Annotated in this window: 63 protein-coding genes and 2 pseudogenes (2 of these 65 running past the window's edge); 26 read left to right on the forward strand and 39 right to left on the reverse strand. The window is 40.8% G+C overall.

The window, feature by feature from the left end; all coding sequences use genetic code 11:
- Both ACXAFE_RS19030 and ACXAFE_RS19035 read right to left on the reverse strand, forming a co-directional pair.
- On the reverse strand, positions 1–110 hold the start of the coding sequence (locus tag ACXAFE_RS19030) for a GNAT family N-acetyltransferase (protein WP_475156466.1). The gene continues 337 nt to the left of window position 1, outside the view; the window shows 110 of its 447 coding nt (coding positions 1–110); the start codon lies at positions 108–110; its stop codon lies beyond the left edge, outside the window.
- Positions 111–120: 10 nt separating this feature from the next.
- A complete protein-coding gene (locus ACXAFE_RS19035; protein ID WP_475156469.1) occupies positions 121–465 on the reverse strand; it encodes a VOC family protein in 345 nt (114 codons plus the stop codon).
- A 372-nt stretch (positions 466–837) separates the two neighbouring features.
- On the opposite strand from ACXAFE_RS19035, the gene ACXAFE_RS19040 reads away from it, so the two are divergent.
- The gene (locus tag ACXAFE_RS19040) at positions 838–1806 is read left to right on the forward strand and encodes a dihydrodipicolinate synthase family protein (RefSeq protein WP_475156472.1); all 969 of its coding nucleotides are present in this window, start codon (positions 838–840) and stop codon (positions 1804–1806) included.
- Positions 1807–1946: 140 nt separating this feature from the next.
- Here ACXAFE_RS19040 and ACXAFE_RS19045 read toward each other — a convergent pair whose 3' ends face one another.
- Positions 1947–2885, reverse strand: a complete 939-nt coding sequence (locus ACXAFE_RS19045; protein ID WP_475156478.1) for an STM4504/CBY_0614 family protein — start codon at positions 2883–2885, stop codon at positions 1947–1949.
- A 1050-nt stretch (positions 2886–3935) separates the two neighbouring features.
- On the opposite strand from ACXAFE_RS19045, the gene ACXAFE_RS19050 reads away from it, so the two are divergent.
- From ACXAFE_RS19050 to ACXAFE_RS19070, 5 genes are read left to right on the forward strand one after another with little or no spacing between them, the layout of a single operon-like run.
- Positions 3936–4610 carry an ABC transporter ATP-binding protein gene (locus ACXAFE_RS19050; RefSeq protein ID WP_100915825.1) on the forward strand — a complete coding sequence of 225 codons (675 nt, stop codon included), beginning with the start codon at positions 3936–3938 and terminating at the stop codon, positions 4608–4610.
- Complete coding sequence (locus tag ACXAFE_RS19055; RefSeq protein ID WP_475156485.1) at positions 4607–5581, forward strand: HlyD family secretion protein; 975 nt, start codon at positions 4607–4609, stop codon at positions 5579–5581. The genes ACXAFE_RS19050 and ACXAFE_RS19055 overlap by 4 nt, the downstream gene beginning before the upstream one ends.
- Positions 5574–6740, forward strand: coding sequence for an efflux RND transporter periplasmic adaptor subunit (locus ACXAFE_RS19060; protein WP_475156490.1), 1167 nt, complete (start codon positions 5574–5576; stop codon positions 6738–6740). Before ACXAFE_RS19055 ends, ACXAFE_RS19060 begins: the two co-directional genes overlap by 8 nt.
- Complete coding sequence (locus ACXAFE_RS19065; protein WP_475156491.1) at positions 6737–7927, forward strand: efflux RND transporter periplasmic adaptor subunit; 1191 nt, start codon at positions 6737–6739, stop codon at positions 7925–7927. The genes ACXAFE_RS19060 and ACXAFE_RS19065 overlap by 4 nt, the downstream gene beginning before the upstream one ends.
- The gene (locus ACXAFE_RS19070; protein ID WP_475156494.1) at positions 7924–9159 is read left to right on the forward strand and encodes an ABC transporter permease; all 1236 of its coding nucleotides are present in this window, start codon (positions 7924–7926) and stop codon (positions 9157–9159) included. The genes ACXAFE_RS19065 and ACXAFE_RS19070 overlap by 4 nt, the downstream gene beginning before the upstream one ends.
- A gap of 107 nt (positions 9160–9266) precedes the next feature.
- Here ACXAFE_RS19070 and proB read toward each other — a convergent pair whose 3' ends face one another.
- The 3 genes from proB to ACXAFE_RS19085 are packed head-to-tail and all read right to left on the reverse strand — an operon-like array spanning position 9267 to position 12027.
- On the reverse strand, positions 9267–10376 hold the full coding sequence (gene proB, locus ACXAFE_RS19075) for a glutamate 5-kinase (RefSeq protein WP_475156497.1): 1110 nt from the start codon (positions 10374–10376) through the stop codon (positions 9267–9269).
- Positions 10377–10379: 3 nt separating this feature from the next.
- Positions 10380–11858, reverse strand: coding sequence for a sodium/proline symporter PutP (gene putP, locus ACXAFE_RS19080; RefSeq protein WP_475156501.1), 1479 nt, complete (start codon positions 11856–11858; stop codon positions 10380–10382).
- 25 nt (positions 11859–11883) lie between these two features.
- Entirely contained in the window at positions 11884–12027 is a 144-nt protein-coding gene (locus tag ACXAFE_RS19085) for a hypothetical protein (RefSeq protein WP_161805647.1), read from the reverse strand.
- Between the two features lie 353 nt (positions 12028–12380).
- Between ACXAFE_RS19085 and ACXAFE_RS19090 the strand changes: the two genes are divergently transcribed.
- Both ACXAFE_RS19090 and ACXAFE_RS19095 read left to right on the forward strand, forming a co-directional pair.
- Positions 12381–13349 carry a catalase family peroxidase gene (locus ACXAFE_RS19090; RefSeq protein ID WP_475156508.1) on the forward strand — a complete coding sequence of 323 codons (969 nt, stop codon included), beginning with the start codon at positions 12381–12383 and terminating at the stop codon, positions 13347–13349.
- Positions 13346–13864, forward strand: a complete 519-nt coding sequence (locus ACXAFE_RS19095) for a cytochrome b (RefSeq protein WP_475156513.1) — start codon at positions 13346–13348, stop codon at positions 13862–13864. Before ACXAFE_RS19090 ends, ACXAFE_RS19095 begins: the two co-directional genes overlap by 4 nt.
- A gap of 103 nt (positions 13865–13967) precedes the next feature.
- Here the strand turns inward: ACXAFE_RS19095 and ACXAFE_RS19100 are convergent, their stop codons facing one another.
- The gene (locus ACXAFE_RS19100; RefSeq protein WP_475156516.1) at positions 13968–17018 is read right to left on the reverse strand and encodes an efflux RND transporter permease subunit; all 3051 of its coding nucleotides are present in this window, start codon (positions 17016–17018) and stop codon (positions 13968–13970) included.
- Between the two features lie 2 nt (positions 17019–17020).
- Positions 17021–18103: an efflux RND transporter periplasmic adaptor subunit gene (locus ACXAFE_RS19105; protein WP_475156519.1), complete on the reverse strand. Its 1083-nt coding sequence runs from the start codon at positions 18101–18103 to the stop codon at positions 17021–17023.
- Between the two features lie 222 nt (positions 18104–18325).
- On the opposite strand from ACXAFE_RS19105, the gene ACXAFE_RS19110 reads away from it, so the two are divergent.
- Positions 18326–18937, forward strand: a complete 612-nt coding sequence (locus ACXAFE_RS19110) for a TetR/AcrR family transcriptional regulator C-terminal domain-containing protein (protein WP_475156521.1) — start codon at positions 18326–18328, stop codon at positions 18935–18937.
- Between the two features lie 36 nt (positions 18938–18973).
- Here the strand turns inward: ACXAFE_RS19110 and ACXAFE_RS19115 are convergent, their stop codons facing one another.
- The 10 genes from ACXAFE_RS19115 to ACXAFE_RS19160 all read right to left on the reverse strand — a co-directional run bounded on the left by ACXAFE_RS19115 (position 18974) and on the right by ACXAFE_RS19160 (position 24413).
- On the reverse strand, positions 18974–19240 hold the full coding sequence (locus ACXAFE_RS19115; protein ID WP_475157784.1) for a GNAT family N-acetyltransferase: 267 nt from the start codon (positions 19238–19240) through the stop codon (positions 18974–18976).
- A gap of 175 nt (positions 19241–19415) precedes the next feature.
- Positions 19416–19658: a hypothetical protein gene (locus ACXAFE_RS19120; RefSeq protein ID WP_475156523.1), complete on the reverse strand. Its 243-nt coding sequence runs from the start codon at positions 19656–19658 to the stop codon at positions 19416–19418.
- A gap of 2 nt (positions 19659–19660) precedes the next feature.
- The gene (locus ACXAFE_RS19125; protein WP_475156524.1) at positions 19661–20407 is read right to left on the reverse strand and encodes an SDR family oxidoreductase; all 747 of its coding nucleotides are present in this window, start codon (positions 20405–20407) and stop codon (positions 19661–19663) included.
- Positions 20408–20411: 4 nt separating this feature from the next.
- Complete coding sequence (locus ACXAFE_RS19130; RefSeq protein ID WP_475156526.1) at positions 20412–20822, reverse strand: GFA family protein; 411 nt, start codon at positions 20820–20822, stop codon at positions 20412–20414.
- 8 nt (positions 20823–20830) lie between these two features.
- Positions 20831–21316: a helix-turn-helix domain-containing protein gene (locus ACXAFE_RS19135; protein WP_054978024.1), complete on the reverse strand. Its 486-nt coding sequence runs from the start codon at positions 21314–21316 to the stop codon at positions 20831–20833.
- Positions 21317–21458: 142 nt separating this feature from the next.
- Entirely contained in the window at positions 21459–22001 is a 543-nt protein-coding gene (locus ACXAFE_RS19140) for a GNAT family N-acetyltransferase (protein ID WP_475156531.1), read from the reverse strand.
- A gap of 12 nt (positions 22002–22013) precedes the next feature.
- Complete coding sequence (locus ACXAFE_RS19145) at positions 22014–22475, reverse strand: 2-thiouracil desulfurase family protein (RefSeq protein ID WP_475156533.1); 462 nt, start codon at positions 22473–22475, stop codon at positions 22014–22016.
- A gap of 4 nt (positions 22476–22479) precedes the next feature.
- The gene (locus ACXAFE_RS19150) at positions 22480–22977 is read right to left on the reverse strand and encodes a GNAT family N-acetyltransferase (protein ID WP_475156536.1); all 498 of its coding nucleotides are present in this window, start codon (positions 22975–22977) and stop codon (positions 22480–22482) included.
- 1 nt (position 22978) lies between these two features.
- A complete protein-coding gene (locus ACXAFE_RS19155; protein WP_475156537.1) occupies positions 22979–23734 on the reverse strand; it encodes an alpha/beta hydrolase in 756 nt (251 codons plus the stop codon).
- Between the two features lie 73 nt (positions 23735–23807).
- A complete protein-coding gene (locus tag ACXAFE_RS19160) occupies positions 23808–24413 on the reverse strand; it encodes a class I SAM-dependent methyltransferase (protein ID WP_475156539.1) in 606 nt (201 codons plus the stop codon).
- A gap of 81 nt (positions 24414–24494) precedes the next feature.
- Between ACXAFE_RS19160 and ACXAFE_RS19165 the strand changes: the two genes are divergently transcribed.
- Entirely contained in the window at positions 24495–24902 is a 408-nt protein-coding gene (locus tag ACXAFE_RS19165) for a helix-turn-helix domain-containing protein (protein WP_010558517.1), read from the forward strand.
- Positions 24903–24920: 18 nt separating this feature from the next.
- On the opposite strand, the gene ACXAFE_RS19170 is transcribed toward ACXAFE_RS19165, so the two are convergent.
- The 5 genes and pseudogenes from ACXAFE_RS19170 to ACXAFE_RS19190 all read right to left on the reverse strand — a co-directional run bounded on the left by ACXAFE_RS19170 (position 24921) and on the right by ACXAFE_RS19190 (position 27792).
- Positions 24921–25718 carry a PhzF family phenazine biosynthesis protein gene (locus tag ACXAFE_RS19170; protein WP_475156542.1) on the reverse strand — a complete coding sequence of 266 codons (798 nt, stop codon included), beginning with the start codon at positions 25716–25718 and terminating at the stop codon, positions 24921–24923.
- Complete coding sequence (locus ACXAFE_RS19175) at positions 25715–26086, reverse strand: hypothetical protein (RefSeq protein ID WP_475156546.1); 372 nt, start codon at positions 26084–26086, stop codon at positions 25715–25717. Before ACXAFE_RS19175 ends, ACXAFE_RS19170 begins: the two co-directional genes overlap by 4 nt.
- Before the next feature lie 133 nt (positions 26087–26219).
- Positions 26220–26624 (reverse strand): MAPEG family protein, encoded by a 405-nt coding sequence (locus tag ACXAFE_RS19180; protein WP_475156551.1) that lies wholly within the window; start codon positions 26622–26624, stop codon positions 26220–26222.
- A gap of 43 nt (positions 26625–26667) precedes the next feature.
- A pseudogene (locus ACXAFE_RS19185) lies at positions 26668–27188 on the reverse strand (GrpB family protein).
- A gap of 172 nt (positions 27189–27360) precedes the next feature.
- Positions 27361–27792, reverse strand: coding sequence for a GNAT family N-acetyltransferase (locus ACXAFE_RS19190; protein WP_475156554.1), 432 nt, complete (start codon positions 27790–27792; stop codon positions 27361–27363).
- A gap of 227 nt (positions 27793–28019) precedes the next feature.
- On the opposite strand from ACXAFE_RS19190, the gene ACXAFE_RS19195 reads away from it, so the two are divergent.
- Both ACXAFE_RS19195 and ACXAFE_RS19200 read left to right on the forward strand, forming a co-directional pair.
- The gene (locus tag ACXAFE_RS19195) at positions 28020–28847 is read left to right on the forward strand and encodes a TIGR02285 family protein (RefSeq protein WP_475156556.1); all 828 of its coding nucleotides are present in this window, start codon (positions 28020–28022) and stop codon (positions 28845–28847) included.
- Between the two features lie 606 nt (positions 28848–29453).
- Positions 29454–29957, forward strand: coding sequence for a hypothetical protein (locus ACXAFE_RS19200; RefSeq protein ID WP_475156558.1), 504 nt, complete (start codon positions 29454–29456; stop codon positions 29955–29957).
- 213 nt (positions 29958–30170) lie between these two features.
- Here the strand turns inward: ACXAFE_RS19200 and ACXAFE_RS19205 are convergent, their stop codons facing one another.
- On the reverse strand, positions 30171–30701 hold the full coding sequence (locus ACXAFE_RS19205; protein ID WP_475156560.1) for a Crp/Fnr family transcriptional regulator: 531 nt from the start codon (positions 30699–30701) through the stop codon (positions 30171–30173).
- A 179-nt stretch (positions 30702–30880) separates the two neighbouring features.
- On the opposite strand from ACXAFE_RS19205, the gene ACXAFE_RS19210 reads away from it, so the two are divergent.
- From ACXAFE_RS19210 to ACXAFE_RS19220, 3 genes are read left to right on the forward strand one after another with little or no spacing between them, the layout of a single operon-like run.
- Entirely contained in the window at positions 30881–31615 is a 735-nt protein-coding gene (locus ACXAFE_RS19210) for an SDR family oxidoreductase (protein WP_475156565.1), read from the forward strand.
- Between the two features lies 1 nt (position 31616).
- On the forward strand, positions 31617–32075 hold the full coding sequence (locus tag ACXAFE_RS19215) for a DUF2141 domain-containing protein (protein WP_475156569.1): 459 nt from the start codon (positions 31617–31619) through the stop codon (positions 32073–32075).
- A gap of 8 nt (positions 32076–32083) precedes the next feature.
- Positions 32084–32749: a TVP38/TMEM64 family protein gene (locus ACXAFE_RS19220; protein WP_475156574.1), complete on the forward strand. Its 666-nt coding sequence runs from the start codon at positions 32084–32086 to the stop codon at positions 32747–32749.
- 21 nt (positions 32750–32770) lie between these two features.
- Here the strand turns inward: ACXAFE_RS19220 and ACXAFE_RS19225 are convergent, their stop codons facing one another.
- Positions 32771–34390 carry a sensor domain-containing diguanylate cyclase gene (locus ACXAFE_RS19225; RefSeq protein WP_475156579.1) on the reverse strand — a complete coding sequence of 540 codons (1620 nt, stop codon included), beginning with the start codon at positions 34388–34390 and terminating at the stop codon, positions 32771–32773.
- A 464-nt stretch (positions 34391–34854) separates the two neighbouring features.
- Positions 34855–35325, reverse strand: a complete 471-nt coding sequence (locus tag ACXAFE_RS19230) for a hypothetical protein (protein ID WP_475156586.1) — start codon at positions 35323–35325, stop codon at positions 34855–34857.
- A gap of 608 nt (positions 35326–35933) precedes the next feature.
- On the opposite strand from ACXAFE_RS19230, the gene ACXAFE_RS19235 reads away from it, so the two are divergent.
- The 5 genes and pseudogenes from ACXAFE_RS19235 (at position 35934) to ACXAFE_RS19255 (ending at position 38813) form a co-directional block, all read left to right on the forward strand.
- On the forward strand, positions 35934–36353 hold the full coding sequence (locus ACXAFE_RS19235; protein WP_475156593.1) for a hypothetical protein: 420 nt from the start codon (positions 35934–35936) through the stop codon (positions 36351–36353).
- A gap of 174 nt (positions 36354–36527) precedes the next feature.
- Positions 36528–37049 (forward strand): annotated as a pseudogene (locus tag ACXAFE_RS19240) (DUF6058 family natural product biosynthesis protein).
- 15 nt (positions 37050–37064) lie between these two features.
- On the forward strand, positions 37065–37706 hold the full coding sequence (locus ACXAFE_RS19245) for a glutathione S-transferase family protein (protein ID WP_475156598.1): 642 nt from the start codon (positions 37065–37067) through the stop codon (positions 37704–37706).
- A gap of 43 nt (positions 37707–37749) precedes the next feature.
- The gene (locus ACXAFE_RS19250; RefSeq protein ID WP_475156600.1) at positions 37750–38391 is read left to right on the forward strand and encodes a glutathione S-transferase family protein; all 642 of its coding nucleotides are present in this window, start codon (positions 37750–37752) and stop codon (positions 38389–38391) included.
- A gap of 11 nt (positions 38392–38402) precedes the next feature.
- On the forward strand, positions 38403–38813 hold the full coding sequence (locus ACXAFE_RS19255; RefSeq protein ID WP_475157785.1) for a GNAT family N-acetyltransferase: 411 nt from the start codon (positions 38403–38405) through the stop codon (positions 38811–38813).
- A gap of 37 nt (positions 38814–38850) precedes the next feature.
- Here the strand turns inward: ACXAFE_RS19255 and ACXAFE_RS19260 are convergent, their stop codons facing one another.
- Positions 38851–39825 carry a helix-turn-helix domain-containing protein gene (locus ACXAFE_RS19260; protein ID WP_475156602.1) on the reverse strand — a complete coding sequence of 325 codons (975 nt, stop codon included), beginning with the start codon at positions 39823–39825 and terminating at the stop codon, positions 38851–38853.
- Between the two features lie 365 nt (positions 39826–40190).
- Here ACXAFE_RS19260 and ACXAFE_RS19265 point away from each other — a divergent pair, with 365 nt between their 5' ends.
- From ACXAFE_RS19265 to ACXAFE_RS19275, 3 genes are all read left to right on the forward strand, one after another.
- Complete coding sequence (locus tag ACXAFE_RS19265; RefSeq protein ID WP_475156605.1) at positions 40191–41087, forward strand: DUF3369 domain-containing protein; 897 nt, start codon at positions 40191–40193, stop codon at positions 41085–41087.
- Positions 41087–42415, forward strand: a complete 1329-nt coding sequence (locus tag ACXAFE_RS19270; RefSeq protein ID WP_475156607.1) for a GAF domain-containing sensor histidine kinase — start codon at positions 41087–41089, stop codon at positions 42413–42415. Before ACXAFE_RS19265 ends, ACXAFE_RS19270 begins: the two co-directional genes overlap by 1 nt.
- A gap of 106 nt (positions 42416–42521) precedes the next feature.
- The gene (locus ACXAFE_RS19275) at positions 42522–42962 is read left to right on the forward strand and encodes a GyrI-like domain-containing protein (protein ID WP_475156611.1); all 441 of its coding nucleotides are present in this window, start codon (positions 42522–42524) and stop codon (positions 42960–42962) included.
- A gap of 403 nt (positions 42963–43365) precedes the next feature.
- Here ACXAFE_RS19275 and ACXAFE_RS19280 read toward each other — a convergent pair whose 3' ends face one another.
- A complete protein-coding gene (locus tag ACXAFE_RS19280; protein WP_475151756.1) occupies positions 43366–44226 on the reverse strand; it encodes an IS982 family transposase in 861 nt (286 codons plus the stop codon).
- Between the two features lie 333 nt (positions 44227–44559).
- Here ACXAFE_RS19280 and ACXAFE_RS19285 point away from each other — a divergent pair, with 333 nt between their 5' ends.
- On the forward strand, positions 44560–45249 hold the full coding sequence (locus ACXAFE_RS19285; RefSeq protein ID WP_475156613.1) for a hypothetical protein: 690 nt from the start codon (positions 44560–44562) through the stop codon (positions 45247–45249).
- 150 nt (positions 45250–45399) lie between these two features.
- On the opposite strand, the gene ACXAFE_RS19290 is transcribed toward ACXAFE_RS19285, so the two are convergent.
- The 10 genes from ACXAFE_RS19290 to ACXAFE_RS19335 all read right to left on the reverse strand — a co-directional run bounded on the left by ACXAFE_RS19290 (position 45400) and on the right by ACXAFE_RS19335 (position 54180).
- Positions 45400–46629: a glycerophosphodiester phosphodiesterase family protein gene (locus tag ACXAFE_RS19290; protein WP_475156618.1), complete on the reverse strand. Its 1230-nt coding sequence runs from the start codon at positions 46627–46629 to the stop codon at positions 45400–45402.
- A 174-nt stretch (positions 46630–46803) separates the two neighbouring features.
- Positions 46804–47091 (reverse strand): YciI family protein, encoded by a 288-nt coding sequence (locus ACXAFE_RS19295; protein ID WP_475156621.1) that lies wholly within the window; start codon positions 47089–47091, stop codon positions 46804–46806.
- Between the two features lie 60 nt (positions 47092–47151).
- Entirely contained in the window at positions 47152–47733 is a 582-nt protein-coding gene (locus ACXAFE_RS19300; protein WP_475156624.1) for a class I SAM-dependent DNA methyltransferase, read from the reverse strand.
- 23 nt (positions 47734–47756) lie between these two features.
- On the reverse strand, positions 47757–48548 hold the full coding sequence (locus ACXAFE_RS19305) for an alpha/beta fold hydrolase (protein ID WP_475157787.1): 792 nt from the start codon (positions 48546–48548) through the stop codon (positions 47757–47759).
- Between the two features lie 110 nt (positions 48549–48658).
- On the reverse strand, positions 48659–49003 hold the full coding sequence (locus tag ACXAFE_RS19310; protein ID WP_054977911.1) for a hypothetical protein: 345 nt from the start codon (positions 49001–49003) through the stop codon (positions 48659–48661).
- Between the two features lie 108 nt (positions 49004–49111).
- A complete protein-coding gene (locus ACXAFE_RS19315; protein WP_475156630.1) occupies positions 49112–49516 on the reverse strand; it encodes a DUF1801 domain-containing protein in 405 nt (134 codons plus the stop codon).
- 207 nt (positions 49517–49723) lie between these two features.
- The gene (locus ACXAFE_RS19320; protein WP_475156636.1) at positions 49724–49927 is read right to left on the reverse strand and encodes a hypothetical protein; all 204 of its coding nucleotides are present in this window, start codon (positions 49925–49927) and stop codon (positions 49724–49726) included.
- 319 nt (positions 49928–50246) lie between these two features.
- Positions 50247–50612: a hypothetical protein gene (locus ACXAFE_RS19325; RefSeq protein WP_475156638.1), complete on the reverse strand. Its 366-nt coding sequence runs from the start codon at positions 50610–50612 to the stop codon at positions 50247–50249.
- Positions 50613–51119: 507 nt separating this feature from the next.
- Positions 51120–53141, reverse strand: coding sequence for a TonB-dependent receptor plug domain-containing protein (locus ACXAFE_RS19330; RefSeq protein WP_475156641.1), 2022 nt, complete (start codon positions 53139–53141; stop codon positions 51120–51122).
- A 238-nt stretch (positions 53142–53379) separates the two neighbouring features.
- Positions 53380–54180 (reverse strand): hypothetical protein, encoded by an 801-nt coding sequence (locus tag ACXAFE_RS19335; RefSeq protein WP_475156643.1) that lies wholly within the window; start codon positions 54178–54180, stop codon positions 53380–53382.
- A gap of 282 nt (positions 54181–54462) precedes the next feature.
- Here ACXAFE_RS19335 and ACXAFE_RS19340 point away from each other — a divergent pair, with 282 nt between their 5' ends.
- Complete coding sequence (locus tag ACXAFE_RS19340; RefSeq protein ID WP_475156645.1) at positions 54463–54711, forward strand: hypothetical protein; 249 nt, start codon at positions 54463–54465, stop codon at positions 54709–54711.
- Between the two features lie 61 nt (positions 54712–54772).
- On the opposite strand, the gene ACXAFE_RS19345 is transcribed toward ACXAFE_RS19340, so the two are convergent.
- Positions 54773–55678, reverse strand: coding sequence for a LysR family transcriptional regulator (locus ACXAFE_RS19345; RefSeq protein WP_475156647.1), 906 nt, complete (start codon positions 55676–55678; stop codon positions 54773–54775).
- Positions 55679–55843: 165 nt separating this feature from the next.
- On the opposite strand from ACXAFE_RS19345, the gene ACXAFE_RS19350 reads away from it, so the two are divergent.
- Positions 55844–55935 carry the start of a Dps family protein gene (locus ACXAFE_RS19350; protein WP_475156650.1) on the forward strand. Its footprint extends 373 nt past the window's final position, so the window shows 92 of its 465 coding nt (coding positions 1–92); it begins with the start codon at positions 55844–55846; the stop codon falls past the right edge of the window.

Raw genomic sequence — 55935 nt, forward strand, 5'->3', positions numbered from 1 at the left:
GGAAAATTATCGGTGCCAATCAGTGCGGCTTCAATTTTATAAGAAGCTTGAAACACAGCGTAAATGTGCGAAGCAATATCGCTATTTGAATGGGTAAGTTGAGCTATCATATTTTGTTGTTTAACTGCCTAACTGGGTAATATGCAAAAGTTCGCCCGAAGGTCCCCAAAGATAAAATACTTTACCCCAAGGCATTTGTTGGATTGGTGAGATTTTAGTTTTGTATTTTGAATTGCTACATAACTCAAACGCATCATCGATATCCGCAACGCAAATTTGCAACATAAAGTTATTTGCTAAATCTTCGTTGTAAAAGCGCTGAACGAAGAAAAGACAATCGCCATTTTCAAAAAGGGTAAGATCTTCGCTCACATATTCAGACCTAAAGCCAATTTCAGCATAAAAAGATAAAGAAACCTCGTAGTCCTTACTCGGGATAAATGTTTTTATATCGATAACATCCATGATATTTCCATAAATAAGCGGCACGTAATTACACTTAAAAAGTACAAAAGGGCATTAGTGAAATAGCTAAGGGCAAAGTAAGTGCGCCCAAAATTTTACAAAACTATAAATAGCGCATATGCATTAGTAAACCTTTCAATAACTAAAGATTAATAACAGTTTTTAAAAACGGTGCTTTAGCCTAAATAAGCATGGTTTCTTAGTGCTTTTATAGGAAATAGGTTTGGGGTTTAGGCAAATTGTATACGCGCTAAACACAATACAGCGCAACAATTTGGGCACTTAATTGCAGACAATTTCATTCAATTGTTTATTTTGTATATTTTATACGATATAGTCAGGCAATAAAGATTTTATACAATAGGTAATACGATGCAAACAAATAGTACAGATTGGCGTTATACGGTTATGCCTGCCGTATTCACATGGTTAAAAGAGACTGAAACAGGCGCGCTTGAAATTGATCTAGTTGCAACACAAAAGTATGCAGCAGATATTTTACGTGTTGAAGGTAAAGCTGGCACGCGTATGGGTGGCCTTGTTGGTTCGGGCACGCTGGGTGAAAACAGCTACCTAAGCGTTGAGCAGCGTCTTTCTCTACTAAGTGCGCTTTCTGAGGTTGCTAAAGAATTTAACGTGCCTTTAATTAGTGGTGCCGCGGCAGAAACCAAAGAAGCACTTGCAACTATTGTAAAAGAGCTGGCAACAGTAGGTGTAGATACGGTAATGGTAATGCCACCAAAAACTAAAGAAGCCCCTTCTGATGATGAAATGTATGCATACTACGCGCTTGCGGCAGATGCAGCACGTGAAGCAGGCATCACAATTATGCCTTACAACAACCCAGATGCAGCGGGTTACCATGCGCTTTCAACCGATATTTTAAGAAAGCTTGCCGCGCTACCTGAAGTAACAGCTCTTAAAATCTCAACAACGGACGTTTCAGTAATCGAAACTCTGATGCTTGAAAATAAAGATGCAAAAATCTTAGCAGGTGTCGACACAGTAACTGTTCACGCAGGCCTTGCTGGCGCATGTGGCGGTATTACAGGCGTAGGGTGTATTTTCCCGAAAGCAAGTGTAAGTATGCAAGAGTACGTAAATGCTGGCAACTGGGCTGAAGCGAATAAAATCTCGCAAGCAATGAACTCAATTTCATACCTTGATGCACAACCACTGCTTTTAGAATACCTAAAATTTGCATTTGGTATTCACCACAGTGACGAACAAGGCGGCCTTCGCACATTAGGCAAAAAGCTTACGGCAGCGCAAATTGATGATGTACGCGCACGTTACCAACTTGCAAAAGCGCGCCTTGAAGCACTTGGTTTAGCTGAATAATTTTTTCCGTGTTTTGAAAAGATCAAAGCTCCGTTTACGGAGCTTTTTTTGTGGGTGTTGGATAGCTGTAGGGTGCACTCTGCAAGACCTGACCTAGATAACTCCCAATAATTTTATACTATTGAGAATTATAACGACAATTATTGTTCATCTTTGTATTTCTTGTAGCTACTCCCGAGGAAAAGAATATTAGAAGCTGTCAAATGTAAAGAGTAACTAACTAGGTGCTCAGGTAGTTCTCTTAGCGAAGAGCCTTGCCCATGGCCACTTTCGTTATTTCGAATACTTGAAATACCTTGAGATATCAAAGTAGGTAAACTCGAAAGTTGGGTTTGTAAATACGAAGGAATTAAACCATTGCTCATACAGATAGGAATAAGTGCATTGATAGTACCTTTTGAATAAGCCCAACCCTCGTTATCACAAATATGCTTGAGTAGGCTTTCCAAAGATTTATTGGCCTCTGTTAGACATTCTTCATATCTTTTATGCCTGTAATGCTCGTGAGCGTTAAGAAACTCTTGTTTTGCACCTTCAAATTCAGATAAGAAAAATAATGCTGGTTTTGTGATTTCCGCATGTGTAAATGCTTTATCAATTCGCATTATTATGCCGTCTACATATTCGTAGCCAACTCCAGCTCTTTTCATTCTTTCATTGATTTCTTCGATTGCGTCAGATGGTAGTTGCTTTGCGTGTGAGTCATTTCTAAATTTATTAAATTCAGGTTGGACAACGTTAAGCGCATATGTACAGAGTACCTCTAATAAATCTAAGAAATTTTCAATAAAATTTTCTTTTAATATCATTTCTTCAACCCAACCGTGGCAGCCAAATGACCAACCACGTATTTTCGTAAGTCCATATTCTTTAGACAAGATGTCGAAAATATCATTAAAAGCTACATGAGCTGAAGAGCCGTACTTTAGACCGCCAGAATAGTAATCCTCCTTTGCCCCATAAGTATCAAAAATAATCTTTAGAAGCTGAACTCTTAACTTTCTTGGAATTGAGTCATATTTGTATATGTCTGGATAGGGGTTAGTATTCCTATTCGAATATAAATCTATTATTGGCATTGTTTGACCTAAATTAAAATTCTCTATGGTTTTACTTGATGTTCAAGTTATTGTTTCATATGAAAAAGTATAATATCTAGATGAAGTTGTAAATCACTCATTATTTTAATCAAAGCTACCTAAACGATGTTTTTATGAGGGCTCAGTTTATTAAGAACTTTTGAGTTTTTGATTTGTCTTTGGATTCTTATCTTTATCTTGCTCAAATCTTTTCGTCAAGTAAGAAAATCTTCTACCACAGCAAAAAAATTAGAATACAAAGTATGCTCTACTGTCCGTACGTACATACTGTGTATGTTTTTATAATTCTATATAAATTATATATATATCAAATGCTAGTGTTTAAATTGATGCACTGTATAAGTTTGTCGTGGTTGCTTTTTGTTGATAAAATAGCCTTGTGTTCTGATGTCGGAGTCGAGCGCGAACCTTTAAACTGAAAACAGGAGACTTTTATGTCTAAAGCTAGAAGTGCCGTTACTGGCAGATACGTTAAGAAATCTTACGCAAAACGTTACCCTCACTTAACTGTTGTCGAGAAAGACAAGCCGAAATCGAAATGTAAGTAAGGAATATTAAATCTGACAAGGACGTCAGCCATTCCCTTTAAGCAAATTATGCAGATATTGATTAAAGCAGAAACCATCGTAAGTCATTGGGGTTAGAACTTTCACTGAGCAAAATGACTAACTCGATGTGTTAAAGCCAAACATATACAAATATAAAAATCGAAAACGTAGCTGTTTTTAACGCTGTATTATTTATTGTTATTTCTAATACTCTTGTTTTTTGTAGTTTAACCATTTTATTCGGTTGCTTGTTTACTGTCCAAAGTACCGCTTAATGCGGGCGCTGTGCCTTTATTTTTAAAGCCAAATCAAGCAAAAATCCCACCTTTCCAAATACACGTTTTGTTACAAACAGTTAACGCGATTAATTCTCATTTAAATGTGTTTTTATCCATTTAAATCAGTTGGTTATATCAGTTGACTGAGCTGTTTAGATTGTATACCGTTAACGGCTAAAAATAATAATCAAGGAATGTGTGCAGTGCTTGAAGTGAAGAATCTGTATCGCGAGTACGGCAGTGGTGAAACGCGCGTTACCGCGTTAAACGATGTCTCTATCACCATCGACGAAGGGGAGTTCGTCGCCATTATGGGCTCGTCGGGGTCGGGCAAATCAACGCTAATGAATATTTTAGGTTGTTTAGATACGCCAACTAAAGGCGAGTATTTTTTGTCTAAACAATCAATTCAAGATATGTGCGATGAAGACTTATCAAAAATCCGTAACCAGCGGATCGGCTTTATTTTTCAAACCTTTCATTTGTTAACCCGTTTAACCGCGCTTGAAAATGTTACATTACCGCTTAGGTACAGTGATATATCGCCAGAACAAGCAAAACAAAAAGGGTTAGCCATGCTTGCCAAGGTAGGCCTTGATCACAGGGCAGGGCATAAGCCAAATGAAATGTCGGGTGGACAAAGGCAACGTGTAGCAATTGCCAGAGCCTTAGTTAATGAACCTAAAGTGATTTTTGCCGATGAACCTACCGGTAACCTAGACAGCAAAACATCTCACGAAATTATGTCGTTGTTATGTGATTTACACGCCCAAGGCCACACTATTGTGATGGTGACCCACGAAGAAGATATTGCTGAATACGCCAAGCGCATTATTCGAATGAAAGACGGTGTGAAAATAGAGGATAGCGTTCAATGAAAACACTTAAACTTAGCGCGCTGCCATTGATGCTTGCAAGCGCGCTTTTTACAACGCAGGTGTTTGCATCGCAAAATATTTTTATTACTGGGGAAATAAAAGCGAGCGACAGCCAAACGTTTTTTGCACCGCAAAGCGATACATGGCGCATTCAAGTTGAATGGATGTTACCCGAGGGCGAAGTTGCCAAACCCGGAGATGTGGTTGTGGTATTCGAAGGCGGCTCAATTGCTAGCACCATTGAGCAAGATGAAGTAAGCCTTAATACCGCACAAGATGAATTAAAACGTCAACAAAACAAGGGAAAACAAGCCATTTTAGAAGCCGAATTTGCGCTTGCCCGTGCTGATTTGTTACTTGAAAAAGCCAAAATTGATGCGGCTGTGCCGAAAAGCCATGTAAGTGCGTTTGATTATGAAGAAAACCAGCTAAAGCTTGAACAAGCGGTGATTCAAAAACACAAAGCTAAAGCAAGCCTAGCTGAGGCCAAAACTACGGCGCAGGTAAACATTCGCAAGCAAGAAATCGAAATAGAACATTTGCAAATTAACTTAAAAGAAAACCGCGAACGTTTGCAAAATCTTACCCATAAAGCTACCAATAAAGGCCCCATTTTGTATGGTAATCACCCTTGGTATGGCACTAAATTGTTTTCAGGCGTAACCGCGCAGCCTGGTTGGAAAATTGCTGAAATCCCAGCAATGACCGGCCTTTATTTAGAAGCTTGGGTGCACGAAATTGATTATAAGCACTTAAAGCAAGAGCAAACAATGTCGCTTACGCTTGATGCGTATCAAGATACGCCACTCACTGCAAAATTAAGCGATATTTCAACACAGCCGGAAGAGCGTAAAGAGTGGGGTAAAGATGCCTATTATCGCGCTAAGTTTGAGTTTGACGACACACAGCAGCTAAAAATTTTACCGGGTATGACGGGGCGCGTTGTGGTGCAAGGAGGCAGTAATGAATAAGTTTAAACTTGGCTTAGTTGCAAGCCTAATTGCGTTTTCGCTTAGTGGTTGTGGCGATGATGAATTTGATTATCACACCATTGAAAAAACCAGCTTACAGTTGGCTGTGCAAGCCAATGGCGAATTAGAGTCGGCGCAGCAATCGCTTATTGCACCGCCGTCTATTTCACGTATGTGGCAATACAAGGTGAAGTTTTTAGCGCCTGAGAATAAACAAGTGAAAAAAGGCGAGATGGTTGCCTCTTTTGATGATAAACCCGTGCGCGACCGTTTAATTGAAAAAACCAGTGAATATGATCGCGCGGTAAAAGAGCTCGAAAACCAAAAAGCGCAAGAGATTAAAAACCAAGAAGAGTTAAAACTCGCCCTTGCCGAAGCACAAATGAATTACGATATTGCCAAGCGTAAGGCCGATATTAACGATGACTCAATGTCGGATAACGACAAGCGTAAGGCACAGATTGATTTTACCATTGCGCAAAATGATCTTGAACTCGCTAAGAAAAAACTGACCTTTCAAAATGAAACTAAAGCGCTCAATATTCGCTTAGCTAAAGGTAAAGCCGAGCGCTTAAAAGCAGAAGTTGATGCCCTAGAACACGACATTGAAAAGCTCAAAGTAAAAGCACCCATGGATGGCATTGTAATGTATTACACCGATGCCAGTGGCGAAAAGCCTACGGTAGGTGAAAGTGTGCAATTTGGTCAGCCGGTAATTGAATTAGCGGTGATTGAAGATATGCAGGTAAAAGCGCAAATTGATGAAGCTGACTTTGGCCGCATTGCACTTAATCAGAATGTTAAAGTGACCATTGATGGCTCTGAGCCGATTATTACATCGGGCAAAATAACCAGTATTGGCAGTGCGTTTCGTGAAAAATCGCCGCAAGACAAGCGCCGAATCGTCGACACCTTAATTAAACTCGATAACATCAATGCAGCTGCGATGCGCCCAGGGTTAACCGCCCGCGTAGAAATTGCTACCGATAAAATTGACGATGTATTGATAGTACCTGTAAGCGCATTGCATAGCGACCAATCAAGCGCGTATGTAATTGAAAAAAATGGTGATAAAACCCCTGTTACGGTAGGTAATATTAGTAATGGTTTTGCGGTAATAAAAAGCGGCATTGAACAAGGAGAGGTAGTGCGTTTATGAAGTATTTAGCTATTGTTGTAAGCGCGATTTTGTTAACCGCGTGCTCAAAACCCGATGATGTCGCCGCCGAGCTTACGTTCACCGTGCAAAAAGCCCCGTTTAAAAATTATGTAGAGGCAAAAGGCGAGTTGATTGCCGCTAATGAAACTGTGATTAGCACTCCTGCGTCATCGCGTGGGCCGCAAACGCTGGCGTGGTTAATGCCTGAATATTCTCAGGTTAAAAAAGGTGAAGTGATTGCACGGTTTGATGGTCGTGTAATGATTAAGCAAAAGCGCGAGAGTGATTTTTCAAACCAAAAAGTGTCGCAAGATTTATCGGGTAAAAATACCGAAATCGACACGCGCAGAAAACACTTAGGGTTTGATATGGATATTGTTGAAGAAGAAAAGCAATTTGCTGAAAACTTTTCTATCGACGATGATCGAATTATCTCAAAACTTGAGATTTTAGAGCAGGCGCAAAAGGTTGATTATTTAAATGCTAAAACTGCCTATTTTAACTGGCAATCAGCGCAGTTTAATAGCAGCGCGCAAGGTGAGCTAGACCTCTTAAGCATGCAAAGTCAGCAGCATCAAAGCAAAATTAATATGCTCGATGGCAATTTGTCGTCGTTAGAGGTGGTTGCCCCGCACGATGGCTTACTTACCCACAGTGTAAACTGGCATGGTGAAAAGCCAAGAGCAGGGCAAACCTTGTGGCCGGGCCAAAAAATTGCGGGCTTGCCTGATATCTCGGTTATGCAAATCAAGCTGTTTGTAAAAGAGCGCGAAGCGATTAATTTAAAACAAGATCAAGCAATTGAGTTTTCGCTTATTTCAACACCCAATAAAGTATTTACTGGCAAAATAAGTAAGCTTGCACCGTTTCCTAAATCAATTAAGCGACAAGACCCGCAAAAGTATTACGAGATCACCGCCAGCATTGATGAGCAAGGCGACTATTTACGACCGGGCTTAAAAGTGGTGGCAAACATAGTTGCGGATCAGCCAGCCGAAAAGCTAATCGTACCAAAATTTAGCGTATTTGCTGACGAAGAAGGCGCGTATGTGCAACTTAAAACGGCATCGGGTTATAGCAAAGCGCCAGTTACCTTAGGCGCAAGTAATTTAAGCCATGTTGAAATTGTAAAGGGCCTTTCCAAAGGTGATGTAATTGCGCTAGTTGAGCAGGAGGGCAAGCTATGAATTTAGTCGGATTATTTAAAGATGCTGCAGTGCAATTGCAGCAGCATAAAATGCGCACTTTTTTAACTTTGCTCGGTATGATCTTTGGTGTAGGTGCGGTAATTGCCATGTTGAATATTGGTGAAGGTGCACAGCGTGAAGCACTGAAAATGATTGATTCAATGGGCCTTAATAACGTAATTGTAGAAGCTAAAGACTTTGAAGAGGATGAACTTAGAGAGCAGCGTAAGCACTCGGACGGGTTGTCGCTTAACGATGGCAAAGTTGCAGTTGAAGCCTTACCGTTTATTACAGATTTTGCCGCTGAAAAAGTGGTTGAAACCTACCATGTGTTTAGTGAATACGCCAAATTTGATGGCCAAGCGGTAGGTGTAAGTGAAAACTACTTTGAGCTTGCACATTTTGATTTAAGTGCTGGGCGCTTGCTTAATCAGCAAGATGCTCAGCACTTTTCGCAAGTGGCGCTGCTAGGAGCAAATACCGCGCGTACTTTGTTCCCGCTTGGTGATGCGGTAGGCAAATCAGTTAAAATTAATCATTTGTGGTTTGAAGTGGTGGGTATTCTTGAAGCGCCATTTTTAAAGAAAAAGGAGTTTCAGGGCGTTAAATTAGGCGATGAACAAAACCAGATTTTTATTCCGCTTAAAACCGCGATTCACCGTTTTAAAAGTGAATTACTCGATCCTGAAATTACTCGCATTAAGCTTGCGACCGAACCGGGCTTTAGTCCTGTGATGGCCGCGCAAGCGATTGATGCTTTAGTGAAAGGGCGTCATAACGATATTGATGATTACAAGCTGATTGTGCCTGCCGCGTTATTGGCGCAGCAAAAGCAAACGCAACAAATTTTTAATATTGTAATGTCGTGCGTAGCGGGGATTTCACTGCTGGTGGGCGGTATTGGCATTATGAACATTATGCTAGCCACTGTGCTTGAGCGCACTAAAGAAATCGGTTTATTGCGCGCCATTGGCGCAACGCAAAAGAACATTCAAGTGCAGTTTATTACTGAGAGTTTTACCATTTCTATTTTAGGTGGCTTACTGGGTGTATTCTTTGGTATTGCACTGTCAGAGCTGATTGCTTTTTACTCTCAATGGGCGGTGTCATGGTCGTTAAGCGCAATTGTACTATCGTTTAGCATTTGTGCGTTGGTAGGCCTTGTTTTTGGTGTTTACCCCGCTATTAAAGCATCAAAACTTGATCCGATTGATGCACTGCAAAGTGACTGATATTGCATTATAGAGGTAAATATAAAAAGGGTTAGCGCTTTGCTAACCCTTTTGTTGGGTTGTAATTATGTTTGATAGGGTCAAACATTTACGGTGCAAGTTAGTTGCTAATTATTTAACGATACATATTGCTCTGAGAGAATAGGCGCTGCTGAGTCATGCAGCTTCTCCGATAAGGCATCGTTGTCTTGCTCTGCTACAAAATTAAGTAAACAGCTGCTGTAATTACTTTTTACTTTGGCAAGTTTGTCGCCATTTTCTTTACGTAGCAATACTACTTCGCCTGCTGAAAAGTCACCAATTACATTCACTAAATCTTGCGGTGTGATAAGGTCTTCGCTTTGTTTTTGCATCGCAAATGTGTCTTCAACAACCAATTCACCTTGTGCTTTGGTGGTGTGTTTCATCCAGTGACTTTGGTCTTGCATTGGCGTTTCAATAGCGTGGAACAAGGTGCCCGGGTTACCGCCTTGTAATAACGTATTAAATGTCGCTTCGCTAAAGCCATTAACAATGTATGTATTAATACCGTGTGAAACTGCTTTTTCAGCTGCTTGTACTTTGGTTTTCATACCGCCAGTACCAACATCGCTGGTTGCACCGCCTGCCATTGCGTAAATTTCAGGATCAATACGCATTACATCAGGAATAAGCGTTGCGCTTTTGTCCTCATGAGGATTAGCGGTATAGAGTCCGTCGATGTCAGAGCAAATAATCAATGCATCGGCGTAAGCGGCACTGGCCACCATAGCTGATAAATTGTCGTTATCGCCCACTTTTAGTTTGTCGGTAGTTACCGTATCGTTTTCATTTACGATTGGCAGAATATCGTTATGTAATAACGCAGTCAGCGTATCGCGTACACTTTCAAAGCGGTCGCGATTGCGTAAATCGGCATGGGTAAGCAGTACTTGGGCTGTATTAAAATCAAATAATCTATCCCAAGTTGCCATCATTTCTGACTGACCTGCTGCCGCCATGGCTTTTTTCACTGTCATCGACGAGTTGTCGACGTTATTAAATAAGTGCGCGCCTGCGGCAACCGAGCCAGATGATACTAATACCACCTGAATGCCCGATGCGCGGCAACGTACGATAAAATTTGCGATACTTAATAAATACTGGCTACTGCATCCATCTCGGTGAGGTGCAATTAATGCACTTCCCACTTTGATTACAATCCGTTTCCAGCCGATATTTTTAAGATTTTGTTGCATAAATTAAGCCTCTTGGAGCTTGGCGTTTGTTGCGTTGAACCATTTGATAGCTTGCTGATCTGGCTGCTGTGTGTTCAAGCTAACCAATACAATTGCAAGTGAGCTCGCTACAAAACCCGGTAATAACTCGTAAAAGTAAACACTTAAGGTTTCGCCATTTTCAAGTAGTGGCACGTACGCCCAAAGCAGTACGGTGAGTGAACCCACGACAACACCGGCAACCGCGCCGCTGTGCGTTAGTTTTTTCCACCACAAGCTAAAGATCACCAGTGGGCCAAATGCTGCGCCGAAACCGGCCCATGCGTTTGATACTAAATTCAGTACGCTGCTATTGCTGTCTAGGGCAATAAGCGATGCCACTACGGCAACTACTAGCACACACACGCGGCTGATCATCAGCAGTTCGTTACTGCTTGGCTGACGCTTTGCATAGCTTTTGTAAATATCTTCTACCAGTGAGCTAGACGACACTAACAGTTGTGACGAAATGGTACTCATAATGGCAGCTAAAATTGCTGCTAACAGCCAGCCCGCCACAAATGGGTGGAACAAGAACTGCGATAGAAAGATAAAAATGGTTTCAGGATCTGATACTGATTGCTCGCTATTGGCGATAAAGCTTGCGCCAACAAGGCCAGTTACTAGCGCACCAATAATCGAAATCGTCATCCACGATAAACCGATTTTGCGCGCTTTGGCCAAGTTTTCATGGCTATCAATTGCCATAAAACGCACGATAATGTGTGGCTGACCAAAGTAACCAAGGCCCCATGTCATTAAGCTTAGTGCGGCAAGTAATTCAACATTGCCAAAATCAAACGACATTGATTGGGTGAAATTACTGGCGGCTTCTGCATCAAAGTTACTGAAGGTCACCATAGGTACAGCAACCAATGCAATTAGCATGATTACGCCCTGAATAAAGTCACTTAAACTTACCGCTAGGAACCCGCCAAGTACCGTGTAAATCACGACAATGCTTACGGTAGCAATAATGCCAATGGTGTAATCAATATTAAATGCCGATTCAAACAATTTACCGCCGGCGACTAGGCCAGATGCGGTATAAACTGTAAAAAATACAATAATAACAATCGACGCAATTAGTCTGACACTGCCTTTCTCAAGAGCGAAGCGCTTTGAAAAGAACTCAGGAATTGTCAGAGCATCATCTGCAAGTTCTGTGAATACGCGAAGCTTAGGCGCAACTATGTGATAGTTCACGTACGCACCTAACACTAGGCCAACTGCAAGCCAAATACTGCCTAATCCACTAACATAAGCGGCACCCGGAAGACCCATCAACATCCAGCCACTCATATCTGAGGCACCAGCTGATAACGCGGTCACTTTGGCGCTAACATTGCGCCCACCGAGTAAATATTCACCGTTATCTGAGGTGGATTTTTTCATGGCATAAACGCCAATGAAAATTAGCAGGGCGAAATATAATAAAATAGAAAAAGTCGCGTAATCGAACATTTTATTTCAGTACTAATTAATTATGTTATTTGCTTTGAGAATTTGCGTAGCGCCCTTGTGAGTCACCTGAGATTCGCTTTTTAGCAAGAGAACCCGCGGCTAATAAGTAACTTACAGCGGCGATAAATTTAAAAGAAAGGTACCCAAAAAGATCCGTCTTAGTACTCATGATATTTACCTCATATGGTTAAAATTGATTACAATTCTAATTATTTGAGCTCTAATTTCAAGTGAATAAAACTTGATCAACACTAAAAGTGCATTTAAGTGTTTGTTTATATTGATCTAATTTATTTTTGACGTTTTTATGATTTATTTAGGTTTAATGAGATAAACAAATATTAATTTGAAGTCGAAGCAAATAAGGCTAAATAGGTGAAATAAATTGGCCTGTTTTCCGGTTTATACCGTATAGACCGTGCATTTATACCAATCGGCTACGCTCTTTTAGTTATGTTTGCATTTTCAGCGATTGGTATAGATGTGAACTTTATCGTGGTTTTTTAAAGTTAAGGGGCACATTTGAAAACACTTATTCAATTTTTATCTTGGTCGGGTTTGCTGTTGTCTGCCAATTTAGTTGCACAGGAAAAAGTCACTGCGCAGCAATTTGTCGACTTGCAAGAGGGCAATAAGCCGTTTGCTGGTTTTCGCCGAGCGCATGCGAAAGGTGCGTGTGTAACAGGTGAGTTTGTCGCTAATGGCGCACTTGCACCCTACACAAAAGCAACTTTGTTTGAAGCTGGAACGACTGCTTTTGTTGGTCGCTTTTCAATTGCGGGTAGTAATCCAACAGCGCCAGATTTAAAAGCACCCGTGCGCAGCCTAGCGTTGAGTTTTAATTTAAGCAGCACTGAGCAGTGGCGTATTGCCATGAATACACCGCCTACGATGGCGGTCACTAATGCACATGATTTTTATCAGCAAATTGTGGCAATTAAGCAAGGACCTGATGCGATTAAAGCATTTTTTAATGAGCATCCTGAAAGCAAAGACTTTTTAAATTGGAAAGCCAGCTACACCCCGTCTTCGAGTTTTGCGCTTGAGCAATACAACAGCATAAACGCGTTCTATTTAATTGATAATCAAAGTAATAAACACGCTGTTAGGTGGCATGTTATGCCTCGCGATAACACACTAAATACCCTTACAAATAGCGATAATGCGCTGTTTGATGAGTTAGCAAGCCGTTTAACAAGTGGGCCTGTATCATTTAATTGGGTGTTTACTTTAGCTGGTGATGACGATGATGAAACTAATCCTGCGGTAATTTGGCCAAGCTCACGCAAACAGGTATCTGCGGGAGTGCTCAAGATTAAAGCTATCGATACCAGCGAAGATGCGCGCTGCCACGATATAAACTTTGATCCGCTAACCTTGCCAACGGGCATTGCCGCGACTCAAGATCCCATCTTGAATGCGCGCTCTGCGGCATATGCTGAGTCTTATCGTCGTAGAGCGAAAGAAAAACTGCTGGAGGCGCTGCAATGATCGCCAAACACAGTTTAAGTTTAAGATTATTACACTGGGTAATGGCGATGATGTTTGTATCGCTGTTTGCTGCAGGTTTAACTATGGTTAGTTCACTTGAACCATGGCAACCCAGTTTACTGGCGCTGCATAAGGCGTTTGGCTTAGTTGCTTTAGTGTTATTTGTGCTGCGTGTGTGCGTTAAATTTAGCTCAACGCCGGTAACTCAGAGCAATGATGAATCTAAGTTGCAGAAAATGGCAGCAAGCGGTGTGCATTTTCTACTTTATTGTTTGATGTGTGCAGTGCCACTAACGGGCATTTTGTCGCAGTATTTTGCCAGTAAGCCAATCTCGTTTTTTGGCATAGTGAGCATTGGCGTGAAAAGCGAGCCAGACATTGTGCTTTATGGCTTGTTTCGCGAATTACACAGCTTACTTATTGCTGTGTTTGCATTGCTAATTTTGATGCATGTTGCGGGTGCGCTGTATCATCACTTTATTAAAAAGGACGATACCTTAAAACGCATGCTTTAACGTTTGCTGTTAGTTTATATAGCGGCGTTATCGAAAATAAAAAAGCGAGTTGGGAAACCCTAACTCGCTTTTGCTTATTGCATTTTTTTCGGCTAGCAAGGTGTTAATTTACTTTCACTTTGCGATAGCTTAAGCGGTAAAAAATGCTATAAAACACAGGCACGGCAATCAATGTGAGCAAGGTTGCAAATGCTAAACCACCCATAATGGTTACTGACATATCGGCGAAGAACGCATCGCTTAAAAGCGGCGCCATACCTAAAATAGTGGTAATCGCAGCCAGTGCAACAGGGCGTAAACGTGACGCGCTGGCCGATAAAATAGCTTCGTTTGGTACGCTGCCTTCTTTGATTTGCAGATCAATTTCTTCAAGTAAAACAATGGCATTTTTAATTAACATGCCAAATAAACTTAAGAAACCCAGCAGTGACATAAAGCCAAACGGCATATCGGTAACAAGTAAACCAGTTACCACACCTACCGCAGCCATTGGCACAACTAACCAAATAATCAGTGGCTGGCGCACGCGGCCAAATAACACAATAGAAATCAACAGCATCACTAAAAAGCCCGCAGGCAAGCCTGTACCAAGTGCTTTTTGTGCATCGCGTGATGACTCGTATTCACCACCCCATTCTAGGCTATAGCCAGCCGGTAGTTGAATTGCTTCAATTTGTGGTTTGATACGTGCAAATGCTTTACCTGCGGTTTCATCAAAGCCCGGGTCGGCAAGTACCGTAATGGTTCTTACGCGGTCGCGGCGGTGAATTTGAGTCTCTTCGTTTTCCAGTTTTAAGCCCGTTGATACTTGCCTAAATGGAATGTATTTACGCTGTGATGAACTCCACACTAAGCTGTTTTCAATTGCTTCGGTTTCCGATTGGCCCGAGCTTGCTACTTTGGCGGTAATGGCATAGCTGTAATCACCATCTTGTAAGCGACCAAGCTCCAGCCCCGTTGATGCATATTGAATCGTTTGTGCAAAATCATTACGTGAAACCGCCGCAATACCTGCGTTTACCGAATCATAATGGGTGTTTAGCACTAAGCCTTTTTCACGCCAATCGTGGCGAATATCGCGAATTTTGCCATCGTTCAGCATAATGTTTTCTGCTTCACGGGCTAACTGGCGCAGTACTTCAGTATCTGGGCCTGAGAATCGCGCTGCTAATTTAGCGCCACCACCTGGGCCAAACTGCATTCGTTCGGTATAAAAATCGGCGTTTAGGTCGATGTCTGGCATCAGCTTAGTTAACTGCTGAATCACACCGTCAATTTCATCGCGCTGGTGGGTGCGTACCAAGAAAAAGCCGTAACTTTCGTTTGGTTGTTGCGGCGCATAAGTTAAGGTAAAGCGATCTGCACCACGGCCAACAAAGCTGGTTACTGACTTTATTTCATCAAAGTGCAGTAGCATTTTTTCGGTATCGGCTACTTTTTTGGTGGTTTCGCGAATATCTTGCCCTTGCGGTCCCCAGTAATGCACAAAGAAAATAGGCGCATTTGAAGGTGGGAAGAAACCTTGTTTCACTAAACCAAAACTGGCGTAGGCAATAAAGGTGATGGCAAAAAGCACCGCAACCGTAATCCATCTTAATTTAAGTGCGCTGTGTAGTAGGGCGATATAACCACGATAAAATGCACTGTGACCAGATTGTGAATCTGATTGCTGCTCCACTTTATAAAAGTATTTACCAAATAGCGGCACTACGGTGATTGCTAATACCCAGCTGAGCATGAGCGAAATTAACACCACCGCAAATAGCGAGTAAAGAAACTCACCCGTTGCGTCGTCTGATAAACCAATGCCCGAGAAGGCGGCGATTCCGATTACTGTTGCACCTAATAATGGCCATTGCGTACGTTTTACAATAAAGCTTGCGGCCTCAAGCGCTTTTTTGCCTTGTTTCATACGCAGCATCGTACCTTCGGCAACTACAATGGCGTTATCAACCAGCATCCCCATAGCAATTACCATAGCGCCCAGTGAAATACGCTGTAACTGCAAACCCATCAGCCACATAATTAATACGGTGCCCATTACGGTAATTAACAATACCGAGCCAACCACCACGCCTGAGCGCCAGCCCATAAATACCATTAGCGTTAAGGTTACAACAATCACCGACATGATCAGGTTATTAATAAACCCTTTTACAGATTCATCAACAATATTGGCTTGGTCGTAAATTGGGGTCAGTGTGATGCCTGCAGGCAGCTCGTTTAACAAGTCGGCCACTTTAGCATTCACGCGCTTGCCCACTTCAACAATGTTGACGTCGTTTAGCGCCGATACGGCAAGGGTAATTGCTTCGTTACCTTGGTAGCGAATAAGCGTAGGCTGGATATCGAGCGGCTCAAATTTAAGCTCAGCAATATCACGAATCTTAAATGACTGGTTAGTACCTGGTACAACAATTGTTAGGTTATAAATTTCTTCAATTTGATCTAGCGGGTTTTCAACAATTAAACGCAGGCTACGGCCTTCTAGCTGAATACGACCGCCATTAAATGGTTTTAAATTTTCTTCAAGTAGCGCAGTGATTTCGGGAAATGAAATACCTAAGCCCGACAACTGATATGGGTTGATGTAAGCCACCAATTGCTCTTGTTGCACACCACTGACTTGCACTTTGGCAACGCCTTCGGTGATGAGTAAATCGCGGCGAATAATGCGCGCAAATTCACGTAACTCTTGCGGGCTAAACTCAGGCGCACTCAGCGCGTAATACATGCCGTAAACATCACCAAAGTCATCGTAAACCGTTGGTGCATGGCTACCTGATGGCAAAATACTAGTGACATCGCGCAGTCGTTTTCTCAGTTCATCCCATATTTGCGGTAACTCGTTTGAGTCGAAGTTAGGTTTTACTTCAACGGTGATTTCCGACAAACCGGGTTTTGAAATAGACGTTAGCTGTTTAAGTTGCGGCATTTGTTGCAGCGCAATTTCAAGTTGTTCGGTGACTTCGCGCTCAACCTTTTGCGCACTAGCGCCCGGAAACTGGGTTACAACTTGCACTTGCTTAATGGTAAATGCCGGGTCTTCTAAGCGACCAATGTTACTTAAACCAAGGGTGCCACCAATTAATAATACAATCACCAGCAGCCATATATTGACTGGGTTTTTAATTGAATAACGAGCGATATCCACAGTTATAGCTCCGCTTTATAAGGTTTTACAATCATGCCTTCGCGCATTTGCGCGGCGCCTGCGGCTACTATTAAATCACCTTCGGTAATACCATTTTTAATGGCTGCAAAACGGGTTTTAACCGATAACACATCGACGTTTGCCTTGCTTACTTGTGCCGTGTCGCGATTGAATTTCCAAACATGAAATCCCTCGCTATCGTTACCTTGTAACGCGTTAAATGGCACTAGCAAATGTTGCTCGTCGCTTTGGCTTTCAAGGCTTACTTGTACAACAGCACGAGCTCCAGGGGTTAAATCGGTGTCATTTGCTTGTGCGGCAAATACCACCTTGTATGTTTGTGTAATAGGGTCGGGCTGCGTGGCATGCTCAATGTATTCTAATTGGTAAATTTTATCGGGCGCCGAAATAATGTGTGCGTTAGCGCCAATTAACGAACCCTCTTGGTATTTGCTTACTAAACGCTCCGGCACATTCACATTAAAGTAATAGCGCGAAACATCTTGTAGGCGAGCCACAATATCGCCGGCTTGAACGTAGTTTCCTCTTTCCGCGAAGCGTTCTGAGATCTGCGCATTAAATGGCGCGAGTAAGGTGGTGTAACTGAGGTCTTTTTCGGCGCGTTTAAGGGCGATATCGGCCAGTTCAAAGTTGGTTTTTGCATTATCTAACTGACTTTGAGATACCAAACCGTTTTTTGCCGTTGCTTCAATGCGCTCTAAATCTCGTGTTGCTTGGCGGTAGCGCGCTTCGGCTTCTTGCACGCGTTGTTTAAACGGGGTTGGGTCAATTTGTGCAAGCAGTTGACCTTGGTTTGCCAGCGTACCTGTCATTAACTGTGTTTGGATTAAACGACCAGATACTTCAAAACTTAAATCGACGGTTTTTACCGCCGAGACTTCTGCAGGGAAAGTACGGTTAACCAATTTTGCGTTGCTTACAGCAGGTACTAGCTTAACTGCTTGTACTTTTTCTACCGTAAGTTGTTCGGCAGGGGCGTCGGAACATGCTTGCAAAAACAAAGTTAACAGCGAAAGTGCGACTAATTTTACACGGGTCGCAGAGGTAAAAAAGTGAGTTTTCATAGTCATTGTTGCTTAGTTGTCAAAGTTTAATAAAACGAACTTGATTTTATCTTTATGATTTTTAAAGCATTTAAAACCTAAAATAGAAAACCGCTAACGGCTTAAATACGCTTTAGTACAATCATTAATAAAGTAAACTGTACGGTGTAGTTTACTGGGCGTAATTGAAAAGTAAACCAATTAGTGTAAAAATAATTTCCAACTTTTCTAAGAGACCAAATCATGAGCGAAGCCAAAATCAGCCGCAGTATGCAAAAACGCCAAGCGATTATTGATGGCGCAAAAACGGCATTCCAACAATATGGTGTAAGCGACACCAGCATGGATAAAATTGCCGAAACTGCGCAAGTATCAAAGCGTACTGTTTACAATCACTTTGAAAGTAAAGAGATTTTGGTAACTCACATTATTCGTGATATTTGGAGTCAGAATATTCTGACGTATGAGTTTGAATACGATAAGAATAAAGATTTGCGCAGTCAGCTGAGCGAGTTGATTGCCAACGAACTTCAGTTTATGTGCGATCAAGGCACACTTGATTTAATTCGCGTGGCGATGGGTTACTGCTTATTTAACCCAGAGATGTCTAATGGTGAGTTACGTGAGTTCTTTGAACAAGAAACAACGCTTATTCGTTGGCTTAGACATGCTATGGAAGATGGAAAATTTCGCAAAAAAGACCCGTACCTAGTGTCTGAGCAATTACTAGGTTTGTTAAAAGGGCAAGCTTTTTGGCCGCAGGTGTTACATTTTGATGAGCGCTTGACTGAAGCGCAAATGCGTGAGCTAACAAATGATACACTGGACTTGTTTTTAAGTTACTACGAAATTTAATTGAGTTAACGCGGTTTTGGTGTAAATGTTTCCGTATTAACGAAGGCTTAGTACCATTTTGACGTAAGTTAGGTGGTGTTTTAAAAAGGGCTCACCTTCAACATTTAAGCCAAACCGACGATAAAAAGGTACGGCTGTTTCGCGGGCATCCAGCCAAAATTTTTCAATATTGCGCTTTTTAACATCGCTTATAATATGCTGTAAAAGTTCGCTGCCGAGACCTTGGTTTTGGTAACTTGGCAAGGTGGCAAATTTGCGCAAACGCGCTTCGTTGTTATTGATAAATAACGATGCTACACATATTAGGGTCTGTTGATCTTTGCTGTTCTATTTTTGTTCTTGTTGAGCGTGCTTTTATCGCGGCGCTCGATGTGTGGCCTAGCAATCTAAGCGAATATCGAGCAACAATGAGAAAAGTGCGCTCAAAAGAACCGTTCGGCAGCGCTTGATTGGGCTTTCTACTGTGTTATCGGCTGACTCACATAGAGTAACTATGCCACACAGCCTCTGCCTTGTATAAACCCCAATCAAACTGCTGCAAAAATGAACTTGAAAGGTCAACAGACCCTAACTCTCGCTTGATTTCAATGCCAAAGTGGATGGCATTTTGGTCTTCCGGTAGTTGGCAAAAATCCATTGGTTTTTCTGGCCACAGAACTCGATGACGCACGCTAATCGTTTCGGAGGCGGTAATTTGTTGTACTTGAAAGGGTGAACGCATTGTTAGATGCCACCTGTAACATCAAGTATTTTTCCGGTGATAAATGAGGCGTCGTCTGATAATAAATAAGCGATGCTGTTTGCCACTTCAATAGGTTGCCCGCCACGCTTAAGTGGAATTTTTTCTTTGAGTCGGTCAACGCGCGTTGGTTCGCCGCCATCGCTATGAATATCAGTATAAATAAGCCCTGGGCGTATAGCGTTAACACGAATACCGCGTTCGGCAACTTCTAGGGCAAGGCCACAGGTCAGTGAATCGACCGCGCCTTTTGCTGCGGCGTAGTCAACGTATTCAAAGGGCGCGCCTGATTGCGATGCACCCGAAGATACATTCACAATTGCGCCATCACTGGGGCAACGTTTTATAAATTCTTTTGCGCATAGAAAGGTGCTGGTAAGATTACCGTTAACGGTATTTAAAAAGCGCTCAAGGGAAATATCTGAAAGTACGCTTTGTTTGAATAAAATACCTGCGTTATTAACGAGATAATTCACTTTGCCCAAATTCGCTTCAATGTTATCAAAAAGGTGAGTAACTGCGCTTTCGCTTGTAACATCTGCACAAAATGTATCGCACATTCCGCCGTTTTGTTTTATCTCATTTGCAACATCTGTTGCGGCGTTGGCATTTTTTACATAGTTAATAGCGACACTATAACCGCGCTTAGCGAGCAGTTTTGCCGTAGCGGCGCCAATACCGCGAGAAGCGCCAGTAACTAAAACAACTTTGTTTATTGTGTCTTTATTCATAGTGCTATTTTGAGCGACTTGGCTCGAACTCGCTGTAGTGTGGCAAGTCCATATTTAAACTATCCCAATTGGCTTTTGAATCAACAAAGTTATGAGACATTGGGCGTTCAACAATATCGCAGTCAAGCACTCCTAAGCGCAGGCGTAAACGTGATGGGTCATCCGCATTTGAGCTATAAAGTGGTGACGCGCATTGCTTGCAAAAATGACGTTTTCTACCCGGTTTAACTTCAAACGAGTTAATGAATTCTTGCCCCTTTTCGATTGTTAGCGACTGCGAGTCAATAAAGCCATTGGTCGCAAAGGCGGTGCCGCTTGATTTTCTGCATAGTGAGCAGTGGCAATGAATAATATCGCTGATTGGGCCATTAATTGTCATGTGAACTTCGCCGCACAGGCAACTGGCAGAATACATATTTGTCCTTAAACTGAGGGAGTTGAATTTGAAAGCTGTTTTTTACGCGCTTGAAAATCAACAAAAATGTTAATGCTTAACCACACAAACCCTATCACAAAGCTGATGCCACCAAAATCCAAATAGCGAAAATTTCCGTGTAATTCATATTGGGCATCGAAATTGGCGCCTTTTAGCGTAGGGATCAGAATATCGACAATCCACAAACCAAACATCACACTTGAGATAGCAAACGCGGCAATCCAGCCGTACTTTATCAAAAAGGCAAAGGTAATATGCTCAATGTTTGATTGTTGTTGCAGTTGCGCGGGTGTTAGCTCAAACACTGCGGCTAATGCTTTACTGGTTTCGAGCGAGGCGTTGCCATTTTTTTCAACACGCTGAATGGTGCGAATACTTAACCCCGCCGTGACTGCCAGCTCTTCTTGACTCCAACAGTGTTGTAATCGCAGTTGTTGTATTTTCTTATTATCTAATTTCACAAATAAACTCATGATGTATTTCCTTATCGATGTAAGTTGATAAGGAACAGCATAAAAATTTAGTGTACCGACTGCGCTGACAAATACCAGACATCTTAATGACACTCGCCCGTCATCTATCTGACAACTTAGCGACACCCTAATAAAGCGGCGGTTATAGTGAGTGTTGGTACTCACTTAATTGTTTTTTATCCGACCATTGGTAAACAAATTCATCGACCACTGAACCACATGGCGCATGCCATACGCCTGTCTTGACTCGTTTAGCGCCCAACTTTTCATACACTTTAATGGCGTGATGATTTCCTGATAGCACTTCTAAGTAGATGCTTGGGTGTTTGGCGTTTGCTTGTAGCCATTGTGTTGCCATAGACATTAGCTGCTTGGCGATGCCATTACCGTGATAATGACCATCGACATGTAAGTTATCGAGCAAGCTGCCAAGCTCTGTATTGTGATCGGCGTAAACACAAATAAAGCCAACGAGTTTGTTTTGATGAGACGCAATAATCACATGCTGTTTGTTATTTTCAGTAGCAAAACGAGATTGCCAAAGCGTTAAACGTTCATTTGGGGCAACTTGGTTTAAGTATTCGGCTTTTAACATAGTATGGTAGGTGTTTTGCCAACTTTGCGTGTGAAGAGACGCAATTGCTGAGGTATCGCTTTGATTGGCAACGCGGTAGTTGATGTCCATGTTTTGTGTTCCTTATTGTTTAGCCCGTTCAATTAAAGCATTAATATTGAACTGATTAAATACTTTTACGCCGTGCTGGCTTAGCAGCTGTGCAGTGACGCCTTGCCCACTTATTTTACTGCCTGTAAAGGTGCCATCATATATTTCAGTGCTGCCACAGCTAGGGCTAAGTTCGGTTAATAACGCCAATTTAATATGGTGTGTTTGGCAAAATGCTAAGGTGAGTTTTGCGCCGTGCATAAATGCGTCGGTCACATCGAGTCCATCATTTTGCATAACACGTGTGGTATTGAGTTTTTGGCGATAGATAATTTCAGCGGGCGGTCTTGGCGTTGGTAGGCCTGCGCTTACTTCGGGGCAAAAAGGCAAAAGTTCAAAATGCTGTTTGAGTGTTTGTAACTCAATGGTCAGCGCTTTGCCGTTGTAGCGTACTGGATTGCCAAACAAACAACTGCTTATTAGTAATTTTTGCATCAGCTTATTTTAGCGCTAATTCAAACTGCAGCATATCGCTGGTGTTAGAAGGCGTTTTGGTAAACCCCATTTTGCTTAGCACGTGCGCCGATTCTGGGTTATCAATGCTTACGCCACCGTGTATTACGCGCCACTGTGTTTTTGCTTTGCCATAATGAATGAGTGCTTTTAGTAGTTCACTGGCGTAACCTTTGCCCCAATATTGCGCGTTAAATAAATAACCAATATGTGCGTGGCCCTTGTCTTGATAAATTATAAGTAAGCCAATCATTGTTAATTCGGCATTGTGATAAATGCCATAAACTTGGCTTGTGTGTGCTTGTTCATTTAACCAAGCCTTTGCATCAACAGGTGTTGTAATCCCGTGAAAACTAGGTGGTAAGTAACGTGTTACCTCAGGACTTAAAATCGCAATCAGCTGGTTAAGTTCAACATGGTTTAGCGTTTGCTTTAACGCCGACACCGTGAGTCGTTGGCTATTGAACAAGCACAGATCTTTCATATTACTCGCTTTTAGAGTGACAAGGTTGGTTGTTTAAAAACTGCGTGATGTGTGCGTTTATTGCCTGTTTTAACCAGTTAGGGCCACCGTCGTACATATCGTTATGACGAGATTTTGCAATTTTAACAACACATACAGGTAGTTGTTGAGTTTCGCTTTCGTTATAAAGCACGCCTTTATCGGCTGGGAAGTCGCTACTACGAATTGAAAGTACCCTAATATTTGGATTTCGAGGAAGCGGTACACGACGATGATCGATAGTGATCACGCGCTCGATATAATCGACGCTTTCATTGGCAAGCCACGACGAAATATCGCCACCGTTTGAATGGCCAATCAACGTGAGTGCATCAAAGTTATAGTGTGTGTATTTGTTGGCATAGTGTGATTTAACAAAGCGCAGTGTTTGTGCGCCACGTTGCCAGTTTTCGCTACGCGTTTGGTATAAGTCACCGCTAACTGAGAGCGGTGGGTCATTGGGCAGTTCGTGCCCTACGGCGATAGTTAAAAACCCATTTTTATTGAGCAAAGTTTCAATAAATTGGTATTCGGTGTGTTTAATCCCATATCCCGCGCTAATTATGGCGACCGGGCATTGATTTTTTTGCGTGCAACTTGCTGAATTTATAGGCTTTGAGACTGTCACTGGAATATGACGGTCGCGTGATTTATCAAACACGCTCAGGTCACTATTTTTGGCATTAACCGCATAACTCGCAAGGCCTAACAACAGGCTTAACGCAAGAGAAAAACGCATGAATCTTCCTTTTTATAAATTATTATTTTTAAACGTTTGATTGAGCGCCTTTTTAACATTTTAGCTATATGATTTATAGTGATTTTCTCGCAACTGCTTGGATCACAGCGGCCTCACCGGTATGAAATGAACCTTCAATAACAGTGCGCTTAATGCTTTGTAGCAATGCGAAATCTAACCCGGCTAATTCATTTTTGAGCTGCGTTGTTGTGATCATGGTACTGATGTCGTTGCCGCCGCCTGTGCCTAAATGAATTTGCTCGGGTGTGTAGGCTTCAAGTAAAAATACTCCGTTTGGTTTTAAACTTTTAACCACATTGGCGTGAAGTAAACGCCTATGCGCTTGTGAAAACGGGGCAAAAATTGAGATGATGCTATCCCATTTGTTTTCGCCTAAATCAAAGTTGGTTAAATCAGCGTGAATAAACTCTACGTTTACGTTGTGCTTGTCAGCTAATTGCGCTGCTTTTTCTAATCCTTTGATTGATGCGTCGACGGCGCAGACCTCAAAACCTTGCTGAGCAAGAAATACTGCGTTGCGTCCTTCGCCTTCTGCAAGCGTGAGCACTTTGCTTGCTTTAAGTGATGAAACGTGTTGCTTTAAAAAGTCATTTGGCTGTGTGCCATAAGCATATTCGCTGTTTGAAAATCGTTTGTCCCACATGCTGTCAAAGGTCATGATTTACGCCTGTTAATTTAAACAATAGAATAAGGGTATTACTTCAAGTCGACTTTAAGTCAAGTGCACGCGAGAAAAATTATGGATATTGCACAAGTTGCTAAACAATCGGGTTTAAAACCATCAACCTTACGGTATTACGAAGAAAAAGGGCTGATCCGCTCTGCAGGTCGCAATGGGTTGCGCCGTTATTACGATAAACAGGTATTAGAGAAGTTGGCGCTAATTAACTTGGGGCGCTACGTTGGTTTATCGCTCGATGAAATTGCTGAAATGCTGCTGCCGAAAGGCGTTGAGGTGAATCGCTCGTTATTGCTTGAAAAAGCCGATGAACTCGATAAACAAATTAAATCGATGACGGCAATACGAGATGGCTTGCGCCACGCTGCCGAGTGCAGCGCGCCACATCATTTAGCTTGCCCAACCTTTCAGCGTTTTTTAAACCTTGCGGGTAAACGCCTAAAAGCGAAACCGAACAAGCTGAAATAATATCATTGCTGATTTTGCTTAAATTGTAATGGTGCCTGTTAGGTATTGCACTGCATCGCCAGAGATTTTGACGCGGCTGTCTGTTACTTCACAATACAAAATGCCGCTGCGTTTGGATGCTTGCAGCGCCACAATTTGCTGTTTATTCAGTTTTTCAGCCCAGTAGGGCGCAAGTCCTGTGTGAATAGAGCCTGTTACCGGGTCTTCATCCCCGCCATTGGCTGGCCAAAAATAGCGTGATGCACAATCAAATTGCGTGCTTGGTGCACTCACCGTAACGTCATATGGCGCGAGAAGTTTAAGCTTGTCAGAATCGGTGGTGATCGCGTTGATAATTTCTTCATTATCATAAATAGCAAAATAGGCTTGGTCGTTTTTAAGCACTTCAAGTGGCGGGTGTGATAAGCCTTTAAGCAATGCCGCGGGCACTTGGTGTGGTTCAACGGGTGTTGGTTTGCGATTTGGAAAGTCCATTTCAATACGGCCAAAGGCGTTTTTCACTATGGTCATTTCGCCGACGGCGCTTGCGAAAAATGTAAGCTTTGATATTTCAGGGTACTTAGAAAATAAAACAAAGGCCGATGCGAGTGTTGCGTGGCCGCAAAAATCAATCTCGGTAAGTGGCGAAAACCAGCGAATATGGTAAACATCTGCCTCATTTCTCACTAAATAAGCGGTTTCTGATAAGTTGTTCTCACTGGCTATATTTTGCATTTGGCTGTCACTTAGCCAATCATCAGTAATGATCACTGCTGCAGAGTTGCCTTTAAATCGCTCGTTGGTGAATGCATCAATCACCTGTATTTCAAGTTTCATGATTGCGCCTTCTCGTAAACTTTTTGTGCGATTAGCTCGCTTGTGAGCGGTTGCCCTTGCCAAATAAATACTTTGCTTGCACCAGCACCTAATCCAAGCTCAAGTAAAATACGCTCTTCAATTTCACACAAACCACCGTCGTTAAGTGCTTGTTGATGCATAACTAAGGTGAGCGTTTGCAGCAGCGATTTAGTTTGTACTTGGCTGATAGCGTCTTTGAGTTTGGCTTCGCAAGTTTGAAAATGTGCGATAGCTAAGCGCTGATTTGAAAATTCACCGCTAATGCTGTGCTGCTTTGCCGCTGAAAAGTTATCAATGGTGATGTGGTCTTTTTTTATGGTTACATAGAGTACTTGCTGGCTAAACATAATATTTCCTAAAAGGCGCGTTTTTAGCGTAAATAAACAGCTTGGTATTTGCCGTTGTTTTTAAATTTATTACTTTATGGTTAATTGTCATTATTTCAAATGGTTATTTTTCAAGCGTTATATTGCTGAGTTACTAAAACCACGCAATAAAGCCTGCAATATTTATCACAATAAGCGCCACTAAACTGATGGCAAATAATGCGCTACGCAATAATTTTAAATTTAAGTAATAACAAAGTGTATACAGGGCGCGTGCAACAAAGTAGCTGAGCGCGGCTCCGTTAACTACATTGCTATTGGCATTCATAGCAATCGCAAACGCAATGCTTAAAATAAAAATGGCAATGCTTTCATTAATATTTAGATGAGTACGGTTGGCACGAAATAATAAGTTTGCGTGATTGTTTTCAACTGGAAATCCAGGAGGGTGCTTTTTTACAATTGCCAGTACATCGGCAATTAATAGCTGCACTATCATTAACATTGCGGTTAAGCCAAGGGCTAACAGGGTAAGGTAATATTGAGTTAGGTCGACCATGATATTGTTGCGTATAAAATTGGGTTAAATACGCCAGTTCCGTTTAAATATTATTTTTGTGATGCCACTGTACTGCAAGAGCAAGATGTTGGGCAATAAAATCTGATTTTAATTCACAATATAACGCACTGTTATTGTTACAACTTATTGCTGCATCTTGCTTGATTTTAGCGTATTTAGTAGCGATATTTGGCATCGCAATAAGGTAGTCGCGAAAAACGCGATGCTTAAAGAGGTGCTCATCCCTTTTGCGAAGGCATGAATATGATGACTGCGTTTATTCCCACCTTTTTGAAAGTAGCGCCGACCACTAATGCCATTTTCCCCTTTGGCTTTGTAGCTAATGTGTTGAAGGGCTGCGTTGCATGTGTCGAGCACATCGAGGGATTTTACTTCTAGCAAAATATCAATCACTGGCTTTGCCGCCAAATTAGGCACCGACGTACTGCCAATATGCTCAATTGCGATTAAGTTACCAACAAGTATGGGTGAAATTAACGCGGCTTCACGCTCGAAGTGTTCACGCCATAGTGGTGTGTAAGCCACGACCTCGATTTTTCGCATGCGACTTCCTTTATTGTTATTTGATTAAAACGCTGTCTTTTAATTAGGCATATCAACAACGATAAATAGACTTTTACATAAACGCAAAAGCCCAAAGTTATTAGCTTTGGGCTTATGTTCTAACAATGTGGTGACGACCAACCGAGCCGTGTTACATGGTTATTGTTTAAGGCTACAATGTCATATGCAATATTGGAAAGGGCTTACCCAAATCATCAATTGGCGAGCGGGCATTAATGTGAAATCCCCTATGTTGATAAAAACCAACAGCTTGAGGGTTTTGCTCATTTACATCCACTTTTGTTGCCGCTAACTGATCAATGGCATAGTTCAACAACAATGTACTAATGCCTTTACCGCGTGCCGCATTAAGCACAAACAGCATTTCAATTTTGTGTTGATGAACGCCAATAAATCCTAATATTGCACCCAAATCATTTTTAACACATTTTAGCGTTACCACTGGAAACGCCTGCGTTAAAATAATGGGTTTAAAATACGCAATGTCCTGTTCTGTAATAAAGTCATGCGTTGCTCGGACTGAATTTTCCCAAACAGCTAGCAATTCTGCGTAGTCGTTAGGAAGCACATTCTCTACAATCATGGTATTTCTCTTTGTGACTGAAATTGATGTGCAGCCGCGAAAAATTAGTTTACCCCGTGAAACCGCATAAAGCGATGTATTTTGGTTTTGCTCATATTTAAATTCTAGACTGCCGATGTCACATGCTCTGGTATAAACACTCTATTTATTAGTTAAATTTGTTCTTATGAAAAAATTTCAGCATGTTAGCCTAGACTTATAGCGTGGTTAAATTTGAGGCGAAAAAAGTGCGCATTTTGTTACTTGTATTGCTGCTCCCCACGTATTGCCTAGCGGAAATGATCAATTGGATTGTGGTTGATTACCCTCCTTACTATATTTTAAAAGGCGAATACATGGGTCAGGGAAGAGACGAGCAAGTAATTGATTTGGTTTCTAAAAACTTAGTGGGTTATAAATTTAAACGTCATGTTATGCCGGCAAGTAGAGCGGTGAAAGCGCTTGGCAGGAATGATCAGGTGTTTTGTATGGCGTCTTTGTATCGTAATCAAGAACGCGAGCAGTTTATTAGCTTTACTGAGCAATATTCTACGCTTGGGTTATCGCCTGCTATTGCCATGCGTAAATCATTGGTTGATAAATTAGAACTTGGCAACAGTACTGATGTGTCGTTGCGTTATTTAATTTTAAATCACGGTTTAACCGTGGGCACCACACTTAATCGCTCATACAGTAAAGAAATAGATGCAATACTAAAATCATCGCCTAGCGAACAGCTATCAACTCGCGCAGGCCGCGACTCGCTTGAAAGTTTAACCTATATGTTATTAAAAGGGCGGGTGGATATTATTTTGGGCTACCCCAGCGAACACGCCTATTTAAGCAAATTGATGGACGCCAATAATGAGCTCACGCAACTGAGCGTACAAGAAGCAAAAGCGGTAGCAACCGGGTATATTGGTTGTAGCAAAAACCCGCAGGGCGACATCGCAATTAAAGCGATTGATGAAGCGCTTGCAAAGCTTAACCACAGTAAGCAGTTTACAACTATAATGCTGCGTTGGTTACCTCAGCATATGGCGCCAACATTAAAACCGTATTTAAAGGAATATTAGCGCTTGGTTAGGCGTTGTTAGCGGTGGTGTTAGATTTAGTTAGCGGTATTAGGTGTGTGGTGTTTCTTGTTAGCAATACATGTTTGGTTTTTTTATGCTCAAGTTAAAATTTAAACTTTCAGATAAACGTCAGCAAGTAACGCGTTAATTATCCAAATACGCTTTCTTACGTGAAGTTTTTTCTCGTGTTCATAGCTTTGCTTTCCGGTTTGCTTAAGCGGAAAAGGCTTTTAGCAACAGTCTGCAAGTGAGTAGCGGTCATTGATAAACCTAACGTCATTACACACATTACATTGCGAAGACCCGCTTTTGTTCATGAACATGGCACGTTATGTAAAAACATATTTGGATCAATTATGTAGATGTAAAAAACAACTGATTGATACTTAATGCTAAAAAATTAAAATTACATAGCGGTCCTCTAATGGCACGATTAAGTAATGGCTCGTTCATCTAAATCCAATTTCACATTGATAGGGTAAAAAACTACTGGTAATCTGCTGAAAATATTAAATAAATAATTTATTAGCGTGCAAATATTAGGTTGTGGATAACTTCCTTAAATCGAAATGCGCATTAATAAGCTGTTAGAAGCTCAAGAAAGTTATGAACCTTAAAAAAGAGATAGAAGGTTGGGATGGGAAATCATCGAGTGATATTGATGCAATTTACGTTCGTCACGCTGAAGAGAGTTCTTTCTACTCTACTATTATTGAGTCCACCGGGAATGCTGATCTTCAAAAAGGTGCGACGTGGCTATTAAAACGTCACTTGGAAGAGGGTCATGCTTTAGACGCTATCAAATGTACTGCTTTGATCAAGCTACTGCTAAAACAGGAGCATTGGGAGTCAAAGCTCCATATGTTGCAATGTTTCCCATATATGAATATTGGAAAAGCGGAAAAGAATAAGGCTGTAATTTTTCTACGGAACTGCCTTGTAGACGACAATAAATTTGTGCGAGCTTGGGCGTACAATGGCTTTTACGAAATTTCTCTTCAGTATCCAGAATACAAGAATGAGACTAAGCAATTATTTGAAATGGCGATGAGAGACGAAGCTCCATCGGTAAAAGCAAGAATCAGAAACATAGTGAAAAATGGCTTCTAACAAAAAGTTCAACCTGACCTCAGCTGCGTCGTTTTTTTGTGACTTCACGCTTACGCTACCACAAAAACAAACAACTTCGCCTCGGCAGGTTAACTTGGCGTTACGAATGTCAGTTGTTGGCACTTCAGCGATACGTACCAGCGAATAAAAAATTAAATTTTACAGACAACCATAAGACTTTTTTAATAAACACATTAAAAACTTGAGTTACCATTACATCCCCGTGGAGCGGTGTTTTATTCGGCTGAGCGCGACAGGGGTAATGCCAAGGTATTTTGCGATATCGTTTTGTGTAAGCTTGTTAACAAGTTCGGGTTCTTTTTCTTTAAAGCGCGTATAGCGCTCCTCCGCTGGCAGCATTAAAAACTCAAATTCGCGCTGTTCTTTTTTCATTGAGTGATTTAACAGCATGGCAATGACGCTTTGCGCTAGCGTATGAGATTGCGCGATACAATGTTGTAGGTCGTTAAAATTAAAACGGATTAATTCGCTTGGCGCGAGTGCAATTAAGTTAAACGTGCAATGTGTGTTCGCCGTAACCGCACTAATACTGCCAATCACGTTATTACATTGAATAAATGACTTTATGGTTTCTTTGCCATCATCACTTAAATAATAGGCTTTGAGCAGGCCGCTTTTTACAAAATAAAGGCAATTGCTTGAGTCGCCTTGGTAGAACACATGTTGCCCTTTTTCGAGCGACTGCTCTACGCCATATTTTGCTATAAACTCTTCTAAATTCATCCTTTTTACTTCCTATATCCTTTTGCTTATTAGCGCGTAACGGTCAACACGCTTTAGCTATTCTACAAACTAATTGCCTTTTTTGATCAGTTTTTTGTGATTTTTAACCTAGGTTAATGCCGCTGATTGCCTGTTTGCATAGTGTTAATGCCAATTTCAAATGGCATAAAAGGGAAACTATGAAGCTTATCAATAAAACCATAGTGGTGACGGGCGGCACGTCGGGAATTGGCTATCAATTGGTTAAACAACTGGCTGCGCACAACACCGTATTGGTGATAGCGCGAAACAGTGAGCGGCTAAAACCATTAGCGCTCGAATTTAAAACGCTGATGGCCTACGAGTGTGATTTAGCGCAGCCTGAAAGTTATGTGTCGGTGGTGAATAACATTACGCAGCGCCATGGTGCAATTGATGTGTTGATCAATAACGCGGCAATTCAAAACACAGCCTGTTTTACCGACCCAATGTTCAACTATGGCATGTTACGCACTGAAGTGGATGTTAATTTTACCGCGGTGTGTGCGTTTAGTTATTTGTTTTTAGCCGCATTACAGAAAAGCACTTCGCCCGCTTATATCGTTAACATTAACTCGGGATTGGCACTTGCTCCAAAAACAAACTCGGCGGTGTATTGTGCCAGTAAAGCGGCGGTAAACACCTTTTCAAAAAGCCTAGGCTACCAATTAGCCAACACCAATGTTGAGGTGTTGCAGGCATTTTTACCTTTAGTGGATACGCCTATGACCAAAGGGCGGGGGAGCGGCAAAATAACTGCACAACACGCTGCTCGCGAGATTATTCACGGTATAGAAACCAAGCAATTAGAAAACAATATCGGCAAAGTTAAGTTATTGCGTGGATTATTGCGGTGTTTTCCCTCAATGGCTTACAACATGATGAAAGGATACTGATATGTTAAAACAGTTTATAAAACGAAAAGCGATACTCGCAAGCGTAACAACGGCATTAACGTATTCGCCTGTGGCACAGGCAAATAAAAGCGAGCTAACCGTACACGTGACAAACATTGATACATCACGCCCTGGCGACATTGTATTGATGATTTTTAATGAGACTGGCTTTCCCAAACAGCATGATAAAGCAATTTACACATTAGCAACGCCTGCTGATAACACGCAATTGCGCTTTCACCTTGAGCTTGAGTTACCAGTGTTTGCGGTGAAAGTACTGCACGATGAAATTGGCGACCGCAAAGTCACCAAGAATTGGACTGGCATTATTCCTTCAGAGGGACTTGGCTTTTCAAATGGTGCCACGTTAAGTTGGCGGGGAGCGCCTACGTTTAAAAACGCTGCGATTGTGCGTAATAGTCAAACCTTATCACTGACAATTCCGGTTATTTATCCGTAGGAGGAAATATGACTTCTTTAGTTAAGGTTATGCTGACATTAGCGGTATTTTTTGCCTCGACTTTCGTTGTTTTAAAATCAACCGGCTTGGTAACCGTCTCAAAAGTAGAAGCGTGGTTTGAAATGGCCAAATCGGTTGATGCAATTTATGTTTGCGTTGTTATTGTATTACTGCTGTTTGCAGACTTATTTATTGCTATTCCAACGTTAACTGTGATGTTACTAGCAGGGTTTTTTCTTGGCCCATTAGTTGGGTCGATAAGCGCTGTAATAGGCTTGAGCCTTGCGGGAGGTTGTGGTTATGGCTTAAGTAGGCGCTATGGTCACTTTCTTTTAAACTTTTTAGTAAACGATCAGCAAAAACGAGCTGATGCTGTAAATATGTTTCAGCAACATGGCGCAGTAGTGATTTTACTTTCAAGAGCTACGCCAATTTTGCCCGAAGTTTCAGCGTGTATGGCGGGTATGACCAAAATGCCTTTTATGAAGTTTTGCATTTTGTGGTTGGTGAGTACGGTACCTTATGCTGTTATTGCCTGTTATGCCGGTTCGATTAGTTCGGTTGAAAATCCCAAACCTGCAATTTTTACCGCAATTGGTTTAACCGCGTTATTTTGGAGTGGTTGGTTTGTGTTTAGTAAAGTAACGAAAGCGAAGCGCCAGCTATTAACGTAAAGTATGCTAACCGAGTTGAGGTTAAACTGCATGTTTTTGCATTTCGCTGTTGTAATCCACGACGCGGTTTCGGCCTTGCTCTTTGGCTTTATACAGTGAGCTATCAGCTTGGTGCAATAGCGTTTCAATAGAAAAATTATCAAACTCATCGCAACAGCTAACGCCAATTGATATGGTTAAAAATTGCGAAATCAAAGACGTTTTATGCTCAATGGCAAGTCCCTCTATTGCTTCACGTATGGCGTATGCCATATTTCGTGCATCACTTTGGCACGTGTTGAGCAGTACAACCACAAACTCTTCGCCGCCATAGCGAGCAATTACATCATTTTGGCGACGAGTATGGCGCTTTAATGCTTTTGCAACGTTTTTTAGTGCTAAGTCACCTTGCTGGTGGCCGTAACTATCGTTGAATTTTTTAAAGTAATCAACATCTAGCATAATCATACTAATTGGCATAGCCGATGGTGTTAATTTTTCTAACACTTGCATCATGGCGCGGCGGTTAGCAATGCCAGTGAGTGGATCGGTGTCACTTAATCGTTTTAATTGGCGGTTGTTATGTTTTAGTGCATGTTGTTGCACATGTACTTTATTAAATAACACATCAATAAGCAGGGCTAAACGGCCTATTTCGTCGGTGCGTTCTAAGTTTGTTGAGAGTTGAAAATTACCGCGATCCATTACTTCCTTGACGGTGGCTTTGAGCTTATTGAGCGGTTCAATAATCATAACGGTAAGAATAAAATAGATAATAAGCAGTATGACCAACGACATTAATAGCGCCATAACCATCGACATTTCAAATGGGCTGTCATCAAACATTCGCTTGGGTGTGGGATAACTCAAGATCAACGCTGGCTTATTGAATATGTCATTAAATCTCACATGAATATTCGAAAGTTGGGTGCGAATATGGTTTTGTGCATCCAGCTTATTAAAATCGATAACAGGCGTTGTGGCAGAGAAGGTGTCAGCTTGCGCGGCAATTATTGTAGTTTGGGTTATGTCGCTAAGTTGGTGCGCAATTTTGCCATCAAAATAACTCCATACTAACATTGTGCCGGCTAAGTCACCCACACCAGATGATGGTAAAACACTCCCGCTTACGAATAAAATTAGTCTGTCATCAAGGGTTATTAGCCCTTTTTTAAACAGCGTTTGTTGCCCGTTGTTTATCACTTCTTGTTTGCTAATAAGTAAGGTTTTTTTTAGGCTTGGCGGCAGCGACTTAAAGGGTGAACTTGATAGCGGATTGTTGTTTTGATCTATCGCTAATTCGTCAATAAGCGTTTGTTTTTGATCAAAAAAACTCATGCCGTTTATTTTTAGAGAAACAAACGATTTAGGAATAAAGAAGTTAGTTTCCAAATAGTCTAAATCACGTGTCAATATCACATTGTAAAGCTCATCCCACACGGCGTTATCGTACACCAGCATTTCAAGTTCGTTGTACACTCTAAGCAGCGCAGAATTGAGTTTGTAAATATCCTTTTTATCTTTTTCTACTTCAAGTGCGACTAGTTGCGGAATAGTCCAATATTCACGGATCACTAAGTGCACGCTTGAGAACGCAAGTAGCATGATTACGAATATAAGTAGTAACTTAATACGCAAACTTCGCGCGATAAAACTAAACATACACAAACCTGTAGCAAAAAATGTGAGAGCAGTGCGTTGTGGCTTAACGCTCTTATTTATGAGTATAGGAAAGGATTTAACTTTGCGTAGAGCGAATGAAAATAGTTATTTTCAAGCGTTACTAGTTAAGGTTTTTCTAATCGTTATTTTTATTGGTTTTTGCGTTAAATTTTATTCCGATATTTGGCTAAAGGAGCAAGGAGTACTAAGGGTGATTGGTTGATTTGCGACTGTGCAGGAAGTGTAATGGGGCTTTACACTTACGGTAAGCATTATTTAATCTCAGAGAGTGAACGTTTGTTGGCACTTAATGATGTTTTGCCTTAAGTGCCAATTATAAAGGTGTGTTATACCGTGAATTCGCGAGAGTTCTCATTAAGACGTTCGCTGGTTTGTTCAAGCATTTCACTCGCGCCGTTGTCTGCCAATTTTTGGCTGATACAGCTAAGCCACCAAAAAATAGCTTACTTCAACAAATCGCGTAACAACACCGCTTTATTTGATGTTGTAAGCATGGCTTTATCTTTGGGTAATTGTTTAAGTTTCTCAGCAACTTGTTTTTGTTCATTTAGGGTTAGCTCGCCATACATCCTTGGGTAAGGCCAGCCATAGCCCCAACGAAATGTGGTAGGTAAAAATGGAGTGCCGCCAACGCGCACGCCTGCCAACATCAAATTTGCTATTTGTTTTTCTCCCACTTCGGCAACGCATATTTTAAGTGCCATATCGGCATCTTTGCGTTGCTGATAACTGCCGCCTTGCCAGTACGCTAAATCGTGCGCAACGCAGCAGTTGAGCCAAAGACTATTTTGCTCAAAAGTACCATCGGGAAAGGCGCTGCAACCATCACTGGTAAAGGGTTTTAGTTCGTTTGACGCAGCGACGGTTTGAGTAAAAAGCAACAAACCAATACTTGCTAAGATTGTGTATCTCATTGAGTGTTTAAATACGCGAGGATTATGCTGTGCGTTAGCATATCAGAATGTTGCAATAAGAGAACCATATTACACCTATTAAATATATGGTTTTTAACAAAAAACAAAGGGTTGCTAGTTGGCGTTATTATTTCCTTACCATCACCGCCTCCCCTTAAACACTTAGTAACATTAATGACACATGGATTTGATGACAACTTATTAACAATCGTGTTATAAATTAGCAGCACAACAAGGAGTTATACACATTGAACGTGAATGATGAAAAAGAACAAACTGCTACGGTAATTTGTTTTTTAATTGGCGGCTTAGTTTTAGCCACCGGAATTTATGATTTTTTCTTTTACGACCTTCATATACGAGATCTGATAAACATAGTTGCTGTTTTTCTTATTCTTGTTGGCCTGGGTTTAGCACCAAAAACCTTTTTTACGCCGATTGGCAAACTGTTTTCAACGTCTTATAAATTACCCACATTAGTGAATTCAAAAATACAGCAAAGCCTTATTATTAGTGGCGTGTTGCTAAGTCTGGTATGCATTATTTGGGGATATTGATACTAACTGAATTAACTTAGCGGGAAATTAGGTTAGCAAAATGAGGCAAATATGAATGTATTTTTGTTAATTGCAGGCGGGTTAAGTGCTTGCGCCGCCTTGTTGCATTTGGCGTGCATTTATTTTGGTGCGCCTTGGTATCGTATGTTGGGCGCAGGGGAACAAATGGCAAAGCTTGCAGAGCAAGGCAGTCATCAACCTACGCTTATTACGAGTGTTATTTTTGTGGTGCTCACAACCTGGTCTGCCTATGCGTTTTCTGCGGCTGGATTATTTATTAAGTTACCTTTACTGCGCTTGGCGCTGGTTTTAATCACGTTTATATATTTGGCGCGCGGTATTGCGGGTTTTTTCTTTATTTCATCCCCTATGGGGCGAAGCCCCGAATTTTGGCTTTGGAGTTCACTGATTTGCTTAGTATTTGGTCTAGTGCATTTGATTGGCATTAAACAAACATGGGCAACTTTATAATGATTTTACAGATTTAAACTAAGCCGTTTGAGTCAGGTTTAGCGCATTACATATTGAGTAACTATTTTGGAACTAATTAATTATTTAAATGCACACTTTTATACCAAGCAACAATTACTTGAGCTAAGCAAAATACCTGAAAGTGTGTTTCAACAGTGGCAGTCTAACGGGCTTATGCCAAAGTGCTCATATAAGTTGGCGCTGAATGTTGAAAGCGATTCATTTTTTGGCATACATACCGAGGCACACACAGTGGAATATTATGCCAAAGGCTATACTGCTTGGCTTGGTAACTTGCAGTCTATAAGTGATGAGCACTCTGCTTATAAATTGTTCTCTACGCGTTATCAAAACGCGATAGCCCAACTTAAAGCACAAGGGTTTGCATCGCAAAATAGCAAAGTAAATGATGGGTTATCGCAACATATTGAAAGTGAGTGGCAGCACTTTCAAAACGGTATTTATGGTTTATGTACGCAGTCTGGTTTGCCAGAGGACATTGCTGCAAAAGAGTTTGCTATCGTGATTATTAATGAACTTACCGAGCAATAAAATTTAACTCACGCTCAACTGACACAACTTGAACAAGCGGTTAATTTGCTTGATTGTGCCAGTGCACTGTTTGCGCCACATGAGCGAAACAACAGTTCTCGTCATCGTTTAGTGGATGAAGTAAGGCGTAAATACCAACTCTAGTTACAGGACTGCATAATGAAGCTTTATGGTCGTACTACCTCGTTTAATGTGCAAAAAGTGCTGTGGCTGTTAACTGAGCTTAATCTCGACTTTCAGCATATTGAGCTAGGCGGTCGTTTTGGTGGTTTAGATGATAGCGAGTTTAAACAGCTCAACCCAATGGGCAAAGTACCGGTATTAGTAGATAGTGGCCAGGCAATTTGGGAGTCGCACACCATATTGAGGTATTTAGCCGCACAATACGGTGGCTCAACTTGGTACCCAACATGCGCGTTTGAGCGTTCGCTCTATGAACGCTGGCTCGATTGGTCGCAAACCATTTTTCAGCCTGCGTTTATGGGTACTTTTTGGGGTTATTACCGAATGCCGCCTAACAAGCGCGATATGGTGGCAGTCAACCGTCATTTAGACAGCTGTATAAATTGTTTAGCAACCATTAATAAGCAATTACAACAAACTTCTTATTTAGCAGGGAACTCGCTTTCACTTGCAGACATTGTTGTTGGCGCAGTGATTTACCGATTAACCTCACAAGGCTTAATGATACCCTTACCAGAACATGTAAGTGATTGGTATCACGAGCTTAAATCTCGCCCCGGTTATAAAACTTGGGTGATGAGTGATTTTACCGAACTAAAAGCCCGAGAAGACTTCTAACCCTATGATTTATTAATGGCAATCACATTAAAAGGAAGGTTCTGTGTATCAGTTATATTATTATCCGCTTAATGCCAGTATGGCGCCGCATTTTATACTTGAAGCGCTGGGCGTAGACTATGAATTGATTAAGGTCGACAGAAAAAGTAATCAACAAAAATCAACAGAGTATTTGGCATTAAACCCTGCAGGGCGCATTCCTACCTTAATTGATAACGGCACTGCAATTTTTGAAAGTCCTGCCATTTGCATTCACTTAGCCGAAAATCACCCAGATGCGAATTTGATCCCGCCTTTAGGTGATATTAATCGCCCGGTATTTTTCCAGTGGATGATGTACTTAACCAATACGGTTCAGGCTGAACTTATGGTGTACTTTTACCCTGAAAAACACACCTTAGATGCACAGCATGCAACACAGATTGTTGAGGCGCAAGAAGCACGCATTACCGATATGCTCTCGCTGCTTGATAATGAATTAAAACATAAAAATTATTTGGTTGGGCAAAGTGTGACGGCCTGTGACTTTTTCTTATTTATGTTGTGTGTATGGGCTGACGAATTTAAAAAGCCGCCGCTTGCGTTTAATAACTTAGCGCGTTTTTTGAAAAACCTAGCAAAGCACAATGCGATTAAAACGGTGTGTGAAAAAGAAGGGTTAAGCCTTCTCGATTATCAATCGTAGCGAGCGTGATGATGGCGTTAATTTATCAAGAAATCGTGCCAAGCCCTCTCGAATTTTGCGAGATGCGAATTAAAGCAGGGCTTTCTGCAAAATCGTTAAAAGCGGCAAGCATTGCATTACCGAATAGTTTGTACGGCATTTCAATACGCGATGATGAAAAGTTAATAGCTATGGGGCGTGTAGTCGGAGATGGCGCGTGCAATTTTGAAGTGGTGGATATTGCGGTAGACCCAGCCTATCAAGGTCGTGGTTTAGGCCGTGAGGTGATGCAATACATTGATAACTACTTAGCATCGGTCGCGCTTGGAGGCTCGTACGTGTCTATGATCGCTGATGAGCCAGCCTTTTACGAAAAATTAGGTTATCGATTAGTTGCGCCGAAAAGCCAAGGCATGACAAAAAAATTTACACCAAATCATTAGACGCCGCTTAGCAGTTAATATACTAAACGGCGCTTTGTTATTGCTCTTTATTTAATAAACCCATTAACCCCACCAGCGCGGCAAATAGCACGCCTGCTACAGGCCAAATAATCCAAGTAACGCCCCAGTTCATTGTCCATAAGCTCCACGCTAGGAAAATAGCGACCACTAAAGGCCAATAAAACGGTGCCAGTTTGAGTGCGTTGCGTTCACTTTGGGTGAGTTCGCGGTTTTTATCTCCTTCGTTTAATACATGTTTATAGGCTTCATATTCACTTGATGCAGGAATAATCACCCATAAACCTAAGGTAACGATAAACAATAACGCGGCGAGCATCAGCAAGGTTAAATCGGTGCGACCAATCAGCATAATAACTAACAATAATGGAATGCTACTGGTGATAAATAAGGTAACAGCGAGCGATACTTTGCCGTTGTACTTAGGTGTGAATGCGTCGATTTTCTCACTAAAGGCACTATGCACACCATACATCAATTCAAATTTACCTTTTTCAATGGGGGCAATGGCACGCTCATATTGATTGGTTTGGATCACCAAACGCACACCTGCTGCAATTAGAATAAAAATGGAAATTATGCCAAACACCACTGCGGTATTTTTATTTAACGCAATGCTATTGTTATTGGCTAATGCCAACAGAAAAAACAAAGGCACAGCAGAGCATACAAAAAATGCAACGCCTTTTGCGGTGAGAATGGCTTGGGCTTTTTTGGTGTTTACGTAGTCGATAGCTTGCTCTAGGCTAATTTGTGTTAAGTCATTGTCGCGCTCGTCTAAGTGTTCAGCCGTTTCGATTTCATCTTTTAATAAAAAGTCGGTTGAGACATTAAACAGTTCAGCCAATTTGATAATTTTATTTAAATCAGGAATGCTGTTGGTGCTCTCCCATTTTGAAACCGATTGGCGCGATACGCCCATTTTTTCGGCTAATTCTTCTTGTGACCAGCCCAGCTGCTTTCTTAATGTAATTATTTTCTCGGATAAGATCATTGTTCGTTACTCTGATTGTTAAATTGCCTCTAGCTTAGGAATTTCAAGGGTTGCACACTAGCAAGTCGACTTGGAATCTTGTCAACTGGCAGTTGCATTTACTTATTTTTGCTAAAAAGCGGCAATTTTTTACGTTCTAGCATACCGTTTATAGCAGTAAATTATTTATGAATTTTTATAATTTTTTTGCCGCGTTTTTGTTGCAGCCCTACGGGTAATATTCAGAAAACAAACCGGCAAATTTAAATAGCGCGAAGTTGTATTTGTGCGCTTTTAGTTTTCTTACTTAGTTTTGATTTAAGTCCTTTTGTGAAATAACTTTAGTTGATAGATTGGTATGCAAAATAACGAATGCTGGATAAAAGATGGATTGGCTTGCCGAAGAATCAGAAACAATTACAAATAACCGTAAACCATGGAAAGTAGTGATTGTTGATGACGATTTAGAAGTACACAAAGCAACAAAGTTAGCAATGAAGACGTTCGAGTTTATGGGGCGGCGACTTGAGTTTTACAGTGCCTACAGTGGCAGCGAAGCAAGAGCGCTTTTGCGCGAACATCACGATGTGGCCGTTATTTTGCTCGATGTTGTAATGGAAACTGACGATGCGGGTTTAAAGCTCGTTAACTTTATTCGTGGTGAGTTAAATAATCGCGATACGCGTATCGTGTTAAGAACAGGGCAAGCCGGACTTGCGCCAGAGAGCGAAGTGATTAAAAACTACGATATTGACGGTTACAAAGCCAAAACCGAAATTACCGTTGATAGCTTGCATCATTTGTTCTATACCTCATTACGTTCGTTTCGCGATATTTCCCGTTTGTGCAGTTACAAAAATGCGTTAAAAGCCTTGCTAAATTCGGTGTTAAAAGTCGATAAGCTCGCCGATATTGAATCGTTTTCGACAAATTTACTCACCTATTTGAGCGATGTGCTAGACGCCTATGAAGCAGAGCTGGTGATCAATAAGCGCAAAGCGTCGGTTATCAATATAAAAAGCACTAATACCACGGTAATTAATGCGCAAAGTGATAGTTCTTCAGCCATTGATGTGCCTGATTTTATTAATACGGTTACCGCTGCCAAACAGCTTACTTACCAAGGCAATTTCGCCGGAATTTATTATGAAAGCGAAAATGAAATTGAAGCTGTGGTGGTGCTAGAAGTGGACACTGAGCTCGATAACAATGCCATAGAACTGGTGGAAATATTTACTGAACATGTGTGTGCCCTGATCAGCAAAGTGAATGGAGCAAAGTGATGATACATTTCAATATTGATAAAATCATAACCTCGCTTAAATCGTCTTATGGTAAAGATTTTTTAGATACCATTACGATGCAGCTGCATAAATCAATTGGCGCGCAGTTTACCTTTATTGCCAAATTAGATGCGATACGCAATGTATCCCAAACGATGTCGTTAGTGGCAGGTGACGAATTTGCAGAAAATTTTGAATACTCGCTGGAATTCACCCCGTGTGCTGATGTAAGTGACGATTCTACATGTATTTTCCCCAGTAAAATTTGTAACTTATACCCGAAAGATCAACTGCTTATCGATATGGGTATCGATGGTTACATTGGCGCACCGTTGCACGATTCTAAAGGCGCGGTATTCGGCTTAGTTGTGGCGCTTTACAGTAAACCAATCGAAAACGCCGAAGAGGTTGCGTCGTTATTTGAACTATTTGCCGGACGTATTTCTGCTGAATTAGAACGCGCTGAAAAAGAACACGCATTGTTTGAATTAAACCAATCACTTGAGCAAAAAGTAGCGTCGCGCACCCATGAATTAGAAAGCGCATTAAAGCAGTTAAAAAGTTCGCAAAAACAACTTATCGAACAAGAAAAGCTGGCATCGCTAGGGCGTTTAGTAGCAGGTGTTGCACACGAAGTAAATACGCCGTTAGGTGTTGCTATGTTAGGTAATTCAACGGTACTTGCTGGGGTTAATCAGCTGGCAAAAAAATTAGCGAGCAACACGCTCAGTAAGCATGATTTAGACGCTTTTCTGATTGATGCCAAAGAGGCTGCTGAAAGTGTTGAGTTTAATTTAAATCGCGCTAGTGAATTGGTGGTTAACTTTAAGCAAATTGCGACCGATTTTCATACGGATCCGAAAAGCGACGTAAATTTGGTTGAGTGGATTTCGTCTATTTCTACAAGCTTAAAACCAATGCTAAAAAGTGCGGGTATTCAATTGAATCTCGAGCTTCCAGAGTACGCATTAATAGTCAACACCTATCCTTCTCGTTTAGCGCAAGTGGTCACTAACTTGGTGTCCAACTCAATTAAACACGCGTTTCCAAATACACTTACATTAGATGAGAAAGTTATTAGAATTAGATTAAGCGGCGATGCGACAAACTACGCGATCACAGTGTCTGATAACGGCTGTGGTATGAATGAGCAGACAAAATCACACGTACTCGATCCATTTTTTACGACTAACCGTACCGCTGGTGGGATGGGATTAGGCATGAGTATTGTGCATAGCTTAGTTACAGGCTCACTGAACGGACGCCTTGAAATTGACAGCGCACAAAATAAAGGCACTAAAGTAAGTGTCTATTTTGCGGGCAAATAACTAACTTTTAATCGAAAGCTTTGGGAATAATGTATTTCGCTTTTATGGCGTGCGCATTTATGTCATGCTGCGCGACAAATAATCACAAAATATTAGTAGGTTGGTAATGGAATTACGACAGGTTAGCGAAACGATTATTCATGGTATCTCAACAAGAACAAATAATGATGCTGAAATGGGGCCAAATGGTAAAATACCGGGCCTTTGGCAAACGTTTGATGCACAGGTACCGGTAAACTATCAAGGCGGTGAGCGAGTTTACGGCGTTTACTACGATTATGAATCAGATCACACCGGCATGTTTAATGTGCTAGCGGGCTTTGACGGCGCGTCTTACCCTGAAGATTTAGAAGAAATTACGATTAATGAAGGTAAGTATTTGGTGTTTAGCCATAAAGGTGAGATGCCACAAATCGCAATAGATGCGTGGACGCAAGTTTGGCAGTATTTTGCAGGTGATGCATGTGAACATCAACGCTTATTTACTACTGACTTTGAATACTACCCAAATGGCAATCAAATAGACGTATGCATTGCGGTTAAATAACACAAGTGGTGTATTTTAGCGGGTGAGCTGATTTAACTTTCAGCCACCACAATATTAAAAAATGATTTAATATCAAGCGTTAATATCATGAATAAATGCCCACACTGTAAACATAAACTCAATCCATTTTCATTGTCGTTTGCGGCATTTCCTATTTACTTTAAATGTGAACGCTGCAAAACACGGCTAACGCTAAAACGGGTAAAGGCCTTTTGGCTTGCTTATCTGCTTTATAGCGTCATTATCTTGCCAATCGTGGTTCATACACCGTTTATTAATAACAATAACCTTGGCCTGCCAGTGATGATTGCTTGCGCATTTTTGCTTTATTATTTGATAGCTAACTACCTATTAAAAAAAGAAAACGTCGCGATTTATAAGTAACCTCAGATCTGCATAAGTATTAAAGCCGAGCCACTTTTATACTCGGCTTTTTAGTCTGAAAGGTATAGGCAATTAATCCAGCCATTAAATTAACCATAAATGAGATGCAGCTGCGGTGCCTTGTGTGGTCTATTTGAGCCATATTTTTCAGCTGGTCGAAAACTGTTTCAATGATGAAACGCTTTGATAACATCGCTCTATCCCAAGTTGATATTGGCTGACGTTTCATATTACTTCGTTGACCTGTAATAAAATCAATGCCTTGCTCAGCAAGTTCCGCTTTTAAGTTTGCAGATACATAACCTTTATCAGCGTATAAACTCCCTGTAACATTAGCGACCATATCTGGTACAGGTTTCCTATCATCAACATTCCCAGCTGTCACTTTTACTGCTAATAAACCACCTTCATCATTCATGATGAGGTGAAGTTTAAAGCCATAAAACCAGCCCATTGTTCCTTTGCCTCGTTTGGCTTCTCCCGCGAAAACTTGGTGGCGAGGAATGCGCATGTTGTGACACACCTTGAGAGAAGTGGAGTCGATAAATGCAATGCCTGTTGGTTTATCGAATCGCTGTTTCAGATAGCTACACAAAGCAGGTAACGTAGTCTGAAGTAGCTTCAACATGCGTGTATAACTAACTAAATCAGGAAAATAATGTCGCCAATACTGACAAACAAATTTGGTGTAGTAAGTTTTAAAGTCGCGATAACCTGATTGATGAAAGGCAATTAATATAGTCATCACTTCGCTGGAGGATAGTCGAGATGGCTTAATGCGTTGCTTTTCCCCTGATTCTATTAGGTGTTTAAGCCATTGAGGTTCAAACAATAAACAAAAATCATCGACATCTACGTAAATTGCATCTAAGTTATTCATGCCCTTGCCTCGGTAATCTTATGTTTCTTGGTCGAAAGATCTGATCACCGCAAGGGCATTTAGTTCCACTTCTTATGTGCAGCTCAGGTTAAGTAAGTTATTTATGCCACCTTAAGCGGTTTTGCGCGAATGTTTGTGTAATTGATGTGCGGCTTTTTGTAATACGCTTTTCCTTCCTCACTAATATTTTTCAAGTTGAAAATGCAAACGAACGTTTGTATTCGCTCTTTAAATATTGTCGATAATATTTTGTGTATAAATATAAAGAATGATTAAAACTTAACTTTTTACTTTATATTGTCGACAATTAAATCGTAATAAAGACTGTTTGTCATGTTTTATAATTTGTTTGGCACTATTAATACACTGTTTATTTTTGTGAGTTTGTATGGTGTTCTTTCACAGCTTAAAACCATTTTTGAGCGTAAACAGACTGCTCAAGGCAGCGGCTCGCCAACTGCACTTTTGTCGCTGAATCAATTTTCGGTGAGCTTTTTAGCGTATTTGTCGTTTTTTATTTATGGTTATTCCATAGCGCCATTTAACCATTACATTGTGTGGCCTAGGCTTGTGGCATCGCTACTTGTGTTGGGTATTTTAATTGAGATATGGCGAGACCGAAAAACACATTTAGCGTTCATTAGTATGAGTTTGGCATGTGTGTGTTTATTGGGTTCAATTTTGGGCTTGCTGCTTGGTGATACGTTTTCTGATCAGGGGAAATTTATTTCGACAGCCATTATTTTGTTGGTATCGCTATTAATTGCGCAGGGATACGCACATCAAATTTATGTGATTATACGTTCAGGTTCTACCGGTGCGGTGGATTTAAAAATGAGTCAGTTTATTTTGATGATGGATGTGTCGACAATTGCATTTGCACTAAGTATGGGTTTAAACCATGGTTGGCCATTATTGGTATTGGCAATCACCAGTGGGATTACCAAACTAATTATTATGTATTTGTTTCGCTGGGTTAAGTTAAGCTCTGTTGCAAAGGCGCGTCGCGTAAAGACTTGTTAAACTGAATACAGTGTGATCTTCAAGCTGAACTGATATTTAGAGCGATGATTAAATATAATTTTTCCAAAGTGTTGGCAGTTTATACAAGCCTTGTATTTGCTTATGACAGGCAAAATATATGGAGTATGGTAGTAAGGCTTAAAGCTATACTTAACTGCGCGATAACGCGCAGTTGCTGTAAAACGTAGTAGTAGCAGGCCAATCACTAAATACTCCAATTACACCCACTTTTTTAGCGAGAAAGTCGAGCAACTCTAAGGTAAAACCTTCATTTGTAATTGCCGGTTTAACTGATTGATAATAAAAACCACCACCTTGAGTGAGAAGACCTGAACGCTCTAACGTCCAAGTAATTATTCTTAGTCCGGCTTTTTTCGCCTCTAGCGCATAGGCTGACTCAGTCAGCTGATTATTTTTATTTAAACTCACTAAAACCCAAAGTGGTGGCGCAATAATATTGATGCCCATGGCTTTTAATTCGTTCATGCTGTGTTGCCAGGTTGCGGGGTTATTATGATCAAAATTATCTTGCTCGTAGCCGTCGTCTAAATACACAGCTTGCGTGGCGAAATCGGGATGGTGTTTTATCCAATATTGTAAATCGCCAAGCTCAAACGATTGCACAAATACATCGCTTGGAGAAATCCCCGCTTGTGTATATTCGCTGATAAGTTTTTTTGCGTATTGGTGTTGCGACAGACCATTAAACGGCATTGTTACTTGGGGCTTTTTAAGCTCAGGTGTCATTTTGACACCGAGACTTTTAAATAGGTCAATGCTTTGTTGGTGAGTCATTAAAGTGCCGTTAGCAGCATATAAATCAGTGCGCCAATTAGGTGTGCCAGTGAGGTAGTCTTGCGGCGTTTTGGCGTACACGTTGGCGCCATCCATTTTGCCTGATAACTGTAAAAACTCAGCGAGCGTAAAATCGGACGTGCAGCACTCTACTTGTGCTTTTTTGCCAACAGCTTTATCGCCAGGACTAAAAGGGATGCGGCATTTCTTCGCTAATTCAGGCTTTGCTAGCACGTTTGTTGTTTGGTGCAAATCACATTGCGAATGGCGACATACTAGGGCTTTGTCTTTAGTAAAGGCGACATCACATTCTAAAATACCCGCGCCCATTTTTGCTGCAGCAAGGTAAGACTCTTTGGTATGTTCTGGAAATTGCAGTGGCGCTCCGCGATGACCTATTGAAAAATCGGATTTTTCGAAGGTATTTGTATTACAACTTTCAAGCTGGATTTTAAGTGGTGAGTTGTCCATTTGCGAGACGAGATAATATGGCCGCACACCTACTTCAACTTTTTCATTATGTGTTTGTGACATGCTTTGGCAGCCACTAAGAAGCAAGATCATCAAGAAAATTATCGCGCGCATAAATAACCCTTATAGTTATGATTTACTCATTACAGCACAATAAAATGACAAAACATGAAACAACAGACTATTTTTGGTAATACTCATATTAACGTTGCTGTGGCGTTTTAATACCCAACTAAACCTTTTTAGCACTAGCAGTGTGACTTTATTACCTTGCCTAAATGACATTGGCTAATCAATTAAAAACTTGAGCTCGGTGGCTGCTTTAGTCGGTATAACTTCTGTTATCTCGTAGCTGGCAATGTTTTCACGATAAAAAGGGTCACGTGCTAGTTCGCGCTCAAGTGTTTTGCGTTCGGTAATGGCTGAAATGATAACGCCGCCTGTTCTTGGCTCTTTTCGGCCCGATAAAATGAAATGTCCTTTTTCATATTGGGCATTTAGGTATTCAATGTGCTCAGGTATAAATTTATCAACCTCGTTAAGTGGCACTTGGTAGGTGAGTGAAATAATAAACATATGTCGTCCTTGATTTATAAATGCAAAGTATGATTACCAGCGCGTAACGGTCAACGCGCTCTAGTTGTTTCTAGCGATGCCCATTAATACCTGCATAGTGCTATTGTTGCTGGTTAGTGAAAATGCGTTCGTCACGCTTTCAATAAGCAAGTTTGCGTTTTTATAGCCTTGGGTGATCATCTCTGATGTAAAACCAAAATCATCCTGCTCGTTGCGCTGCCAATCCCATTGTACAAACGTACCGTTTTGTTTTAACAAGCATTTAAACAAGGTTAATAACTGCTGGTAATTTGGCACAAACGCGCACACTGATGATGCAACAATTAAGTCAAAATCGTCTGTTAACAATGGGTTATTTTTAATTTCGTATTCTGATAGTTCACAACAAAGCGTTTTTACATTGGTAAGCGATTTGGCGTTTAACACATCAATCATTTTCGCTGATGTATCAATGGCAATGACCTCTGCGGCTTGCTTTGCGATTTTCTCTGTAAGCAAGCCAGTACCACAACCAAAATCGAGCACGCGTAGGCCATTTAGCTCTGCATATTGTGTAAGTGATTTGAAAGCGTTTTCGGCATAAAGGACCACATCTTGGTTGTTGTTCCAGCCATCGGCATATTCATCCCAACTGTTGCTCATATTTGTTCCTGTTTTAAAAGTGTTTAAGGTTTAATGCGCTCAAGTAAAGCACGTATTTCGCTTACAACCATTTCGGGCTCGTCTCTTTGCGGGAAGTGATAACTTTTATCTGTTAATACGGCTATTCCTTGTGGAAATGCTGAGGCCCAATCGGTATGTAACTCCCCCCACATTTTGCGCCCTTCGTCGGTAAAAAATAATAACGGAGGATTTTCAAATTTCTTAACTGATGCAATCACAGTAACAGGAATATTTGGGATTTGTGGGTAGTCGGGCAATGGGCGTTTTGACCAAAAATCTAAATATTGGTTAGAAAGTCCATTTTTTTGGTCGTCGAGTTTTACTTGCGCAATTTCTTTTTCTGCCTGCGACAAATTAATTTCCCGCATAATATCTACATCGTGCTCAGATGCTGGCTCAATGAGCATCAATGCGGCCATTTTTTGCGGATAAGTTGCAGCGAAGCGCCTTGCAATATAAGCACCGTAAGAGTGGGCAATGTATACAATTGGAGTTTTAATATTGAGTGTTTTTAGCAGTAAATGCGCTTCTTCTGCGTATTGTTCAGAACTGTAATTTTTGGTGATTTTTTGCGAACCGCCATTGCCAATACGAGAGTAGCGAATAACACGAGCATGTTTAGTAAGTGTTTGAAAAATGGGGTCCCAATCAGACATGCCAGCTGAACCGCCAGCTTCTAAAAAGAGCGTATGTTTGCCACTTCCGGCAATTTCGTATTCTACATCATAGCCATTTATTTTTGTAACAGAGGCTGCAGATACATTCAATGTAATCAGTACGTTTACCAGTAACAACCAAAACTTCACAGAGTACTCCTTTTATGCTGTGTGAGTTACGTATCTTTATGTTGGACTATTGTGCGTTTTTAACAGAGCGCTGACAATAATACACAGTAATATGATGATTAATAATCACAGACGTATTTACTGTAATTCCAACTTCCGCCCGAATCTAAACAGGTATCTGAGTGAAAAAACTCGTTTATAAATGGGGTGATTGAGATGGAGAGGGCTGCAACTGCTAACCATACTTTGACTTTTGACTGCGTGTTTTTAATAAAAACAATGGCAAATAAAATACATGAAAAAGCCCACATTAAGTTGTGTTGAGAGCGTTCGTTCCAGCTAAATTCGCGCGCATCTGCAAGGCCTGTGTTCCAATAGTTAAAAAGTGCTGTATTAACAAAGATTAATGCAACAACAATTAAGCTTGTTGCAATACACCATTTTAAAATTTTAAGCTTATTCATGAGGCAATATGACGATTAACGTATTCGCGTAATTATGACTTAAATTTGGGTACATGTATTGTAAATAACTGTATAAATCATTACATAAGGTACTTAAAAGGGGTGGTGTTATGCGCCTAAAAGCGGTAAATGTTTACGTTTTTTATATGTTAAGGCGAGCGTTAAACACTTTGTTATTATCGCTATTGGTAAGGGCTGATTGATGTTTAAAACAATGGCTCTGTTGCCTTGAAACTCGAGCGTATCTTGATACAGCTCTCGAAAAGTGTCGATTAACTTGGTTTGACAATTGAAAAAAAGAAAGTAATTTTCAGGGTGTTTAGGTTTCCAATCGATTCTGATTGGGCTGCCTGTTTTTACACTGTAGCTCGGTTCGCCCCACTTTAGGCACTCATCTACATCACCAAGCTTTAAATCTACAGCGACTGACAGAATAAGTGTTCGTAACTCGATGAGCTTTTTTTGTGCGGTATTTGGGTAGTTATCAAAGCATTGTTTGATTTCACTGTTCATTACACATCCTTGTTGGTTGAACTTAGTGGTGATTTTTAATAGCACACGTAGTGCCAAATTTGATTTGTTGGCTATTTGTTAAGTAGCCAACCATTTTGTGCATTATTTTATAGCCGCTTACTCATAAACAAAATGAATACTAAATGTTCAAATTAAGTTTCATGCGCGCGGTATGCTTATGTTTGGCGCATACGGATAAATACTTAATTAGTCTTGTAATTTTACTGTCACTTCACCAACGTTATCTATTTGCACATTCAAATCCTTAGTACCAAATGCTTGGGCTGCACTTAACAACGACCGCGAAAGGCCATCTAAGATTTGTGTTGATTCTAAATCTAATTGTTCACAAATTTGTACTATGCCATCGAGTAACTGTTGTGCTTGTGCGTCGGTTATGTTGTTATTCATCTTATTTAACAGCCTAAATTTTTTAATATTATCATAACCATAAAAGAGCTGATCGATTTGTGCAAATAAAGTATACGTAACAATGTGAACTTAAACTATCCGCACGGCACAAACCCTAAGCATGTACAAACTCACTTAACCCCAGAATTCCAATTTAAGACTTTTGATGATTTTCAAACGGGTATAAGCCGCGCGTTGATTTGTCAAAATCAGCTAACTCTGGAATTTTTTCATTTAAATCACATAAAACGAGAATTTTTGTAAGACTGCGGCGTGCTTTTAAAAAACAAAACAACACCAGAGCAGTGTGGTAACGAGGTTAATTACGTTGCCAGATGCTTGGAGATTTTGGCAAGTTCAGGGAATAACCGATATCTACAAACTCACCAACTAAAGCGCCATTTAAAACCTTACCTTTAAATTTACCCATGACTTTTGATTCAAAGGTAATGGCACCCGAAGCGCAGTTATAACATTTAAGCAATTCAGGCGGCTTAGGCCAACCTTCAAAACGTTGAAACAGTACTGAAATATTGTCTCGGCCAGGTTGACCATTATTAATGAAAAGCACTTCATAACCTGATGGCTCTTCGAGTGTTGAGTTGATATTGCTGTAATACCCATAGATTTCAGCGGCAATAACGTTAGTTGATATGGCGTATAAAAACAATATTAAGAATTTCATAACATAGCTCCATGCTTGGTTTGTGAAAAAGTAACTCTAAAATACTGATTGTGTGGGTGCATTTAAATACCCAAGCGGTAATTGTAAATGTGTTTTTAAATAAGAAGTGTTGAATAACTGCTTGTTCTAAAACACTAATACCAACCTAGATAGCATAATTTACCGTTATTGGAATTGTTTTACTGGCAACGCCAAGCTGATGCAAGCATAAAGCCATGTAAGTGCACAGTTGAAGAGCATAAAAATGAGATTTTTCGGATGTGTGAGTGCCGAGTAACGAAACCCATACAATTTCGAAACGTGATGTACCGATTAGCGTAAAATAACTCAAGAATATAAACGCCCACCTAATAAATATTTGGCGGGGCCGTCCCTGATGAAAATGGAACGGTTAGGTCGTCTCTACTTCCAAACGGACGCGATAAATAGCTAAAACCTAAACACAAATGCAACGCCCTTTTAATGGCTGAGCAAGTCACTCGTTTGTGCTAGAACTCGCGCGTTTTGTTAAAACGAATACTGAAAATCCAACATTATGCGTGTACTTTCGTGGTTTATAGGGGATTGACCCCCTTTAAAGGGCTGTACTGCATAAACATTGCTATTAAGTATATTCTTTATGCCAATGTTCCATAACGTATGTGTGGTTCTATATTGATAGAAGGCATCGACATCATAAATAGCGTCTAACTTTTCAGGCTCGCCACAGATAAAGTTTGGATCATTAGTACAAGCATACTGACCCGAAATAACTCTACCCAGTATATGAAAACGTGAGTTGGCATTAAAACGATAGTGGAAATCAGCTTTAAACATATGGTTTGGAATACCCAAAACCGCATCTTTATTTGATGGGATTTTAAAGGAGTCAATATTACTTTTTTCAACGGTAAAAAATGAATAATTGGCGTTGATGTGGAGCCTCTCTAATTGCCATTTAAGTTGCAGCTCCATACCCATGGTTCTAAAGTCACCGAGCGTGGTGTTACTGGCTGATTGCGGGTTAAAGCCAATAAAATTATCTACTTGTAATAAATACAAATTACCTACGAGTGATACTGTTTCGGTTAACTGATAACCTGTTTCCATTTCCCAACTTTTAGTGGTTTCAGGATCTAATATGGGTGTGCCCGCATTGTGCGCGCTGGCAACAGTATCGAACTGCGGTATTTTAAACGCCTCGTTATAAATTAATTTTGTATGGAGCTTATCCCACGTTTTGGTCAGTGACAGCCTAGGCACCAGCTCAGGCCCAGCTAAATCGTGATTTTCGTAACGAATACCAGCAAGCACGTTGACAAAATTCCAGTCTGATTCGTATTGAGCGTATAGCGAATAATCATTATTTGATGCGTTATTACTGCCAAAATAACGCACTGTTGGGTCGAAAATATAAGATTGGCTAACTTCGGCTTTTTCATAATAATAATGTGAGCCAATCAATAGGCTGCTGTTGTCAGCTAACGCATACAAACCTTGTATATCGATGCGCGAACGGTTTATTTTACGTGAAAGATCATGACCATATTGCCCTTGGCTATTCCATGGCTTTTGATTGGTATAAGTTAATTTGCTGCTTAACGCGAGCTTATTATTGAGCTGCCATTCTTTACCTAAACTAATCGCCTGATGTAAAAAAGACAATTCGTTGGCTTGTGTGTAACGCTGGTTTGGCGAGAAAAATAATCCCGAGTCACCAAACAATAGGCGGTCTTCCTGTTTTAACTTTTCATATTGTGCATTTAAATCCCAGCCGTTATAGCGCAGATTCATGCTGAGGTTAGTCGGTTGAGAGTTGCTATTGTTTTGCAAATTAAATTGATAACCGTCCAGCGCTTGCCAAGTGTCATTACTGTAATCACCATAACCTAAGCTACCTGAAAGACCATATTCTAACTGGGAAGCATTGAGTGTTACTTCGCCCGAGTGAGTAAAACCAACAATGCCATTATGAAAACCGGCTTTACCAATGTCTGTCATCAGGTTGAGTTTATTGTCGCCGGTAGCTTGGTTTAATGTGGTGACGCGAATTACTGCCAAAGCTGCTTGGCCACCATATTTAACTGATCCAGGGCCACGGATGATCTCTACTTGAGCGATATTACTTACTGGATAGCGATTACCTAAAACAAGTGAGCCAAATGCCATTTCATTTTGTTCAATGCCGTCAATAATCAATAATATTTTAGCTTCCATGCCCCAAATACCACGAAAGCTTACCGAGAATGTGCCCAAGGTATCGGTGCCAAGCCAAAAACCAGGTACTTGTTTTAATAAATCTTTTAAATAACGTGCGCCAGAACTCTCAATGGTACTGCGAGTGATCAATGTTATGACACTTGGTTGTTCGTAAATGCCTTTTTTATCGTTGGACGCGATATCAATTTCGATGTCTATTAACTCTTGAATAGATAAGGAGAAAAGATCAGCCTCAGAACTCGGTGTTTGTGCGTATGTTTTAAACGGTAACCCACTCAAAAGAGTTAATAAAGTACAAAGCATACAGGTGATAGGGATTTTGAAAATCATACAAAGTTACGGGTGAGCAGGGCATATGTATAGTTTAGAAGCATTGCTCTTTTTATCAATTAATTAGACTAGTGCTAGATGCTAATTTGTTAAATTTAAATAGCTTGTTGTAGCGGTAAGGGTTGTCCTTACTTCCTAACGAATGCTAAAAATAGCAAAAGGGGTTAACTGAACTATATTTGGGGTCTATTTGGGTTAGATAAAAACGACCAAGCGGTAAAGCTTGGTCGTTAGTGTATTATTTCTTCAATTTTGGTACGTCACCGCTGAAATCAATCCAAGGGTTAGTTCCAAGCAGTTCTGAACCTTCTACGCTCGGTTCTTCATAGCGCATAACAAAATGCTTTGGACCGTGAGCATAGGCAACAACTAATCCGTGATCTGAGTCTAAAAATCCACCATGTGGACCTAAACCCGGATAACTAATACGCCAAGCCTTACCATCTGTAGGTACTTCACCAAGTACTAATTTACCAACCACGTTGCCAGGTAAACTGAAAAACCAAGTCCACGGACCACCAGATACAATGGTCATCACTTCATCAATGCCTACGCCATCATCAGAGCTATTAACATGTAACTTGCCAAACTTTTCTTGCAAGTACTGCTTTACTTCTTGGTTCATCGCTTTCATATCATAAACTTTAGGGTATGGCGCTACACCAATTTCTGAAGTTGATAAAAATCCGCCTCGATGTGCCTCAGGGGCGCGTCCTGCCTGCTTAATTAAATCTAATAGTTCACCTCTATGTAAAGAAAAGTGAGAAATTAGACTATTAGCTTCTTCTTTAGTGATTGCCCTGTTTTTAGATATTTCTAAAATCGGCTTGGCTGCTTTTGGCAGTGCGACTGTGCTTACGCGTACGCCCACAGTTTTTAGTACAGCGTTAACGTTTTTAACACCCTGTGTTGGCGCACTGCCATCACTGTAATAAAGGGTAAGTGAGCCTGCGGTAGAGCTTGCTTTTGCATGGCTTTGTGCGATAGGCGCAATTATCATTGCACTCGCTAGTATTAAGTTAAACCATTTGTTCATCATTCATTCTCCTCAAAAGTTATCGGACGATGAGTTATGTTTCAATGCTCAGTCTAGAAACATAAGTTGACGTGATAAACAGCAATTGCGTAAACTGATTGTCTACTAATGGTAAACAAACACGTTTAATTTAGTCTTTTTTCATTTTAATTTTCTTCATAGTTTCATTCTAGTAAACAGTAAAGCCACTCAAACCCTATTTAACAAATCAAAGAGATTGTTATTGTTAAGCCATTAAAATTAGCCAAGCGCTGATTATTGGTTTCTTTTATTACAGAGCTAGATATGCAAAACTTTAAATACCATTTCCTTTCGCTATTAGTAACGGCGCTTGTCGCAGCTTCGTTTATATCAACAGCACAGTTATCAGGTGTGATAAACGCCTTTTCTCTTACCTTACTCAGATTATTTATTGCCGTAATTGTGTTGTTACCTGTCATTTTGATGAAAAAACACCGAATGACGTTAACCAAAAAAGTGCTTGCGAAAGGCTTTGTCGATTATTGCGACCTTAATACTGCAAACCACGAATAAAAAAACCGGCAAAACATAACGATTGAGAGAAAAGTAACGTTTTCCAACAAATATGTATTGTTTACAAGGATGAATTGATATTCTCAAAGTGCTTCACAATGTAATCTATAAATGCTCTTATCTTTTGCGATTGCTCTTTGTGGAACGGATAAACAGCATAAAGGGAATGCCTATCGGCTTTCCAATCAGGCAAAACTTCAACTAACTCTCCCGATTCAATCTCATTTTTTACAAATAAATCTGGTAACAATAATATTCCATGGCCTGAACAAGCCGCTTGTTTAAGTGCTAAACCGTTATTTACAACATAAGCGCTCGGTGGAAGCGTGATTTCTTTCGTTTCATCTTCATGTCTGAAGCGCCAGCTGCGCGCTGAAAATGAAAAACTGTAGATGAGAAACTTATGCTGCATAAGATCTGCTAATTGCGTTATTTCATTTGATCTAGATAAGTATTTTGGCGAAGCACAAAGCATTCTTCTCATATCGATTAATTTTCGAGATCTGAGGCTTGAATTACTTAACTCTGCGCCACCGCGGATTGCAACATCAATCCCCTCTTCAATGAGGTCGACATATTGGTCGTTCATAACCACTTCAATCGAAAGATCTGGGTGATCATGCATAAATTCACAAATGATAGGATTAATTTCTAGTAAACCGACTGACATAGGAATGCTGATTTTTAGTGTGCCTTTTAAAGTATTGGAAGATTCAATCACAGATAAGTCGGCACTTTCTAAGTTATCTAAAATATTGCACACCTGATTGTAATAAAGCTGCCCGCTTTCAGTAACATGCAACTTACGCGTTGTACGATTTATCAAAGGGCTTTTTAGGTACTCTTCCAGCTCATTAATATTTTTACTGATAGCCGCTTTTGATAAATTTAAGTCATCAGCGGCGCCCGTAAAGCTGCCGATCTCAACAACTCTTCTGAAAACAGTAAGCGCTCTTATTTTATCCACAATCACCTCTTTTGTTTACTATGAGTAAATTATAAAACAACTGACTTATAGTTTATCAACCAAAAATGGTCAATTACTATTTCAATACGTGATTTGCGTTGAAGTAATGCAGTTAAAACAGATTAGTGTCGCAAATTTTTTTAAGTACTGGATTAGGTTTTTGATATGAATGTAAACATTGGGATAAAAGAACAAGACAGGCTAGCCATTGGTGAACAGCTTAAACATCTGTTGGCTGATACATACACACTGTATTT

Source organism: Pseudoalteromonas sp. ABV4_021 (genome assembly GCF_056159365.1).

What these genes read in the sequence shown, in the direction of transcription:
- ACXAFE_RS19235 (WP_475156593.1), top strand. Translation starts at nt 35,934, where the DNA reads ATGAATGTATTTTTGTTAATTGCAGGCGGGTTAAGTGCTTGCGCCGCC.
- proB (WP_475156497.1), bottom strand. Translation starts at nt 10,376, where the DNA reads ATGCAACAAAATCTTAAAAATATCGGCTGGAAACGGATTGTAATCAAA.
- ACXAFE_RS19135 (WP_054978024.1), bottom strand. Translation starts at nt 21,316, where the DNA reads ATGAGTTTATTTGTGAAATTAGATAATAAGAAAATACAACAACTGCGA.
- ACXAFE_RS19200 (WP_475156558.1), top strand. Translation starts at nt 29,454, where the DNA reads ATGAACCTTAAAAAAGAGATAGAAGGTTGGGATGGGAAATCATCGAGT.
- ACXAFE_RS19140 (WP_475156531.1), bottom strand. Translation starts at nt 22,001, where the DNA reads ATGGACATCAACTACCGCGTTGCCAATCAAAGCGATACCTCAGCAATT.
- ACXAFE_RS19340 (WP_475156645.1), top strand. Translation starts at nt 54,463, where the DNA reads ATGCAAAACTTTAAATACCATTTCCTTTCGCTATTAGTAACGGCGCTT.
- ACXAFE_RS19265 (WP_475156605.1), top strand. Translation starts at nt 40,191, where the DNA reads ATGGATTGGCTTGCCGAAGAATCAGAAACAATTACAAATAACCGTAAA.
- ACXAFE_RS19060 (WP_475156490.1), top strand. Translation starts at nt 5,574, where the DNA reads ATGAATAAGTTTAAACTTGGCTTAGTTGCAAGCCTAATTGCGTTTTCG.
- ACXAFE_RS19255 (WP_475157785.1), top strand. Translation starts at nt 38,403, where the DNA reads ATGGCGTTAATTTATCAAGAAATCGTGCCAAGCCCTCTCGAATTTTGC.
- ACXAFE_RS19325 (WP_475156638.1), bottom strand. Translation starts at nt 50,612, where the DNA reads ATGAAATTCTTAATATTGTTTTTATACGCCATATCAACTAACGTTATT.
- ACXAFE_RS19070 (WP_475156494.1), top strand. Translation starts at nt 7,924, where the DNA reads ATGAATTTAGTCGGATTATTTAAAGATGCTGCAGTGCAATTGCAGCAG.
- ACXAFE_RS19160 (WP_475156539.1), bottom strand. Translation starts at nt 24,413, where the DNA reads ATGACCTTTGACAGCATGTGGGACAAACGATTTTCAAACAGCGAATAT.
- ACXAFE_RS19085 (WP_161805647.1), bottom strand. Translation starts at nt 12,027, where the DNA reads ATGAGTACTAAGACGGATCTTTTTGGGTACCTTTCTTTTAAATTTATC.
- ACXAFE_RS19315 (WP_475156630.1), bottom strand. Translation starts at nt 49,516, where the DNA reads ATGAACAGTGAAATCAAACAATGCTTTGATAACTACCCAAATACCGCA.
- ACXAFE_RS19130 (WP_475156526.1), bottom strand. Translation starts at nt 20,822, where the DNA reads ATGTATTCTGCCAGTTGCCTGTGCGGCGAAGTTCACATGACAATTAAT.
- ACXAFE_RS19215 (WP_475156569.1), top strand. Translation starts at nt 31,617, where the DNA reads ATGTTAAAACAGTTTATAAAACGAAAAGCGATACTCGCAAGCGTAACA.
- ACXAFE_RS19110 (WP_475156521.1), top strand. Translation starts at nt 18,326, where the DNA reads ATGAGCGAAGCCAAAATCAGCCGCAGTATGCAAAAACGCCAAGCGATT.
- ACXAFE_RS19330 (WP_475156641.1), bottom strand. Translation starts at nt 53,141, where the DNA reads ATGATTTTCAAAATCCCTATCACCTGTATGCTTTGTACTTTATTAACT.
- ACXAFE_RS19155 (WP_475156537.1), bottom strand. Translation starts at nt 23,734, where the DNA reads ATGCGTTTTTCTCTTGCGTTAAGCCTGTTGTTAGGCCTTGCGAGTTAT.
- ACXAFE_RS19150 (WP_475156536.1), bottom strand. Translation starts at nt 22,977, where the DNA reads ATGAAAGATCTGTGCTTGTTCAATAGCCAACGACTCACGGTGTCGGCG.
- ACXAFE_RS19055 (WP_475156485.1), top strand. Translation starts at nt 4,607, where the DNA reads ATGAAAACACTTAAACTTAGCGCGCTGCCATTGATGCTTGCAAGCGCG.
- ACXAFE_RS19245 (WP_475156598.1), top strand. Translation starts at nt 37,065, where the DNA reads ATGAAGCTTTATGGTCGTACTACCTCGTTTAATGTGCAAAAAGTGCTG.
- ACXAFE_RS19145 (WP_475156533.1), bottom strand. Translation starts at nt 22,475, where the DNA reads ATGCAAAAATTACTAATAAGCAGTTGTTTGTTTGGCAATCCAGTACGC.
- ACXAFE_RS19175 (WP_475156546.1), bottom strand. Translation starts at nt 26,086, where the DNA reads ATGTTTAGCCAGCAAGTACTCTATGTAACCATAAAAAAAGACCACATC.
- ACXAFE_RS19035 (WP_475156469.1), bottom strand. Translation starts at nt 465, where the DNA reads ATGGATGTTATCGATATAAAAACATTTATCCCGAGTAAGGACTACGAG.
- ACXAFE_RS19285 (WP_475156613.1), top strand. Translation starts at nt 44,560, where the DNA reads ATGTTTTATAATTTGTTTGGCACTATTAATACACTGTTTATTTTTGTG.
- ACXAFE_RS19220 (WP_475156574.1), top strand. Translation starts at nt 32,084, where the DNA reads ATGACTTCTTTAGTTAAGGTTATGCTGACATTAGCGGTATTTTTTGCC.
- ACXAFE_RS19320 (WP_475156636.1), bottom strand. Translation starts at nt 49,927, where the DNA reads ATGAATAACAACATAACCGACGCACAAGCACAACAGTTACTCGATGGC.
- ACXAFE_RS19065 (WP_475156491.1), top strand. Translation starts at nt 6,737, where the DNA reads ATGAAGTATTTAGCTATTGTTGTAAGCGCGATTTTGTTAACCGCGTGC.
- ACXAFE_RS19120 (WP_475156523.1), bottom strand. Translation starts at nt 19,658, where the DNA reads ATGCGTTCACCCTTTCAAGTACAACAAATTACCGCCTCCGAAACGATT.
- ACXAFE_RS19190 (WP_475156554.1), bottom strand. Translation starts at nt 27,792, where the DNA reads ATGATTGTAGAGAATGTGCTTCCTAACGACTACGCAGAATTGCTAGCT.
- ACXAFE_RS19180 (WP_475156551.1), bottom strand. Translation starts at nt 26,624, where the DNA reads ATGGTCGACCTAACTCAATATTACCTTACCCTGTTAGCCCTTGGCTTA.
- ACXAFE_RS19095 (WP_475156513.1), top strand. Translation starts at nt 13,346, where the DNA reads ATGATCGCCAAACACAGTTTAAGTTTAAGATTATTACACTGGGTAATG.
- putP (WP_475156501.1), bottom strand. Translation starts at nt 11,858, where the DNA reads ATGTTCGATTACGCGACTTTTTCTATTTTATTATATTTCGCCCTGCTA.
- ACXAFE_RS19125 (WP_475156524.1), bottom strand. Translation starts at nt 20,407, where the DNA reads ATGAATAAAGACACAATAAACAAAGTTGTTTTAGTTACTGGCGCTTCT.
- ACXAFE_RS19225 (WP_475156579.1), bottom strand. Translation starts at nt 34,390, where the DNA reads ATGTTTAGTTTTATCGCGCGAAGTTTGCGTATTAAGTTACTACTTATA.
- ACXAFE_RS19280 (WP_475151756.1), bottom strand. Translation starts at nt 44,226, where the DNA reads ATGAATAACTTAGATGCAATTTACGTAGATGTCGATGATTTTTGTTTA.
- ACXAFE_RS19040 (WP_475156472.1), top strand. Translation starts at nt 838, where the DNA reads ATGCAAACAAATAGTACAGATTGGCGTTATACGGTTATGCCTGCCGTA.
- ACXAFE_RS19165 (WP_010558517.1), top strand. Translation starts at nt 24,495, where the DNA reads ATGGATATTGCACAAGTTGCTAAACAATCGGGTTTAAAACCATCAACC.
- ACXAFE_RS19045 (WP_475156478.1), bottom strand. Translation starts at nt 2,885, where the DNA reads ATGCCAATAATAGATTTATATTCGAATAGGAATACTAACCCCTATCCA.
- ACXAFE_RS19260 (WP_475156602.1), bottom strand. Translation starts at nt 39,825, where the DNA reads ATGATCTTATCCGAGAAAATAATTACATTAAGAAAGCAGCTGGGCTGG.
- ACXAFE_RS19170 (WP_475156542.1), bottom strand. Translation starts at nt 25,718, where the DNA reads ATGAAACTTGAAATACAGGTGATTGATGCATTCACCAACGAGCGATTT.
- ACXAFE_RS19310 (WP_054977911.1), bottom strand. Translation starts at nt 49,003, where the DNA reads ATGAATAAGCTTAAAATTTTAAAATGGTGTATTGCAACAAGCTTAATT.
- ACXAFE_RS19290 (WP_475156618.1), bottom strand. Translation starts at nt 46,629, where the DNA reads ATGCGCGCGATAATTTTCTTGATGATCTTGCTTCTTAGTGGCTGCCAA.
- ACXAFE_RS19275 (WP_475156611.1), top strand. Translation starts at nt 42,522, where the DNA reads ATGGAATTACGACAGGTTAGCGAAACGATTATTCATGGTATCTCAACA.
- ACXAFE_RS19230 (WP_475156586.1), bottom strand. Translation starts at nt 35,325, where the DNA reads ATGAGATACACAATCTTAGCAAGTATTGGTTTGTTGCTTTTTACTCAA.
- ACXAFE_RS19105 (WP_475156519.1), bottom strand. Translation starts at nt 18,103, where the DNA reads ATGAAAACTCACTTTTTTACCTCTGCGACCCGTGTAAAATTAGTCGCA.
- ACXAFE_RS19335 (WP_475156643.1), bottom strand. Translation starts at nt 54,180, where the DNA reads ATGATGAACAAATGGTTTAACTTAATACTAGCGAGTGCAATGATAATT.
- ACXAFE_RS19210 (WP_475156565.1), top strand. Translation starts at nt 30,881, where the DNA reads ATGAAGCTTATCAATAAAACCATAGTGGTGACGGGCGGCACGTCGGGA.
- ACXAFE_RS19205 (WP_475156560.1), bottom strand. Translation starts at nt 30,701, where the DNA reads ATGAATTTAGAAGAGTTTATAGCAAAATATGGCGTAGAGCAGTCGCTC.
- ACXAFE_RS19270 (WP_475156607.1), top strand. Translation starts at nt 41,087, where the DNA reads ATGATACATTTCAATATTGATAAAATCATAACCTCGCTTAAATCGTCT.
- ACXAFE_RS19300 (WP_475156624.1), bottom strand. Translation starts at nt 47,733, where the DNA reads ATGAGCAACAGTTGGGATGAATATGCCGATGGCTGGAACAACAACCAA.
- ACXAFE_RS19295 (WP_475156621.1), bottom strand. Translation starts at nt 47,091, where the DNA reads ATGTTTATTATTTCACTCACCTACCAAGTGCCACTTAACGAGGTTGAT.